This window comes from Caballeronia telluris (assembly GCF_001544495.1).
Taxonomy (GTDB): domain Bacteria; phylum Pseudomonadota; class Gammaproteobacteria; order Burkholderiales; family Burkholderiaceae; genus Caballeronia; species Caballeronia telluris.
Genome location: NZ_FCNZ02000006.1, coordinates 230,686 through 288,356, shown reverse-complemented (window position 1 = coordinate 288,356; position 57,671 = coordinate 230,686). Strand labels below are relative to the sequence as shown.

Genomic DNA, 57,671 nt, shown 5'->3' with positions numbered 1-57,671 from the left:
CGCCCCCGCCGACGTCCCGGTGACGCTGATCGGCGGCGACGTGCGTCCGTCGAGCATGAGCACGCTCGGACCGCTCGCGCAGATCGCGCTGTCGCGGCTTACCGTCGACAAGGCGTTTCTCGGCGCGGACGGCGTCGTCGCGGGTCGTGGATTGTGCGAGGCCACGGCGGAGCAGGCGTATCTGAAGGAATGCATCATCCGGCAGGCGGCGAGCGTGTTCGTGCTCGTGACGTCGAACAAGCTCGGGCGCGCGAGCCAGCAGCACTGGACGCCGCTCGAACGCGACTGGACGCTCGTGACCGACGCGCCGCGCGACGCGCCCGCGCTCACGGACTTCACGCTCAGGGACGAAGTGACGGTGGAATCGGCGCAGGTTTCGCTGTAGCGAAGGCGGCCAGGCGTCTTAAGCCCCGGTTAAGGAAAGCCGCCTAACCTTGGCTTCGAATCACTCCGCGAATCCCCTCCTTCCGGCCGCCTCGGCGGCCATCTTTTTTGGCCGATCCCCGTGAAGACACTTGTGCGGCTCTGCGTCGCGCTTATCGTGCTCGTCGTGTTCGTCACGCTCGGCGCGGCGGCGCTTTCGATCGTCGCCAGGTTGTTTCTGCACGCGTAGCCGCGCTTGGCGCCAGTCGAACCGTCTCGCGACGCGCCCGTCGGTGCGGCAGTCGCGCGCTATCATCGACACCCGATCTCACGAAACGTCATCATCCATGAATCGTCCCGCCGACACCGCGCGCGCTGCCGCCTTCGCCGACTTGCCCGCCACCGCGACGCGCGACGCGTTGCGCGTCGATTATCGCTGGCTCAATGCCGCGCTCATCGACGCGCCCATCGCCGTGTTCCTGCACGAAGGGCTCGGCTCGATCGCGATGTGGCACGACTGGCCGCAATCGCTCTGCGATGCGCTAGGATTTCGCGGCATCGTGTACTCGCGCCCCGGTTACGGACGCTCGACGCCGCGCGCGGCCAACGTGAAGTGGTCGGTGGATTTCATGCACCGCCAGGCCGACGACGTGTTGCCCGCGTTGCTCGACACGCTCGGCGTCGATGCGGCCGCGCGCCGCCGCATGTGGCTGATCGGGCACAGCGACGGCGCCTCCATTTCGCTCTTGTACGCGGCCGCGTTCCCGGACGCGCTCGCGGGCGCCGTCGTGCTCGCGCCGCACGTGACGGTGGAACCAATGTCGGTCGAAGCGATCGGCGCGACGCGCGAGGCGTATCGGGCGTCCGGTCTGCGCGAGAAACTAGCGCGTTATCACGACGACGTCGATTCGGCGTTCTTCGGCTGGAACGACATCTGGCTCGACCCGGCGTTTCACGCGTGGGACATCACGGACGAACTGTCGTCCATCGCGTGTCCGCTGCTCGCGATTCAGGGCGTGGAGGACGACTACGCGTCGATGGCGCAGATCGACATGATTGCAGAGCGCGTCGCGCAGGCAAAACTGGCGAAACTGCCAGACTGCGGTCATTCTCCGCATCGGCAGATGCCGGAGCGCGTGAACAGCGAGATCGTCGCGTTCGTGCGCGGCCGCTAAGCCCCGCCGACCGGGCATGGAACGTGCGCGACCGACGCTCGCGCGCTTGCGGCCGGCCGGTGCTGCGAACGTCACGGGGAGTGCCTATACTGGCTGAGTAATTCGATGCCGGCGTCCCCGTATCGCCCACGGCTCGCGCACCCGGAGCCGGTCTGCCGGCATGTTTTCGGCGCCCTCGCGCGCTGCAATCGCTGCGAAGCGGCTGCATGTCTCTCCAAGCCTCGTCCTGCCAGGAGAATCGCACAATGCAACAGCACGTCCCCCAAACCAGCAGCACCAGCACTTCCTGCACGCCGCCCATGCCCGGCGTGAAGGCGCACGAAACAACCGACGCGCACAGCGAGGTCAACGGCAGCCACGCCGCCGAAGTGCTCGCGCCGCCGGTCGCGCCGGCCTCGGCACCGACGACACCCGTCGAACTGACGGTCAACGGCAAGAACTATTCGATGTCGCTCGATCCGCGCACGACGCTCCTCGACGCGCTGCGCGACCATCTGCATCTGACCGGCACGAAAAAGGGCTGCGACCACGGCCAGTGCGGCGCGTGCACGGTGCACGTGAATGGTCGCCGCGTCAATTCGTGCCTGTGCCTCGCGGCGAATCATGAAGGCGACACCATCACGACGATCGAAGGCATCGGCAGCCCGGATAACCTGCATCCGATGCAAGCGTCTTTCGTCGAATGCGACGGCTATCAGTGCGGCTACTGTACCTCGGGGCAACTGATGTCGGCGGTCGCGCTGCTCGACGAACCGGTCGGCCCGGCCGACGCCGACGTGCGCGAAGCGATGAGCGGCAACCTGTGCCGCTGCGGCGCGTACCAGAACATCGTCATGGCGATTCAGGCCGTGCGCGGCAAAGTCTGAGGAGCGCCGACATGGAACTCTTCCAGCTTTCGCGCGCAAGCGACGTGCGCGACGCCATCACCGCGGGCGCGTCTTCGCGGACCGCGCAGCAAGGCGCCGACGTGCGCTTCCTCGCGGGCGGAACGACGCTGCTCGACCTGATGAAGCTCAACGTCGAACGTCCGGGACGCGTGATCGACATCTCGCGCCTGCCGCTCGACAAGGTCGAAGCGACCGCCGATGGCGGCGTGAAGATCGGCGCGACGGTGCGCAACGCGGACCTCGCGCAGCATCCGCTGATCCGCGAGCGTTACGCGGTGCTGTCGCAGGCGCTGCTCGCGGGCGCGTCGGCGCAACTGCGCAACATGGCGACCACCGGCGGCAACCTGCTGCAACGCACGCGCTGCGTCTATTTCCGCGATACCGCGATGCCCTGCAACAAGCGCGATCACGGTTCGGGCTGCTCGGCAATCGGCGGCTTCAACCGCACGCAGGCGATCCTCGGCGTGAGCGGCGAGTGCATCGCGAGCAATCCGTCGGACATGAACGTCGCGCTGATGGCGCTCGACGCGACGGTTCACATCCAGGGCACGCGAGGCGAACGCGCCGTCGCCATCGACGACTTCTTTCTGCTGCCCGGCGACACGCCCGAGCGCGAAACCGTGCTCGAACCCGGCGATCTGATCACGCACGTGACGCTGCCGCCGCCCGTCGCGGGCAGCCGGTCGGTGTATCTGAAGCTGCGCGATCGTGCGTCCTATGAGTTCGCGCTGGCATCGGCGGCGGTGGTGGCGAATGTCGTCGACGGCAAGCTGGATCATGTGCGCGTCGCGCTCGGCGGCGTCGGCACGAAGCCGTGGCGCTCGCGCGAAGCGGAAGCGGCGCTCGCCTCCATCGCGCCCGACGCCGACGCGTTCGCCCGCGCCGCCGCCGACGCGCTCGCCGGCGCGAAGCCGCAGAGCCAGAACGGCTTCAAGGTCGAACTCGCGAAGCGCTGCCTCGTGCACGCGCTGAAGCTCGCCACCGCGCCCGCCTGAGGAGCTATGCACATGTCTACTGTCATCGGACAGCCGCAACGGCGCATCGACGGCCCACTGAAAGTGAGCGGCCGCGCCACTTATACATCGGACGTCGCGTTTCCCGGCTTGCTGCACGCCGTCCCGGTATGCAGCACCATCGCGAGCGGGCGCATCACGTCGCTCGAATTCGCCGCCGCCGAACGCATGCCCGGCGTGCGCGCGATCCTGCATCGCGGCAACATCGGCAAATTCTTTCGCATCTCCGGCAACTCGATGGACACGGGCTACGTCGACGAAGCGCGCCCGCCCTTCGACGACGACGTGATCCGTTACTACGGCCAGTACGTGGCGCTCGTCGTCGCCGAGACGTTCGAGGCCGCGAGCGCAGCCGCCGCCGCCGTGAAAGTCGGCTATGACGTCACGCAGCACGACGTGAGCGATCACCTCGAACCGGACGGCGAGCCGAAAACCGAAAGCGAGCGCGGCGATGCGGCAAAGGCCTTCGACAGCGCGTCCGTCAGGATCGACGAAACCTACGTGACGCCGGTCGAGACGCACAATCCGATCGAACTGCACGCGACCGTCGCGCAATGGGACGGCGAGGGCTACACGCTCTACGAAACCACGCAGGCCATTTCGAACCACCAGGGCACGCTGATGCAGATGCTCGGGCTGCCGAAGGAAAAGGTGCGCGTGATCTCGCGCTATCTCGGCTCGGGTTTCGGCGGCAAGCTGTGGATGTGGCCGCATTCGCTGCTCGCGGCGGCCGCCGCGCGTCACACGAACCAGCCCGTAAAGCTCGTGCTGAACCGCAAGATGATGTTCCAGAACGTCGGGCATCGGCCGGTCACGCAGCAGCGCATGCGCCTCTCCGCCGATGCGAACGGCAAGCTCACGTCGTTGCGTCACGACTATCTCAACCACCGCGCGCTCCTGGACGAATACGCGGAAAGCTGCGGCGAAGCGACGCCCGTGCTCTACAGCACGCCGAATCTGCGCGTGACGTCGGGCACGGTGAAGCGCAACGTCGGCTCGCCCACCGCGATGCGCGGACCGGGCGCCGTGCCGGGCCTCTTCGCGCTCGAATCGGCGATCGACGAACTCGCGTTCAAACTGAACCTCGATCCAGTCGAGTTCCGCATCATGAACGAACCGAAGGTCGATGAAAGCACGGGCCTGCCGTTTTCGTCGCGTCATCTGGTCGAGTGCCTGCGCACCGGCGCCGACAAGTTCGGCTGGGCGAAACGCACGCCCGGCATCGGCTCGATGCAACGCGACGGGCTCACGCTCGGCTGGGGCGTCGGCGCGTGCAGCTGGCCGGGCATCCGCTTTTCCGCCGACGCCACCGTCGACCTGAGAGCGGACGGCACGGCGCGCGTCGTCTGCGGCACGCAAGACATCGGGACCGGCACGTACACGATTCTCGCGCAGCTCGTCGCGGCGCAGACCGGCATCGCGCTCGACAAGATCGAAGTCGGCCTCGGCGACACGGCGCTGCCGCTCGGTCCGATTTCGGGCGGCTCGGCGGCGACGGCGTCGGTGATTCCGGCCGTGTCGGATGCGGCGCGTGCGGCGGTCAAGGCGGTGCTCGCGCGCGCGGCATCGCTTGAAGGCTCGCCATTTGCCGGCGCAAAGCCCGAAGAACTCGCGTTCAGTGAGGGCCGCGTGCACCGCAACGGCGAAGCGGCGTCGGGCGGCGTGCGGTTCGGCGAAATCTTGCGCGCGGCGCAAATGCATGCGGCGTCGGGAATGGGCAGCGCGAAAGGCGGTTTCGACGATCCGCTCAAGAAGCAATATTCGATCTATTCCTACGGCGCGCACTTCGCGGAAGTGACGTGGCAGCCGGAGATCGCGCAGTTGCGGGTCAGCCGCGTCGTGACCGTCATCGATGCGGGGCGCATCCTGAATCCGCATGCGGGACGCAATCAGATCGAAGGCGCGGTGGTGATGGGCGTCGGCATGGCGCTCTTCGAGCACACGAGCTACGACGCGCGCAACGGTGCGCCGATCAACAACAATCTCGCGGATTACATCATCGCGTCGAACGCGGATACACCGGCGCTCGATGTCACCTTTCTCGATCATCCCGATCTGGTGTTCAACGAACTCGGGGCGCGCGGTATCGCGGAGATCGGGCTGGCGGGCATTGCGTCGGCGATCACGGGCGCGGTGCATCACGCAACCGGCGTGCGTGTGCGCAAGCTGCCGGTGATGATCGAGGATCTGCTCGGCGCGGTTTGAACGCACGGCTTCGTGCGAGGGCGGGCCTCTGCGGCCCGCCTTTTTTCGCCTGCGACGTCGAGCATGGCCGTTCGCGTGCAACGAGCGTGTCATCGACGTATCATGTCCGGTTCCCGCGCATTGCGACCGAGCCCGATTCGACGCAACGCGCAATCGACCAAGCGACCCAGCGACCCAGCGACGGACCCCAACCATGTTCGAAGCCAACCTTTCGGCCACGCTGCCGAAGCCCGCGTTCTATGACGAACTCGCGATGCAGGCACGCGCGCTCTTCGCGGGCGAATCGAATCGCATCGCCAACGCCGCGAATTTCTCCGCGTTGCTCTATCACGCGCTGCCGGACCTCAACTGGGCCGGCTTCTATTTCATGACCGACGGCGAACTCGTCGTCGGGCCGTTCCAGGGCAAGCCCGCCTGCGTGCGCATCGCGCTCGGGCGCGGCGTGTGCGGGCGCGCGGCGCAAACGCGCGAAACGCAACTCGTCCCCGACGTCCGCGCGTTCCCGGATCACATCGCGTGCGATGCCGCCTCACGATCCGAAATCGTCGTCCCGTTGCAGACGAGCGCGGGCGAACTGATCGGCGTGCTCGACATCGACAGCCCGCAGCTCGCCCGTTTCGACGACGAGGACCGCCAGGGACTCGAAGCGCTCGCCCGCCTGTTCGTGGCGTCGATCGAAGGCTGACGCCGCGCGCGCACCACGCGCGATGCACCACGACGTGGCACGCCGGGCCACGCCCGAGGATCGAATTCAGCGAAGAAGCGATAACATAAGGTCACGCGTCCAGCCCGCCGTACCCAGACGCAAAAAGAACAGACATGCCATCAGCCAAGCCCCAGGGAGCCCCCATGAGTGAAGTCGTCAAGCAGGAAGGACTGCAAGTTGCAGCAAACCTGAAGCAGTTCGTCGAGGATGAAGCGTTGCCCGGCACGGGCATCGACAGCGCCGCGTTCTGGAAAGGATTCGACGCGCTCGTGCACGATCTCGCGCCGAAGAACCGCGCGCTGCTCGCCGAGCGCGATCGTCTTCAGACCGAACTCGACAACTGGCATCGCGCGAATCCCGGCCCGGTCAAGGACGTTCGCGCCTATCGCAAGTTCCTGGAAAGCATCGGCTATATCGTGCCCGCGCCGGCCAGCGTGGTCGCGACGACGTCGAATGTCGATCGCGAAATCGCCGAGCAGGCAGGCCCGCAGCTCGTCGTGCCGCTCTCGAACCTGCGCTACGCGCTCAACGCGGCGAACGCGCGCTGGGGCAGCCTGTACGACGCGCTCTACGGCACCGACGCGATCCCCGACACCGACGGCGCCGAAAAGACCGCGCAGTTCAATCCGAAGCGCGGCGCGAAGGTGATCGCCTACGCGCGCGCCTTCCTCGACGATTCCGCGCCGCTCGCGGACGGCTCGCACGCCGATGCGACGCGCTATAGCGTCGAGCACGGCCAGCTCGTCGTCACGCTGAAGGACGGCCGCACGGGCCTCTCGAATCCCGAGCAGCTTGCCGGCTTCCAGGGCGACGCGAGCGCGCCGTCGGCGGTGCTGCTCAAGCACAACGACCTGCACTTCGAGATCCAGATCGACGCGAACGACGCCATCGGCAAGACCGATGCGGCGCACGTGAAGGACATCCTGATGGAAGCGGCGGTGAGCACGATCATCGACTGCGAGGACTCGGTCGCCGCCGTCGATGCGAACGACAAGGTCCAGCTCTACCGCAACTGGCTCGGCCTGATGAAGGGCGATCTCGCGGAAGAGGTGTCGAAGGGCGGCAAGAGGTTCACGCGCAAGCTGAACGCGGACCGCGAATACACGACACCCGATGGCGGCACGCTGAAGCTGCACGGACGCTCGCTGCTCTTCATCCGCAACGTCGGCCATCTGATGACGAATCCCGCCGTGCGCGACCGCGACGGCAACGAGATTCCCGAAGGCATCCTCGACGCGGTGATGACCACGCTCGGCGCCGTGCACGACCTGCAGCGCAAGCTCAATTCGCGCACCGGCTCGATCTACATCGTGAAGCCGAAGATGCACGGTCCCGCCGAAGTGGCGTTCTCCGACGAACTCTTCACGCGCGTCGAAGACCTGCTGAACCTGCCGCGCCATACGCTCAAGATGGGCATCATGGACGAGGAACGCCGCACGAGCGTGAACCTCAAGGCGTGTATCGCGGCGGCATCGGCGCGGGTGGCGTTCATCAACACGGGCTTCCTCGACCGCACCGGCGACGAAATGCATTCGTCGATGGAAGCCGGTCCGATGATGCGAAAGGGCGACATGAAGTCGTCGGCGTGGATCGCGGCTTATGAGCGCAACAACGTGCTGGTCGGGCTGGACACGTCGCTGCGCGGCCGCGCGCAGATCGGCAAGGGCATGTGGGCGATGCCCGACCTGATGCACGCGATGCTCGAACAGAAAATCGCGCATCCGAAGGCCGGCGCGAACACCGCGTGGGTGCCCTCGCCCACGGCGGCGACGCTGCACGCGCTGCACTATCACCAGGTCGACGTGCAGTCGGTCCAGCAGGACATGGAGAGCATCGACTACAACGCCGTGCGCGACGAACTGCTCGACAAGCTGCTGACGATTCCGGTCGTCGCGAGTGCCGAGTGGAGCGACGAGGAGCGCAAGAGCGAAGTCGAGAACAACGCGCAGGGCATTCTCGGCTACGTGGTGCGCTGGGTCGACCAGGGCGTCGGCTGCTCGAAGGTGCCGGACATCCACGACGTCGGCCTGATGGAAGACCGCGCGACGCTGCGCATCTCCAGCCAGCACATCGCGAACTGGCTGCGTCACGGGGTCGTCGACGAGGCGATGGTGAGGAAGACGCTCGAACGCATGGCCGTGATCGTCGACGAACAGAACGCCTCCGATCCGTATTACAAGCCGATGGCGCCCGCGTTCGATTCGTCGCTCGCGTTCATGGCGGCGTGCGCGCTCGTGTTTGAAGGACGCACGCAGCCGAACGGCTACACCGAGCCGTTGCTGCACAAGTTCCGGCTGATGGCGAAGAAGGTCTGATCCGCAATTGCGGAGTTTGAACGGCCTATTCGCCGCATGAAATGCGGTGAATAGGCTTGCCTTTGCGGCGAATGCGCCGCACAATCTCCGCATGGAAAGCGGAGATTGGCTTTATATCTGGCAGGCGCCCGACTGGCCGAACTGGCGCTACGACCTCGCGACGCTCACGGCGCCGCTCGCGGACGTCGCGCGCGCGCAGGGTCTGTTGCTCGGACGGCTGGCGGACGTCGGTTTTGCGCTGCGCGATCAGGCAAGCCTGCTCGCGCTGACCGAAGACGTGCTCCGCACGAGCGAAATCGAAGGCGAAAAGCTCAACCCCGCGTCGGTGCGATCGTCGATTGCGCGGCGGCTGGGCGTCGATATCGGCGCGCTCGCCGCGGCGGACCGGCACGTCGAAGGCGTCGTCGAAATGGTGCTCGATGCCACCCTGCGCTGCGACGATCCACTTACCGAACAACGTCTCTGGGGCTGGCACGCCGCGCTCTTCCCGACGGGCTACAGTGGGCTCTCGCGGATTCGTGTCGCCGGCTTTCGCGACGACGCGAACGGCCCGATGCAAGTCGTATCGGGGCCGCTCGGCCGTCAGCGTGTCCATTTCGAAGCGCCGCCCGCCAGTGCGCTCGATGCCGACATGGCGCGCTTCATCGCGTGGGTCAACCAGAATCACGACGATCATCCCGTCATCAAGGCGGGCCTCGCGCATCTGTGGTTCGTGACGCTCCACCCTTTCGACGATGGCAACGGCCGCATCGCCCGCGCGATCGGCGATCTGCTGCTCGCCCGCGCCGACGAGAGCCCGCAACGTTTCTATAGCCTTTCGGCGCAGATCCAGCGCGAGCGGCACGCGTACTACGACATCCTCGAACGCACGCAGAAGGGATCGCTCGATGTGACGACGTGGCTGGCGTGGTTTCTCGACAACTTGCGGCACGCGCTGGAAACCGCGCACGGCGTGCTGGACAACGTGCTCGCGAAGACGCGTTTCTGGCAGCGGCTCGCGGGCATGCCGCTCAACGAGCGGCAAACGAAGCTGCTCAACCGCCTGCTCGACGGCTTCGACGGCAAGTTCACCAGCAGCAAATGGGCGGCCATCGCAAAGTGCTCCCCCGACACCGCGCTGCGCGACATCAACGAACTGATCGCGCTCGGCGTGTTGCGTCGCGCGCAAGGCGGCGGACGCAGCACCGCCTACGAACTCGCCGGCTGATACCGCACGTCTGATCCCGCGCATCAGCCGCTCAATATTTTTCCGGCGCGCAACGATGTAATACTCGCTCCACCCTGACGGCACGACGCACGGAGTGGAACATGGTTGCATCGACGCATCCCGTTGACGAAGTCCTGCCTTTCGGACAAATGCTCGCGGTCGGCATCCAGCACGTGCTCGTCATGTATGCGGGCGCGATTGCCGTGCCGCTCATCATTGGCGCGGCGCTCAAGCTGCCGAAGGACCAGGTCGCGTTTCTCATCAGCTCCGACCTGTTCGCGTGCGGGCTCGTCACGCTGATCCAGTGCATCGGCATCTGGAAGTTCGGCATCCGGCTGCCGGTCATCATGGGCGTGAGCTTCGCGCCCGTCGGACCGATGGTGGCAATGGCAAATTCCGGCGCGGGCCTCACCGGCATCTTCGGCGCGACGATGGCGGCAGGCGTCTTCGCGATCCTGATCGCGCCGTTCTTCGGGCGGCTAATGCGCTTTTTCCCGCCGATCGTCACCGGCACCATCATCCTGACGATCGGCGTCACGCTGTTTCCGGTCGCGATCAACTGGGCCGGCGGCGGGCGCGGCTCGCCCACTTTCGGCGATCTGCACAACCTGATGATCGCCGGCGTCGTGCTGCTCGCCATCCTCGTCGTCAACAAATACCTGAAGGGCTTTCTCGCGAATATCTCGGTGCTGCTCGGCATGGTGATCGGCTTTCTGATCGCGCTGCCGCTCGGACTCGTCGATTTCTCCGGCATCGGGCGCGCCGCGTGGTTTGCGCCGGTGCGCCCGTTCGCCTTCGGCATGCCGACCTTCGACCTCGCCGCGATCGCCTCGCTGTGCCTCGTGATGGTGGTCATCATGGTCGAGTCGCTCGGCATGTTCCTCGCACTCGGCGATCTGGCGCGCCGCCCGGTCACGCGCGACGACGCCTCGCGAGGGCTGCGCACCGACGGCCTCGGCACCCTGCTCGGCGGCATCTTCAACACGTTTCCGCACTCGTCGTTTTCGCAGAACATCGGGCTCGTCGGCATCACGGGCGTGCGCAGCCGCTGGGTCGTGGTCGTCTCGGGCGTCTTGCTGATGCTGCTCGGCCTTTTGCCGAAGCTGTCGAACTTCATCGCGTCGATTCCCGTCGTGGTGCTCGGCGGCGCGGGAATCGCGATGTTCGGCATGGTCGCCGCGACGGGCGTGAAGATTCTCAGCAAGGTGAACTACGAGAACAAGAACAACTTGCTGATCGTGGCGATCAGTCTCGGCGTCGGCACGATACCGCTCGTCGCGCCCACCTTCTTCCATCACATGCCGACGTGGGCCGGACCGCTCACGCACAGCGGCATCACGCTCGCGGCGATCTTTTCGATCGGCCTGAACGCGTTCTTCAATCGCGGCGAGACGGCTGAGGAAGTCGAGCGGCAACTCGCCGAAGAGTTGCCGATGAGTCTGCGAACCGGGCCGCGCGACGAATGAAGCGGCTTGCCGCGCTTACTCGTCCGACCAGAGCTTGCCCGCCGTCGCCCAGTTCTCGCGCTTCACGTCGGTCAGGATGATGTCGACCGAACCCGGCGAGCAGCCGAGCGTTTCGCAGGTCGTGCGCGTGATCGCTTCGACGAACTTGCGTTTTTGTTCGAGCGTTCTGCCTTCGAAAAGCTGGATGTTGAAAGTCGGCATGATGTGTGTCGTTGTGGGTTGAAAATCAGTCGCGATACGAAGGATCGAGGCGGTCGAGCTTGCGCTTGAGCGCCGGCCATTCGAGGCCGCCTTCGACGGCGTCGTTGTCGTGAAGCTGGCGCGCCGTGCGCTCGACGACCGCGTCCGCCGGCACTTCCAGCCGCGTCTGGCCCGCGAGCGCGCGCAATTGAATGTCGCATGCCTTGATGAGCATGTCCATCAGCACGTAGGCCTCGGCGATCGTCCTGCCGAGCGTGAGCGGCCCGTGATTGCAGAGGAGCATCGCGCGCTTGTCGGCGAGACTCGAGACGAGCCGCCCGCCTTCGTCCGGCGTGAACGCCAGGCCTTCGTAATCGTGGTACGCGAGATGGCCGTGAAAGCGCATCGCGTGTTGCGAAGCGGGCAAGAGGCCCGCCGGTTGCGCCGACACCGCGATCGCCTGCGCGACGTGCAGATGCATCACGCACATCGCATCTTCGCGCGCGCGATGCACCGCGCCGTGCAGCGCAAAGCCGGTCGCGTTGACGGGATGCTCGCTCTCGCCGATCACGTTGCCGTCGATGTCGATCTTCACGAGGTTGGATGCGCACACTTCGTCGAACGCGAGACCGAATGGGTTGATCAGGAAGCGGCCCGGCTCGCCGGGGACGCTCGCGGAAATGTGCGTGTAGACGACATCGTCCCAGCCGTTCAACGCGACGAGGCGATACGCGGCGGCGAGATCGATGCGCACCGCGCGCTCGTCGTCGGACATGGCGCCCGTGGCCGCGATGCGGCGCTCAGGCTGGTGGGTGAACGACATGCGAATCTCCGTTGTTGGCAGGCTGCGCCAGGCGCTGGACGCACGCCTGCACGGCCCACGATGCAAGGACGAAGGGCGCGGTCAGCGCGGGAATGCCGAGCGACGCAGCCGCGCGCTCGACCAGCACGCACACGACGACACCGCCGAGCACGCCCTTCACGCCGTATTTTGACGTGGCGAGCGCCGTGAGTGTCGCATTGAAACCGCAGGCGCCGCTCAGCACGACTGCGGCGGGCGTTCCGGCGAGCGCGTGGAGCGCGATGCCGAGCGTGCTGCCCGCAAGCGCCCACGCGGCGCCGACCGGCCGCTTCGGTTGCGCCGCGACAAGCCCGGCGAGAATCAGCGCGCCTGCGACGAAACCGGTGGTAAAGACGATCGGAGCGAAGCCCGCCACGACGGCGGACGCCCAGGCGGCCGGCGTGTCGGTTGCGAGCGCAGCCGTCGCGCTCGATGGCGCATCGGCGAAAAGGGGCAGCCAGCACCCTGTCACGAGCACAGCGGGACTGGAATACGCCGGCAGGCGCCAGCGCTGCAATGCGCGGCCGAGCCGGAAAGAGAGTCCGGTGGCGAGCATCGCCGAGACGATCGCGACGGCGCCCGCCTGCGAATCGTCGCGGATGAACGCGAAGGCCGCGAGCGCCGCGAGCGCGCCGTTGAAGCCGTAGAGGTCCTCGCGCATCACGGGCGAACCGGCGTCTTCGACGATGCAGGCGATCACGTTGCCCGTCAGCGCGCCGATCAGAAGCGCGCAGGCGAGACGGGGACTGAACGAACAGACGGCCGCGACGGTCAGGGCGCCCGTCGCGGCATGGCGTTGCAGGAGGATTTGGCCGATGCTGCGCGCGAAGCCGCGCAGCGATTCACTGGTGCCGGAACCGGCCAGGAGAATTGTGGACATGCGATGCGCACCCGAGCGGAGCGCGTCACTCGCGAGGGCACCGCGCGTCGACGATCGAACGTCGACGCGTAGTCAGCCTGTGAGGACGCTGAAGTCGAGCCGCAAGGATAAGCCAGCGCGCGCCCGTCAGGCGACGGCGACGTGAATACCGGCTATCAGACGAAGGGGCGAACGTGCCCGGGTAGAAAGAAGCGGGGTAGCGCGGTACTGCGGGCGCGTTCCGGTTCAGTTGACCGCGAGCGGCATCCACGGATCGACGGCGGCCGCCGGGTACAGGCGGGAAACGTCCTTGCTGATGCGGACGATTTCCTGGAGATTGTCCCGGAGATTGGGACTTTTCTCGTAGCTGATGTAGGTGGCGTCGATGATTGCGGACAGCGTGAACAGCACGAAAGCGATACGTTCGAGGATGAAATAGCGGTGTGGCATGGCGGGTTTCCAGATTTTTCCGCCGCAATTGTAACAGAGATAAGGGTTTTCCCGTAGATAAACAATAACCTGCGTGTAGTCACCTGCCTCACCACACGAGTGGCGTCATCACGACCGCCCCCCGATAGGCGCGTGAATCTTCGGAAGATTCGTGAGGATCGGCGTATCGCGCTTCATCGTGATCATTCCGCCGGGCTCGATCAGGAAGTCGGCGGCGAAGATGGCTTCGTCGTAATACACCAGCGCCGTCGCGCGCCACTTGCCATCCGACTGCTGCGCCCACACGCGCGGCTCACGAAACTTCGCCCGAACCGCTTTGGCATCGACGCCAGACGGAATCAGCGGATTCTCCGGCCGGTCCAGAATCAGGAACGGTCCTTCCTGGCCTCGCACGAAAAAGCAGAAAAAGGCGAGATACACGAGCAAGGTGTCGTGCGTGATAAGTGGCTTGGTCTTCGCGTTCGTCTCATGGATCGGCGGCGAAGTGCTGTTCAACCATTTCAATTCGCCTTCGTTGCGCAAGAAATAAAACCTCGATTCGCCCTGCTGCCAGCCCGAACCCGAGACTTCAAGCAAATCGACGTTCCCATAGAACGGCAACGGCCAGACGCGCACTGTGTCCGCCTTCTTCGGGATGACGGCGTCGTGACTGCACAAGGCCCGCGTGCTGCGGATCAGGCTACGCCGCTCCTGTGCCTTCAAAGAACCGCCGGCATCGTGCTCCAGAACGAGCAGCGGAGGATGAACGTCCGCGGCCGCCGCGTCGATGGGGAGGCCGGAACGTCCAATGTGTGCTGTCCTGTCCTGAATTGAACGCCGGTCGACGAGTACCGGTTGCGCCAGCGTGCCGACATCGCTGTCGGGTGAAAGCCGAGGCGAAGCGGGTTCCCCCTCGCCTTCCTCGATGACGGGTTCGACGCCGCCGGCGGTGAACCAACGACATTCGAGTTCCCGGCACTTCGTCGAGTCGCTCGCGCACGCCAGGTCCGACGGACGTCTGTCCCAGGCATCGTTCGGGAGGGTGAACGGGCCGAGTTCGGCCAGCTCCGCGAACCTGGTCATGTCCCCCGTCTGCGCAAGGTCGTGAAAGACCGACGCGCCAAGGTCTTCATCGTCGCCGCCCACAGTCACGACGCCAAGACGTTTCAATTCGGCGATGGCGGTGTGATCGTTGTCGCGCAACGCGGCGTTCAACAAAACCGGCAGCACGGGCGCAAACGGTTCGGCCGTGTCGAGGCGCTCGATCAGCGCCCCGCGTAAGGAGACGACATTCGGTTTTACCGCGAGCGCCACGATCGCGTTCAATTTTTCCGCCAGCAGCGCGTCGTCGATCAGCCGTTCGGACAGCGCCGCAGCCAGCACGCGCGTGTTGGTGGTTCGAATCAGGATGTCGATGCCGCGCTCGTCTTCGTGCAAGTCCGTCAGCGCCTGAGGCGCCGAGCGCAGCAGCGACAGCACAACGTCCACCTTGCGACTCGTCAGGTCGGCAACCCGCATCTTTTGCGTCAGGCTGGCATAGTCCGTCGGGACACGCGGATCGCGCCGCAAGACCTGGCGCGCATCTTCGTAAGCGTCAGCCCAGTCGAACGCCGTTCGGCCCCGGCGATCCTGCGCCGTAGGATCGATGCGCGTGTCCGGCCGCAGCAGCAATTCCACCGTGCGCCGCGCGCGCACTTTTTCTTCATCGGAGGGCACGGGGGCTCCGCCCCGATAGAACCTGACGGCCAAATGGAGCGCGGTCGACATGTCGGGCGCCCGGTGCGCCGGGTCGCCCGCATCACAGGCCTTGAGCAAGACCTCCACGACGTTGGGCCATTTGGCTGCGGCCGCCTCCATGAGCGGCGTATGGCCCGCGCCGCTGGATTGATTCAGCGTCCGCGAGAGTTCGTCGGATGTGATGTCGTCGTAGTCCAGCAACGCCCGGACGATATTCGCATGCCCTCTTTGCGCCGCCAGGTGAACGACGTTCTCTCCGTATCCGGTCACCCCGGCAATATCAGAGACTGGCATCAGTCTCTTGAAGGCGGCCACTTGCCCGGTGGAGGCCGCCCAGTGCAAGGCGGAGCGTTTCGCCTCATCCAGCTGGCGAGGGTCCGCTCCGCGATCGAGCAAGTCCTCCAGAACGAACAGGTTCCCGTATTCCGCTGCGAGATGCAGCATCGTCCTCCCCGGCGGACCGGCAGGCGCGTTGATATCTTCCGTCTGATCGATCATCGCGCGATAGTTCTTGCGCGCATCGACCTGTATGGCCGAGACGATCGGGCTCCAGACGTCGGCGGCGGTGCGCACCGGAACGCCTCGCGAAAGCAGAAACGGCACCGCTCCGCCGTCCGTCCACGCGGCGCTGCTCATGATGCTTACGTCGCCGCCCGCTCGAATCTCGCGCCACGCAGGGTCGCGTTGTGAAAAGCGATCCAGCAGATCGACGAGCTGATACATGGCTGCCAGGAGCGCGTATTTGCTCCCATAGATACTGCTGCCGATAACCACTGCCGGATCCTTCGCCTGCTGGAACACCGTGAGTGCGTAAGTGCGCATCTCGGCGTCCCCTCGCTCGATCTCTTCGTCCAGGCTGAAGGTCCAGTTCGCGCGGTGTTCCAGGAGCACCTGCGCCGCCTCCTGGATGAGCGACGGGTTCGCGCGGATGCGGCGGCGTCCTCCGCGCGCCCATCGCATGGCATCGATTCGAACCTTGTCCTGAACTTCGAGATAACTTCTGCGACGTTTGAACCATTGACGGGCGGGAGGCCAGTGGTCGATCACCGCCTGGTGAACGAGCCGCAGGCGGGCAGGAGCGCCCTCCGAGGAAGAAACTGCTTCGGTGGCGGGCACGAGCAGCCGAAAGCGTTTGAAGCTCTCAAGCAATTTGATGCTGGTCTGGTCGGCGTCGGCGAGTATCGGTACGGCGCGCAGGCGGATATGTCCGTCGCTGTCGAGCGCGATGAGCGGATGCAGGAATCTTCCCAGGTCCACAAGGTTCTCTTCATTCAGCGCGTCGGGCTCCAGCCGCTCTCCCGTTGCGCTCGTCCATGCGTCGTTCGCGACGTCGGACACGACCTTCGAAAAATCGATGGCGCCGGTTCCGATATCGTCGAGCGTCAGTGTGGACTGCTCGCCCTCGAAGGCGTTTGCCATCGCGGCACCGATTCCAGCCGGCCGCGCGGACGCGCGGTACTCGAACCGGTCGAAGAGTCTTGAAAACCACAGGCAGACGAGTGGCAGGGACGAGGCGGATCGGCCGTCCCGGGAGTGCTCGGCCTCGAACCGCTCCCAGCAACGCTTGATTTCCTCCAGCGCCGGCACGGCCAGCCGCAATCCGGCGTTTTCAAAGGCGGTCTCGGCGATGCGGGCAACGTCGTCCGGTCCCACGTCGGCTTCGAAGTTCCGGCGGTGCAGTCCCAGTTTCTCTTCGATCCCGAGCGACGCGAACGTGTCCTGGCGACTGCTCTCCAGCGTCGCGATCAGCTGAACGTGCGGGGAGCAGGCAATCGCGCGCAGAAAGCTCATGACGAGCCACCAGCCGCGCGAGTACTTCTGATCGTCGAGGGAGGTGCGCAGGTCGTCCAGAATCTCCTCGAACTGGTCGAGCCCGAGGACGAAACGGGCATTTCGCTTCGCGAGTACGTCGAGCAGCTTCTTCGCCATCCTGACCTCGCGATGTCGCCGCGTGCCGATCTCGATGCTCGCGTCGCGGCAGCCGTCTACTTCGTCGCAGATCATGAGCCACAGCATGTCTAGGCGATCGTTTCGCTCCGAAACGTCGTCGAAGTCCGTCGGGCGCACGGACAGCACACCCTCGGCCCGGTCGCGAAAACGGGCGAGCACGCCGCGCTGAAGCAGCGAAGACTTGCCGCAACCGCTGCGCCCCTTGATCAGGATGAAGAGCCGTTGCCCCTCACTGCGCGCCCGGTCGACGGCATCCTCGATCTGAGAGATCAGGTGATTGCGGCCGGGAAGCTGCCGTCGCTCGTCGAGCGTCCAATGCTCCAGCGTGGCCTTGAACGGATTGAATGCCGAAGGCAGGCGGTAGTGCTCCCGCAGTTTTTCCTGCACGCGACGCAGCACGTCCCGGTTCATTGTCCGGGCATCCGGATAGCGCCGCGGCAAGCCAATGGAATGCTTTAGATACTTGAGCAGGTTCAGCAACGCATGAACCTGCGGATTGTAGATCTCCTTGCGCAGCGCGTTGCGCTCCTTTTCGCTCCCCTTGTTCGCGCGAAGCGACTCCCACAGGCACTCGTTATTCAGCGGCATGTCATCGGGCAGCGTCGGATCGTCGACGTCTCGCGGGGCGACATAACCGAGCACGAGATTGTCATGCTCTTCACCACCCACTGAGAGCGCCGACAGAAGCTCGAACACCGTGCCCGTGAGGGGGAAGCAGCCGTCGTCCAGCAACGTCTGCTGCCGGGTCGACTCACGCGGCCAGGGGTGAGCCAGGCCCGGCGTCCCGCGCCACGGCGCGATGCGCTGCTCCCATTCGACCGGCAGTTTGTCCTGCAACGGCACGCCGCACCGCTCGCCGAACAGGCAGATCGTGAACGGCACCCCCTCTTCGCCGGGATCGGGCAGTTGCTGCTGGACCGGCATGCGGTCGCGAAGCAACCGGCCCTTCTCCGTCTCCCGGTCCCACAGGTAGGGCGCCATCATGTCGTCGATACCGCACTGCGAGAGCCACGTCTTCAGGTCGGTCCAGAGCGATACACGGACCTCCGCGAGGTCGGAGGACGATGACACGAAAACAACCGACTTGGCCGCCATCTCAGTCTCCTGCCGTGGGATTTCGAGTTCGCTGGTTCTCGCGTGTCCGTTCTTTCGGTCGATTACGCCGGATTGGGCAAGTGCACGTGTGTGCTCTCCGAATAATTGATTGTGAGCATCCGGCTGGGACTAATGGCGCTCAGTATTGCAAATAATTCTTCGGGGGACAATTCGCAGAGACCGAAAGTATGAAGATGGCGAGTTGTTGCTCCACGCGTCGGTCGCGCGCTGACCGTTCCGCCCGCTGTCGCGAACAACGCGTGACGTCATGAATCAATCGGCCGTCAAAGCGCTTCAGGCGCGCGTCAACGCACTGGAAGCGCATAACGCAGTGCGTCGGACCATCTCGCGATACATGGCGCTGTGCGACGTGCCCGCGTTGATACTCGAAGGCGAATCGCTTGCCGCGCTGTTCAGCGACGACTCCGTATGGGAAGGCATCGGTCCGCAGTACGCAGACGCGTTCGAACACCTGATTGGCCGGGAGCAGATCGTCGCCATGCTTAAACGCTATCTGCCGCCCTCGCCTCATTTCGCCACCAATGTGCACTTCCTTACGTAGGAGCACATCGACGTCGAAGGGGACAGGGCGAAGGGTCGCTGGATCATGTTGCAGGCATCCGGTTATGTCGATGGCAAGGCGGAGTTGATCGCAGCACGGCTCGAAGTCGACTTCGCGCCTGCGCGAGATGATCGCGGCGGTGCATGTTTGATTCGACATTTCCGCACCGAGCGACTTTTCGATGCACCGTGCCAAGTCAATCCGGCTAAAGGAGTTCCGGCATGAGCGCGTTTCTGCAGCAGTTCGATCTCGGCGCGCACGACCGCGCAGACGCGCCGACGATCGCCAATCTAAACGAGGAATCAGCACCATGTCGAACCGAACAGTCTTCATTACGGGCGCCGCGCGCGGATTGGGCGCGGTCGTCGCCCGTCGCTTTCATGACGCGGGCTACAAGGTCGCGCTGGCCGAGCGCTGGGGCTCGATCGACGCGCTCGTCAACACCGCCGGCGCCTCGAAGGTCATCCCGGTGATGGAGATCACGGCCGAGCAGTTCGATCAGGTCATCGACGTGAATCTGCGCAGCGTTCTGTTCGGCTGTCAGGTTTTCGGCCAGTATTTCGCCGATCGTGGCGCGGGACGCATCGTCAATATCGCGTCACTCGCGGGGCAGAACGGCGGCTCGGCCACGGGCGCCCACTATGCGGCGGCGAAGGGCGGCGCCATCACCTGGACCAAGGTCTTTGCGCGCGACCTCGCGCCCTATGGCGTCACGGTCAACGCCATATCGCCGGGACCGCTCGATCTGCCTGTGGTTCACGAGAGCGTCCCCGCGGACAAGTTGCAGAAGGTGATCGCGGGCATTCCCGTGGGAAGGCTCGGCTCCGTAACGTATATCGCGGATGTCACCGTGCTGCTCGCTTCCGCCGACGCCTATTTCGCCAATGGCGCGTGCTGGGATGTGAACGGCGGCCTGTTCATGCGCTAGCAACCATGCGCCTGCGCATTCCTTTCGATTGAACGCTAAACACGAGTCTCATTCATGTCCGCCAATCTCGCGCACGCTTCCGTCGAACTCGATCATGCCCGCCAACAGTTTCGCCAGGCGATGGCCCATCTCGGCGCCGCCGTCAACGTCATCACCACGGCGGGGCCGCATGGCCGATGCGGCATCACGGCGAGCGCGGTCTGCTCGGTGACGGATTCGCCGCCTACGCTCCTCGTCTGCCTGAACCGGTCGAGCGCAATGCATGCCGTGTTCGACGGCAATCGCAAGGTCTGCATCAACGTATTGCCCGCTAGCCTGGAAGCCATCGCCCGGCACTTCGCGGGACTGACCGCGCTTTCGATGGACGAGCGCTTCCAGTTGCCCGTATGGGGCGACGGCGAGAACGGCGTCCCGGTGCTGCGCGGCGCGCTGGCGAGTCTGCAAGGCACGATCGTCGAAGCGACGGGGGTCGGTTCGCACGCGGTCATGTTCGTCGAAACGACCGGGATCAGGGTACGGACGGACGGCGACAGTCTGGTCTACTTCGATCGAAGTTTTCATCGGGAATGTCGACGAAGCCCGCCCGTCCGATTCAATCCGCCCAGTTGACGAGCCCCAGATGCGCGGTGATCAACACCGCGATACCGAACGCAATGCGATACCACGCGAACGGCACGAAGTTATGCGTCGCCACATAGCGCAGGAGCCAGCGAACGCACAGCCACGCGAAGATGAACGAGAAGATCAGCCCGACCGCGAAGAGCGGCGCGTCCGAGACGGACAGCAACGCGCGTTCCTTGTAAAGGCTATACGCGCCCGCTCCGATCAGCGTGGGAATCGCGAGAAAGAAACTGAACTCGGTCGCCGTGCTGCGCGAGAGACCGATCAGCATGCCGCCGATGATGGTCGACCCGGAGCGGCTCACGCCCGGTATCAGCGCCAGACACTGGATCAAGCCGACCTTGAATGCATCGACCGGCGACATGTCGTCGACGGAATGAATGCGCGCCGTGCTCGCCGGCCGGCGCTCGGCCCAGAGAATGACGAACGCGCCCAGGATGAACGAGGTCGCCACGACGGTCGGCGTAAAGAGGTGCGCCTTGACCGCCTTGCCGAACAGAAGCCCGAGGATCACGGCGGGAATGAACGCGATCAGCACGTTCGCGACGAAGCGCCGGGACTGTCCGTCGCCCGCGAGGCGGGCGGCGGTATCCACGAGACGGCGCCAGTAGAACAGGATGATCGCGAAAATGGCGCCCGTCTGGATCGCGATGTCGAATACTTTGGCTTTCTCGCTCGTGAAGCCGAGGAGCGAGCCAGCCAGAATCAGGTGACCCGTCGATGAAATGGGCAGAAATTCGGTCAGCCCTTCCACGATGCCCATGATGGCGGCTTTGGTTAGTAACACGAGATCCACGAGTTCCTCTTCACGTTAAGTTGAGGTGAGGAACCTACCACGTTCGCGATGACATATCAGTGCATCGGCGCTCGTTCGGCCACGGTGCGGCCGAAAGTTCGCGTCGCAAGCCGGTGCGACGGTTCACGCCGCCCGGATCGTATTGGAGATGGAGAAAATGTTCTCGCCGAAATGGACGAAATCCCGCTCCATTTCAACCTGCCATTTCAGGAAGTTGTGGCTATTGGATTCACGCGGAAGCATCCAGTCGTGCAGTTCGATGATCACCAACGGAAACGTGTTCAACACGTCGGAGTGCCGCGAAAAGAGGTCCGACTCGGCGCCTTCGATGTCTATTTTCAGAATGAACGGCGTTCCGCTCGATTTAGCCATCACGTCTTCCAGCGTGAGCGCGTCGACGGCGTAGGACCGCTCGGTGGGGTCCTCGCGCGTGCGGTATCCCCATGCCCCCACGCCTGGATCATCCAGATAAAGCGTTCCCCGTGTCGCCGCGATCGCCGCATTCACCGGCACGATCGACGGGAACGGCTTCGCATTGCGCTCAAGCAGCTCGAAGTTCGATGAGTCCGGTTCGATGGCGAGAATCCTGGCCTTGGGATAAGTGAGCGAGAACCAGACCGCAGCGGCGCCGATATTGGCGCCCGCATCGACGATGATCGGGTCCGGGCAAGCACCGTAAAAATCGAGAATCTCGTTCGAGCGGCGAAGATTGTCCGTCGCGTAATCGCGTCGAAAGAAAATCTGCATGCAGACCTCTCGATCTGCCACCAGCGGCCGGTAAACAAAGCGCTTCCCTTCCGGAAGCCGCAATCCGGACACGCCGTATTTGACGGTTCCCCAGGCATCGACGGGTTCGCTTCTTGGTTTCAGGAGTCGCACGAGCGCCGGAGGCAAGATGTCCTTGAGCGTAGCCTTAATTAGGTCATGCATCCTCGTTCTCCGCTTGAAAGTGGAAAGAACCGTCAGCGCCCGAACCGTTCGTTCATCGCGATCTTACTCGTCCGTTCGCCTAACGTTATGCAACGCTACACGAGTCTGCGAGCGACGTCGCAGATGCTATTTTTGGCTTTGCTCGTGGCAACGGACGTCGGCGCGAACGCTGGCGCGGGCGGCATACGACTCATGCATGGCGGATTCTCATGACATGTCGAGCTAACAAATCGCTTCAGGAAACCTAAACTTGATTCATTCTCGATCAGGGAAAATACCGATGTTTTGAACTCATCCTTGAGGCGAGAGGGGCGAGCGGTGAACGAGGACTTCCCGTGGGACTATCTGCTCGAGTACATCGAGGACGGCAAGGTCGTGCCGATCCTCGGCCAGGAACTCGTGCAAGCGGACTACCTGGGGCGTCATGTTTCGCTGCAACGACTGATCGCCGAGCGCCTGGCGGAGCGCGAAAAACTGTCGGTCAACTGGACGCCTTGGTTCGAACTCAACGACGCAGTCGGCGCATACCTCGAAAAGCCGCAGACGAGGCTCGCCGGACTTTACGATCGCGTGGGAAGCCTGTTGAAAGGCCTGTCGCCGCCGTTTCCCGTGCCGCCCGCGTTGAAGCAGCTCGCGCAGATCCGGCGGCTGGAACTGTTCGTCAGCCTCACCTTCGATTCCCTGATGGCGCGCGCACTCGATCAGGTCCGCTATGGCGGGCAGCCCGTCACGCGCGAGATCGAGTTCTCGCTCAACCAGTCCACTGCGGCCCAGACTGAAGCCTTGCTGCCGCGCTCGAACGCGGCGCCGGTCGTCTTCAGCCTGTTCGGCCGTGCGGGCGGCAAATCCGATTTCGCGATCCACGACGAAGACCAGCTCGAGTTCATCCACCGGTTCGTGAGCGGTGACGTGCCCCCGCCCGACTGGCTGCTCTCGGAACTGCGCAACAGCCACCTGTTGTTGCTCGGCACGCACTTCCCCGACTGGCTCGGACGCTTCATCCTGCGCGCGGCGACGCGCGATCGCCTGCGCGTCGCCCAGCGCGCGTATTTCAGCGCGGGGGAAGCCACGCCCTCGGAATCCACGCTGCCCGAGTTCTTGCGGCGCTTCGGACGCGAAACCGAGATCAACCTTTACGCGGGGACCGCCGCGGCCTTCGTCGCTGAACTGCACGAACGCTGGCTGGAGCGCAATCCGGAGACGTCTCGTGTCGAGGCAAGCCGACCCGATGCGGATTCGCGTGGTGCAAGCATCTTCATCAGCTACGGGCGGGAGAATCTGAACGAGGTGGAACGGCTGCATGCGTGCATCTCGGCGCTCGGCGGCGACGTGTGGTTCGACAAAGTCGAACTGGAGCCGGGCGATTATTGGGAGCGAAAGATCCTTCCGCAGATCCAGCGCGACGTGCGGCTCTTCGTGCCGGTGATCTCCGAGCGCACCGCGCAGCGTCTGCGCACCTCGGAGGGCTATGTCTTCCAGGAGTGGAGCGAGGCGTTCAAGCGCAAGCGCCGGATGCCGGGACGCAAGTTCATCATGCCGGTCGTGATCGACGCCGATTACACCGGTGATCTGAAGCGCTATCAGGCCCTCTACGATGTCTTTCCCGACCTGCAGGAGGTGCAGCCGGGACACGCACCCGGCGGCAAGCCAGACGCGGCGCTGGAGACATCGCTCGTCGAAGAGATTCGCGCCATGCGACGCGAGGACGCGAGATGAGCACGGCGGGCGGCTCGTCTTGGCCGCAACTCGACCCGCAGAATCCGTGGCCGGGACTGGCGTCCTACGACGAATCCTCGCAGGCGTTCTTCAGCGGCCGCAGAGCGGAATCGGACGAGCTTCTGAGACGCATCGTCGACGAGTCCGTCACCGTGCTGTTCGGCAAGTCGGGGCTCGGCAAGTCGTCGCTGCTCAAGGCCGGCGTCTTTCCGCGACTGCGCGACAAAGGTTATCTGCCGGTGTTCGTCCGGTTGCAGGTCCGGCCGGGCGCCGCGCCGCTCGTCGAGCAACTGTGTCTCGCGTTCTTCGAGGCGTTGCGAGCGCAGGAAGTGACGCATGAGCCGCTGGCAGCCGGACAGTCGCTGTGGGCCTACCTGCACACGCCGGGGCTCGAATTCTGGACGAGACTCAACCGGATGGCGCGGCCGGTGTTCGTGCTCGACCAGTTCGAGGAGCTCTTCACGCTCGGGCGCTCCATGCCGGCCGAGGTCGCGACGTTTCGCGAGGCACTGGCGGACCTGGCCGAGAACCGCATCCCGGCCGCGTTCGTGCAACGTCTGAAAGAGCGTGCGGGCAGCGATGAAGACATCGACAAGGAGGCGATGCCGTACAAGATCGTACTGTCGCTGCGCGAAGACTTTCTCGCCGACCTCGAAGGCTGGCGCCCGATCATGCCCTCGCTGCGCCGCAACCGCATGCGCCTCTTGCCGATGGGCACCGACCAGGCGTTGCAGGCGGTTTGCAACGAACACACGGACCATCTCGTCGACGAACTGCTTGCGCACCGGATCGTCGCCTTCCTGTCGCGCGGCGCGGCCGACGAGACCGACGTCACCGCCGACGCGGGCGCTCCGCGCACGGTCGAGCCCGCGCTGCTCAGTCTCTTTTGCCGCGGTGTCAACGAGCATCGCAAGCTGGCGGGCGCGGCGCGCATCACCGAAGCGATGTTCGAGGGCGAAAAGGACACCATCGTCACCGGGTTCTATCGCCGAAGCCTGAAGGTCTATCCCGACCGGGTCCGCCACTTCGTCGAAGAGAAGCTCATTACGGAACACGGCTACCGGAACAGCTACTCGGTGGACGACGCGATCGTCAATGGCTTCGTCACTGCCGAGGAGATCGCCGCGCTGGTGGACGGACGGCTGCTTCGTCAGGAGCAGCAACACGGCACGGACCGCGTCGAACTCACGCATGACATTCTTACCAAGGCCGCGCTGGAAGAACGCGACCGCCGCCGCGCGGATGAACGCGCGCTCGCCGAGCGGCGTCAAAGGAGCAAGCTGCGGCGCGTGATCGCGGTCAGCGGCGTGATGATCGCGGTGTTTTTCGGCCTTGCGCTGTCCGCGTATTTTGCGAAAAGGGACGCGCAGGCCGAGCGCAGCCGCGCGCAATCCAGGGAACTGGCGGCGCTCGCCGGCACCGCTCAGGACCCGGAAGTCGGCGTCCTGCTCTCGCTGGAAGGACTGAAGCGCGCCGATACGAGCGAGGCGCGCTCAGCGCTACTCGCTTCCGGGCAATATCTCTGGCCCTCGGAGACGCTGAGTCTGGAGCAGCTCGGCGGCGAGGCAAGGGTCGTTGCGCTCAACCCGGATGGCGATCTGCTCGCCGTCCTCGCAGGGACGTCCAGCCTGTCCGTGTGGGACCTGAGCGAACCGGTGCCGCGCAAGCTCTGGTCCTCCAGGCCCGATCTCGACGACGCCATGTTCATCGCGTTCAGTCCGGATCAGACCAAGCTGGCGGTCGCGCGCGCCGGCTCGGTCGATCTCTTCGACTCGCGCAGCGGTACGCTCGCGCGTTCGCTGCCGCAGACCGCGATTGCCGATCGCGCGCTCCTCGTCTTCAGCCCGGACGGCCGGTGGCTCGCGTCGATCCAGAAAGACGATCACATCTGGATATGGGACTACCGCGATCCCACCGCGGACGTCATGAAAGTCGCGGCAGAGGGACTGCTCGTGATCGGCCTTTCGCAGGACGGCAAGGTCATCGTCGGCGCCGGCGTCAAGGAGCGCTTGTTCGCGAAGCGCATCGAACGGCAGCCGAACGGCAACTGGGTCTCCACGCCGATCGACTTCACCCGCTGTCTGGAGCCGAAATCCATATCGCCGGGCGCGAAGACCTCTTCCGCCAACTTCAGGGCGACCACCTGCGAGTACACCGTGGCAGAAGGCAACGAGCCTCTCGGTGCGGGCACGAGCGACAACAGCCAGATCTACGACGTGGTGTGGAGTCCGGGTGGCGGCGCATTCGTCGAGTACCTCGATTCGGGCGACATCGTCGTCGCGGAGGAAAGGCCGAGCGCGGTGCACGGAGAGATCCGCATCAAGGGCGCAGAGCCCAGGCTTGCGGGCAACAACGCTGGACTCTTCTCGGTCACGGACGATACCGCGCGCGTCGCGATCGTCGCTCACGACGGTGTCGTTCATGTCTACTCGACGAGCAAGCTGCTGCTCTCGATACTCGGCGATCCAAGGGATTTCGACGCTTTGCCCGATGGCCGATGGGTCGTGCTCTCGCGTCGCGACAAGGCGTGGATCGATGTGATCGAGGTGCCGGCGACTGGCGGCAAGCAGGTCCGGCAGACGCGGATTCCGTTGCCCGGCGAGCCCGTGAAGTTGCGCATGACGCGCGACGGCATCGTCGCCGTCGTCAGCAAGGAGCAGCGCGACACGACCTACGTGCTCGACCCATCAACCGGCGCAAACCGGTTTGCGCCGGTGGCGGGCCGCGTCAGTGTCCTCGGCCGGGACGGCGAATTGCTGTTGGTCGCAGACCGGCAGTCCGGGCAGGCCGAGGTGATCCGAACCCGCGACGGCGCGGTCGTCACGCCCTGGAAGCCGCAGCCGGGAAGCGTCCGGTCGTCGTTCATTGCCTCGCCGTCGGGCACGGCGCTGGGCGTTTTGCGCAGGTCGGCGGCCGATCTCGCGCATGCGGAACTCGCAGTCTATGCAGTCCGCGACGAGCAACTCGTGCCGACGGGGCAAATCGTCGACCTGCCTCCACGCGCCACCGCGAAGATCGACGACGACGGCCAGTCGGCGATCGTGACGACGCACGTGACCGGCGATGTCGCCCGCGTCTGGCCGCTGTCTGCCTCCGCGCCGACGAACGTGAAGGATGTGGCGAAGTCGCATCCGGCGGCCAAGGAAGCCGCCAGCATGCGCGTCAGCCCGCTCGGACGATTCGAGATCCAGAGCTCTCCTGACGAGGGGCGAAACCGGACGCGCGGCTTCGAGGTCGTGCGGCGTCCGGGTGGCGCCCTGATCAAGCGCCTCGGCGACTCAAGCTGGAAGTTCAGCTCCGACGACCGGTGGCTCGCCTACTGGAACGCCAAGGGCGTCAGCGTGCTCGATCTGGCATCGGGCGACACGGCCTTCAGCCTCGACTTCGCGATTGTCCGCGGCGTCGATTTCAACTTCCGCAATAACATTCTGGCGATCAGGCTCGACTCGGGAACCATGCTGGTTCCGCTCGATCGCGCCATGATGGAGCGCTTCGCCCGCTCGTTGACCAAGCGCGAACTGAGCGCACAGGAGAAGTGCGCCTACGGTCTTGGCGACACGAACTGCCGGGAGCAGGTAGCGATCTCGCGCACACGCGGCCCCGCGCAGCAGTCCGCGCCCGGCAAGCCTGCGAAGGCGTCCGAGGCCGGGGCGGAGTAGTGCGCGGCGGCCTCAGCCCGTCAGCGTATCGACGAGCAGTTTGACGTTCAGCACCACGACGACGCCCGCAACGAGCCACGCCAGCCACGCGACCCAGCCCGGCACGACGAACGCGCCCATCTTCCGCTTGTCGGAGACAAAGCGCACGAGCGGGACGATCGCGAACGGTAGCTGCATCGAGAGAATCACCTGGCTCAGCACGAGCAGTTGCGCCGTGCCCTTCTCGCCGTAGAGCGCGGTGACCACGACCACCGGCACGATCGCGATGCCGCGTGTAATCAGCCGCCGCGCCCAGTTCGGAATGCGCAAGCGGAGAAATCCTTCCATCACGATCTGCCCGGCGAGCGTCGCGGTGACGGTCGAATTCAGGCCGGAAGCAAGCAGCGCGAGCGCGAACAGCGTCGACGCGATGGAAAGACCCAGAAGCGGCGACAGCAGCCGGAAGGCGTCGCCGATTTCGGCGACGTCCGTGTGTCCTGTCGCGTGAAACACGGTCGCCGCGACGATCAGGATCGCCGCGTTGATGAAGAGCGCGAGCATCAGCGCGATGGTGCTGTCGGCGGTGGCCCAGCGGATCGCGTCGCGGCGGCCGGCGTCGCTCGGTTCGTAGGCGCGCGTCTGCACGACCGACGAATGCAGATACAGGTTGTGCGGCATCACGGTCGCCCCGATGATGCCGATCGCCACGTAGAGCATCTCGGGATTCGTCACGATCGACGGCGACGGCACGAAGCCGCGCAGCACGGCGGCGAGAGGCGGCGCCGCGGCGACGATCTGCACCGCGAAGCACACCGCGATCACGACGAGCAGCGCGATCACGAACGCTTCGAGAAAGCGAAAGCCGCGGTTCATCAGGAGCAGCAGCAGGAAGGCGTCGAGCGCGGTGATGAGCGCGCCCGCGATCAGCGGAATGCCGAACAGCAGTTGCAGCGCGATCGCCGTGCCGATCACTTCGGCGAGGTCGCACGCGATGATCGCCGCCTCGCACGCAAGCCACAGTGCCAGGTTCACCGGCTTCGAATAATGGTCGCGGCAGGCCTGCGCGAGGTCGCGCCCGGTCGCGATGCCGAGGCGCACCGCGAGCGCCTGCAACAGGATCGCCATCAGGTTCGAAAGCAGGATGACCGCGAGCAGCGTGTAGCCGAAGCGCGAGCCGCCGGCGAGGTCGGTGGCCCAGTTGCCCGGGTCCATGTAGCCGACGGAAATCATGTAGCCGGGCCCGGCGAACGCGAGGAAGCGCCGCAGCCACAAACCGCCAGTGGGCACGGCGATCGACGAATACACCTCCGGCAGGCTGTGCCGGAAGGCTTCCTCGGGCCGCGCGTGTTTCCACGCAGGCGGCTCGGAAGGCGGTACGGCAGAGTCTCGGACGTCGGGCATTGATGCGCGCTCCAGCGCTGTCGGCGGGTCTGCTCCGCAATATGCGCCGGGCGTGCCGAAGATTCAAGCGGGATTCGTCATACCGATCGCGCGCGCGTCAAAGCTGCGGGTCGAGCAGCGCCACCGCGCGCTCGACGATCTTCTCCACGAGCGGCCGCCGGTTCCAGTCGTCGAGCGTGACGCGCCGCGACTTCGCGATGTCGTCGGCGAGGATCGACGTCTGCAGTTTCGCGAAGTCGCGGTCGTAGATGTTGAGATTCGCCTCGTCGTTGAGCTTGAACGAGCGGTTGTCGAAATTGGTCGAGCCCACCGACACCAGATATTCGTCGACGATCAGAAGCTTGCAGTGAAACATCGTCGGCTGGTATTCGTAGATCTCGACGCCCGCCTTCAGCAAGTCGCCCCAGCCCGCGCGCGATGCCTCGCGGACCGTGTGGGTGTCGATGTGCTTGCCGGGCGTCACGATCTGCACCTTCACGCCGCGCCGCGTCGCCTCGACGATCGCGTTGATCGTCAGCTTGTCGGGCACGAAGTACGCGCTCGCGAGATGGATCGTGTGCGTCGCGGCGGTAATCGCCATCAGGTACATGAGCTGCATGTCGTCGCTGCCGCCGGAGGGCGAGCTGCTGAACATGTGCGCGATGCCCTCGCCCGCCGGCGCGATCGCCGGGAAGTACTCGGGGCCGTGCAGGACGTTGCCGGTCGCCTTGATCCAGTTGTCCATGAAGACGGCCTGCATGTGGCCCGCCACCGGCCCTTCGACGCGAAAATGCGTATCGCGCCAGTGCTTTTCGTCCTGCGCGCGGCCCGTCCATTCCTCCGCGATGCCGACGCCGCCCGTGAAGCCGACCTGCCCGTCGATCACGAGCAGCTTGCGGTGCGTGCGGTCGTTCATGCGGCCGAGGCCCGTCCAGTGTGGCTTGTGATACTGGATCACTTCGGCGCCCGCGTCGCGCAGCATGCGCAGATAGCGCTTGTCCATCTTCGACGACCCGACCCAGTCGAGCAGCACATGCACCGCGACACCCGCGCGCGCCTTGTCGGAGAGCGCCTGGGCGAACTCCTCGCCGATCTCGCCCGACCAGTAGATGAACGTTTCGAATGTGATGGTTTTCCGCGCCGAGCGGATGCCGGCGAGCATCGAAGGAAAAATCTCGTCGCCGTTGACGAGCACCTCGAAGCGGTTGCCGTCTTCGACGGGCGGGCCGAGCAGCAGGCTCATCGAACGCGGGAACTGCGGGTCGTCGCTGGCATAGCGGCGCTCGATCTTGTGTTCGATCTTCTTCTCGCCGCTCGTCAGGTTCGCGACGACCAGCACGACGACGAGCGTCGCGACCGCGACGATTGCAGCGGTAACGAGGATGGTGGTCAGCATGCTTTACCCGGTCTTATGAATGTTCGAGGGTGATGCTGTAAGAAGCGCTGTAAAAACGGCTGCATGGGCGCCGGGCAGCACATTCCGCGCCACCGCCCGCAAGCCGACCGTCAACTTCGGGCAAACACTTATGGCACGACCGTTCATATTGCCAAGCGCGCGGCAGTTGTCTATGTTCGACCGCATTCACATCCGCAAATCATGAATCGACACGATCCGAGCGGATGTGAAGGGCAATGGCAGGGTCGTTCCGTCCGGCATGGCGCGCAGTACCGGACGCGGCACGACTCGCCCGACATAAAACTATATGCGAACGCACTTCATGACGATGCGTTCCCGGAGACCGACAATGAACAGCACGATCGACGATCGTCCCGGCGCCGCTTCGCGCGGCTTTTTCTCTAAATCGGCGACCGTCGCCCAGCCCGGCTTCTCACGCTGGATGGTCCCGCCCGCCGCGCTCGCCGTGCACCTGTGCATCGGGCAGGCCTACGCGTTTTCCGTCTTCAACGCGCCGCTCACGAAGGTGATCGGCGTCACGCAGTCCGCGCCGGACGACTGGTCGATCACGACGCTCGGCTGGATCTTCTCGCTCGCGATCGTGTTTCTCGGGCTGTCCGCGGCGTTCGCCGGCAAGTGGCTCGAAAAGGTCGGCCCGCGCCGCACGATGTTTACCGCGGCCTGCTGCTTCGGCGGCGGCTTTCTCGTCTCCGCGCTCGGCGTGCAGTTGCATCAGATCTGGCTGCTGTATCTCGGCTATGGCGTGATCGGCGGGATCGGGCTCGGGCTCGGCTATGTGTCGCCGGTCTCGACGCTCATTCGCTGGTTCCCCGACCGGCGCGGCATGGCGACCGGCATGGCGATCATGGGCTTCGGCGGCGGCGCGATGATCGCGGCGCCGGCCTCGGTTGCGCTGATGAACCACTTCAAGAGCGCGACGAGCATCGGCGTGGCCGAGACGTTCGTGGTGCTCGGCGTCGTCTACTTCATCTCGATGACGATCGGCGCGCTCGCGATCCGCATTCCGCCCGCCAACTGGGCGCCGGCCGGCTGGACGCCGCCCGTCAAGGCGAACAAGCTCATCACGCGCAACCACGTGCACATCGATCAGGCGTTGAAGACACCGCAGTTCTATCTGCTGTGGCTCGTGCTGTTCCTGAACGTGACGGCGGGCATCGGCGTGCTGGGACAGGCGTCGCTGATGATTCAGGAAAGCTTCAAGACGTCGATCACGGCGGGCGCGGCCGCAGGGTTCGTCGGCCTGTTGTCGCTCTTCAACATGGGCGGGCGCTTCGCGTGGGCGTCGACCTCGGACTGGATCGGCCGCAAGAACACTTACTACGTGTTTTTCGCGCTCGGCGCGGTGCTGTATTTTCTGGTGCCGCAGTTCGCGGCGTCGGGCAATATCGCGCTCTTCGTGCTCGCGTACGGCGTGATTCTCTCGATGTACGGCGGCGGCTTCGCGACGGTCCCCGCCTATCTCGCCGACATGTTCGGCACGGCGTTCGTCGGCGGCATCCACGGACGGCTCTTGACCGCGTGGGCCGCGGCGGGCGTCGCGGGGCCGGTTCTCGTGAACTACATCCGCGCTTATGAAGTCGCGCACGGCGTGGCGAAGGCCGAAGCCTACACGACGACGCTGCACATCATGGCGGCGCTGCTCGTCGTGGGATTCCTGTGCAACCTGCTCGTCACGCGCGTGCACGACAAACATCACATGACCGCGGGCGCACCGGCGATCAACTGAACAGGACACGTCAAATGAACACTAGCCACGATCTCCATGCCCATCCGACCAACAAGGCGCTGCTTGCGGTCTTCTGGATCTATGTGCTCGTTCCGCTCGCGTGGGGCATTACGAATACGCTCACGCAGGCGATGAAACTGTTCCACTGAACTTCGCTTTCACGGCGACGGGTGGCGGTTCGTTCGCGCCGCCCCTCGCCGGTGTGTTGCTCTTTCAGCGGCCGTCCACCGCCGACGCCGCCAGACTCCGCCGCGACAGCACGCTCATGAAAAGCGTCGCGCCAACGAGTGCAACCAGATCCATTCCAGCCATCAGCCAATCCATTTCTGCCACGTTTGTTCTCCCTTATGAAAAAAGCGCCGCGTTGGTGTCGATGCGCGGATGTGTCGTCGGTTACTGACCTCATTTACGGCGCCGGTATCAAAAGCTTGAGACCGTGCGGGGCCGAACAGACGGGACGCAGGCACCAGGGAAAATCGAACGATCGTACCCACGGGTGGGTGGCGTATCTTTCGGATAGACGACGGCGCGCGCTGCGGCCCTCGTCGTCCGCCGGTCCCCACGACAAGACGATCCCCATCCCATGAACCCATCCCGTCGCAATTTCATGATTGTCAGCATCGGCGCAGGCTCGTCGCTGCTGCTCTCGCGCGCGGCGCTCGCCGCCGGTCCGAAGCTGAGCGAAGCGGACCCGGCCGCGATCGCGGTCGGTTATCGGGAAGACGTCGCGAAGATCGACAAGGCCAAATTCCCGACCTACGCCGCCGGACAGGATTGCAGCAATTGCTCGCTGTTCCAGGGCAAGTCGACGGACGCGTGGGGCGGCTGCACGCTCTTCGGCGACAAAGAGGTCGCCGCGCACGGCTGGTGCAGCTCGTACACGAACATGTGAGCGGTTTCAGCCAGCGGATTTCGCGCGCTGGGCGCGCGGCGCGGGCGTTTTAGCGGCGGCTTTTTTCGCTGCTGGCTTGCCGGCGACGGCCTTCTTCGCCGCCGACGGCTTCTGCACTTTCAGATCGACGGTGATCCACGTGGGCGCGTGATCGCTTGCGTGGGGCAGGTCGCGCACCCAGCGATCGACGCCTGCATCCTTCAGATGCGGCGCCATCTGCGGATTGAGCAGCAGATGGTCGATGCGCAGTCCCGAGTTCTTTTGCCAGTGCTGCCGGAAGTAATCCCAGAACGTGTAGATGCGCTCGTCGGGATACCGCGCGCGCAGGGCATCGAGCCAGCCCTGATCGAGCAGGCGCCGGTAGCATTCGCGGCTTTCGGGTTGCAGGAGGGCGTCCTTGCGCCAGGACTTCGGGTTGTAGATATCCTCGTCGGTGGGCACGACGTTGAAATCGCCCGCGAGCACCACGGGATGCCCGCTGTCATGAAGACGCGCCGCGTAGCCGATCAGCCGTTCGAACCACGCGAGCTTGTAGTCGAATTTGGGACCGGGCTGCGGATTGCCGTTCGGCAAGTAGAGACAGCCGACCAGCACGCCATGCGCCGCCGCTTCGAGATAGCGGCTGTGGGTGTCGTCGGGATCGCCCGGCAGGCCGCGCCGGCTCTCGATCGGCTCCATCCCGCGGGCAAGAATCGCGACGCCGTTCCACGACGCCTGTCCGTGCCAGATCGCGCCATAGCCGGCCGCGCGGATTTCGTCGATGGGAAATGCCGCGTCAGGCGCCTTCAGCTCCTGCAGGCAGGCAATGTCCGGCGCTTCCCGGTCGAGCCATTCGAGCAGCGCGGGCAGGCGCGAACGGACGCCGTTGATATTGAAAGTGGCGATCTTGAGCATGGCGTCGAGTGTCGTGTGGGTCACGGTACTGAGCAAGCACAGTACCGGATTCGGCGACACTCGTCAGGCAATGCTCCGTCAGGCGGTCTTCCACCGCGCATCGCTGACGACGAGCTTCTTCGGAATCAGCCGCAGGTCGTTGAACGTATCGGCGATCTGCTGCTGGTACGCGAGCGTCTCGGCGGTCACCGGCTGCACGCCGTAGGCGGTGCGTTCGAGCGCGACCTGGAGCGTCGCCGCATCAAGGCCGACGAGCGGCGAAAGCAGGCGCGCGACCTCCGGGACGTGGTCGCGTCCGTATTTGTCGACGGCGTCGAGTTCGGCGAGCAGCGCGTGCAGCAGTTGCGGCTCCGCGCTCGCGAACTTGCGCGTCGCGAGGTAGTACTGCGTGTTGTGCACGAGACCTTCGCCGTTCGTGACGACGCGCGCATTCGTCTGCTTTTCGATCGCGGCGAGATACGGGTCCCAGATCACCCAGGCATCGACGCTGCCCTGCACGAAGGCGGCGCGCGCGTCGGCGGGCGCGAGGTAGACCGGCTGGATGTCGCTGTAGGCGAGCTTCGCGTTCTGCAGCGCCTTCACGAGCAGAAAGTGGACGTTCGATCCCTTGTTCAGCGCGACCTTCTTGCCGCGCAAGTCGGCGACGGTCTTGATCGGTGACGCGGCCGGCACGACGATCGCTTCGCCGCGCGGCGCGGGCGGCTCGTTCGCGATGTAGACGAAATCGACGCCCGCGGCCTGCGCGAAGATCGGCGGCGTTTCGCCGACCGTGCCGACATCGACGGCGCCTGCGTTGAGGCCTTCGAGCAACTGCGGGCCGGCCGGAAATTCGAGCCACTGAACGCTCACGCCCTGCGACGCGAGGCGCTTTTCGAGCGTGCCGCGCGCCTTGAGCACGACGAAGTTGCCGTACTTCTGATAGCCGATACGCAAGGTTTTCGCATCGCTCGCGGCGAATACCGGTCGCACGGCGAAGAGCGCGGCCGCGGTCGCGGCGCTTTTCAGGAGCGAGCGGCGCTGTGTGCTCGCGGCGTCGTGTCGGTCGTCTTTCGAATTCTGCTGAGGCATGAGCGTTCCCAATGGCGTTGCGGTGCAAAGACGCCAGATTCTATGAACGCGACGCCCGCTTGAGGAACCAAGTTTTTCAGCTTTGCTTCTGGCGCTGCGCGATTTGGCGCGACCACCGGCGCGTCCTCGGCGGCGGCGGTAGACTCGTCGCATGCATGGGCCCGAGGAGAACGTCATGCGACTCGTCGACTGGAACATTCAGTGGGGGCGCGGCGTGGATGGCCGCGTCGATCTCGCGCGCATCGTCAGCGAGGCGAAAGCGCTGTGCGATTTCGACGTTCTGTGCCTGCAGGAAGTCACCCGCGGTTTCGATCAGGGTGAGCGGGCGGGCGGCCTTGCGGGCGGCCCCGGCGCCGATCAGTTCGCCGAATTGGCCGAACTGTTGCCGGCCGCGATCGTGCTGGATGCGATCGGCTCGGACCTGCCGCCGACCGGCGCCGGGCTCGGGCGGCGGCAATTCGGCAACGCGATCGTGAGCCGCCTGCCCGTGCGACAGGTGCTGCGCCACTCGCTGCCGTGGCCCGCCGATCCCGCGAAGCCGTCGATGTTGCGTGTCGCGCTGGAGGCGGTCGTCGAAACGGATGTCGGGCCGTTGCGGGTCATCAGCACGCATCTGGAGTTCTACTCGGAGACACAGCGGCTCGCGCAGGTCGAGCGCTTGCGCGGCCTTCACGTCGAAGCCTGCGATCACGCGCGCCGCCCGGCGAAATCCGAAAGCCTGAACAGCCCGTTCGCCGACACCGGCCGGCCGATGAGCGCCATCCTGTGCGGCGACTTCAACAGCGCGTTCGAGTCGTCGGCGTATCGGCGGATGATCGAGCCGTTCGGCGACGCGCCCGCGTTCGTCGATGCGTGGAGCGTCGCGCATCCGGACACGCCGCGCGCCGCGACGGTCGGCCTTTACGACCGCGAGCAATGGCCCGACGGACCGTTCGCGTGCGATTTCGTGCTCGTGACGGAGGATCTGGGCGCGCGCGTCGCGGCTTGCGAGGTCGACCAGGCGAGCCGGTCATCCGATCATCAGCCGATGTGGCTCGAATTGCACTAGACGCGTTCAGCGCTCGTTGAGCGGCGCAAGTGCCGGCCGCACGAAAGAGATTGAATTCATCGAGCGCTTCAGCTATTGGTAGCCACAAGCGATCGATCGACGCTGCTGAAACAGAAGGCTTTTTCGAAGCCGGCGCGCGATAGGCACGTCGACGCAGACGGAGAACGAGCATGGCGAAACGCAAGCCCGCGACGACCGCCGCGCCCGCTGCAAAGAGCGCGGCGAGCAGCCCTGTCGGCCATGCGGGCCGCTCGCGCAAGCTGCTGCTCTGGGCGACGCTGTTGTTCGCGTGTCCGGCGCTGATCGGCTTCGCGATGAGCGGCGCGATGAGCGGGGCCATGAGCGGGGCCATGAGCGCGCGCGCGAAGCCCGCGGTGCAGGCCGTTCTCGGCGACGGCGTGCGCGGACCGCAAGGCATGGCCTGGGTCCCCGGCGGCGAATTCCTCATGGGCAGCGACGCGAAAATGGCGCAGGCCAACGAGCGTCCCGCGCACAAGGTGCGCGTGCACGGCTTCTGGATGGACGAGCATCACGTGACGAACGCCGAGTTCCGCCAGTTCGTCGAAGCCACCGGCTACGTCACGACGGCGGAGAAAAAGCCCGACTGGGAAACGCTCAAGGTGCAATTGCCGCCGGGCACGCCGCGTCCGCCGGACAGCGCGCTCGTCGCGGGCGCGATGGTGTTCGTCGGCACGGACCAGCCGGTGTCGCTCGAAGACTACTCGCGCTGGTGGCGCTACGTGCCCGGCGCGGACTGGCGGCATCCGACGGGGCCAGAGAGCACTATCGCCGGCAAGGACGATCATCCTGTCGTGCAGGTGTCCTACGAGGACGCCGAAGCGTATGCGAAATGGGCCGGCAAGCGTCTGCCGACCGAGGCCGAGTGGGAGTTCGCCGCGCGCGGCGGGCTCACGCAGGCCACCTACGCGTGGGGCGACAAGTTCACGCCCGACGGCAAGCAGATGGCGAATGTCTGGCAAGGCCAGCAGGCGCGGCCGTTCCCGGTGATGAGCGCGAAGGCGGGCGGCGCGGCGGGCACGAGCCGCGTCGGCAGCTTTCCGGCCAACGCCTATGGCCTCTCCGACATGACGGGCAACGCGTGGCAGTGGGTCGCCGACTGGTATCGCGCGGACCAGTTCCGCCGCGAGGCATCGACGACGGCGAGCGTGGTCGACAACCCGGCGGGCCCAACCGGCGCGTGGGACCCGGCCGATCCGGGCGTCCCGGTCGCGGCGCCCAAGCGCGTGACGCGCGGCGGCTCGTTTCTCTGCAACGAAGACTATTGCCTCAGCTACCGGCCGAGCGCGCGGCGCGGCACCGATCCGTACAACAGCATGTCGCATCTGGGCTTTCGGCTGGTGATGGACAAGGACAACTGGGACAAGTCGCATGGCCGCTCGCAGCTTGCCCGCGCCGACACGGACGTGCCGGCTCACTAGCTTCTTGCGCTGCCGGGCATCGAACTTCGACGACAAGGAGAATCGGATGCAGAGTTGGAGCCGCCGCACCAAGCCGAAACGCGCGTCCGCCCAATCGTTCGGCGACGCCGCGCGCCGGGCCGCCGCGTTCATCGTCGCGGCGCTGTTCGCGCTGACGCTTGCAGGATGCGCCGGGCAGAACCGCAACGCGGCGTCGCCGGACGTCTCGCCCGACAGCGCCCGCAGCGCGGAAACCGCGTTGCCCTCGTGGCGCGACGGCCCCGCGAAACGCGCCATCGTGAAATTCGTCGGCGATGTGACGCGCGAAGGCACGATGACCTACGTCGAACCGGCGCAGCGCATCGCCGTGTTCGACAACGACGGCACGCTCTGGACCGAGCAGCCGATCTACGTCCAGTTTGCGTTCCTGCTCGATCAGGTGAAGGCGGCGGCGCCCGCGCATCCCGAGTGGAAGAACAATCCCGCGTTCAAGGCGCTCATGGCCCGCGACCAGGCGGCGCTCGCCGCGCAGCAGAAACCGCTGATGCAGCTCGTCGCCGTCGCGAACAGCGGCATGAGCGTCGAAACCTACGACCAGACGATCCGCGCGTGGCTCGCGAAGGCGCGCCATCCGAAGTTCAACCGGCCTTACACGGAGCTTGTCTATCAGCCGCAGATCGAACTGCTCGCGTATCTGCGCGCGAACGGCTTCAAGACCTACATCGTGTCGGGCGGGACGATCGAATTCATGCGGCCGTGGGTCGAGCAGGCCTATGGCGTTCCGCCGGAGCAGGTGATCGGCTCCAGTCAGCTCGTCAAGTACGAACTGCGCGGCGGCAAGCCCACGCTCACGCGCCAGCCCAAGCTCGATTTCGTCGACGACGGTCCTGGCAAGCCCGTCGGCATCTATCGCTACATCGGGCGGCGTCCGATCCTCGCGTTCGGCAATTCCGACGGCGACCAGCAGATGCTCCAGTACACCGCCGCGAACACCGACCCGCACCTCGCGCTCCTCGTGCATCACGACGACGCCGAGCGCGAGTTCGCCTACGACCGGCAGTCGAAGATCGGCCGGCTCGACAAGGCATGGGACGAGGCCACGACCGACGGCTGGGTCGTCGTCAGCATGAAAAACGACTGGAACACGATCTTCCCGGGTCCGGCGCGTTAGGGGCAGCAAGCCGCAAGGGCGGTCAGGAGGCCGAGGCGAGGCCCGCCAGACGCGTCGGCCCGAAGGAACCCGTCGGGCCCGCCGCGCAGTCGGGGGCGAAGCCCAACATCCCGCTGCGTGCGTTCTACGGCGCGGGGCTCGACGCCTGTCGGGGCGATCGCGATGCGTGGGCGACGGGTCTCAGGCGCGTAATGGACGGCCCCCGACAATCCGTACTACCGCTGGGTCATCGGCGAATGAGCCGCGCGTGAGCACCGCGGCTCAAGCGACGCGCGACCGGCTCGAACCCTTCGCGATACGCGTCTTCGAGTTCGCGCGCCTTGCGTGCGCGCCGCGCGGGGTCGGTCGCGAGCGCATCGGTCGTGGCGCGCGCGATGTCGTCGATGTCGACTGGCGCCGTGGTGTCCGAGGTGTCCGCGTCGTCCCAGGTCGCGGCGAACGCGGCTTGCTTCGTGACGCGCGGTCCGGACGCCGGATGGCGCACGGTGACGCGCGGCAAAGCGAACGCCGTCGCGACGATCCGCCCATGCAGGCTGCTGCCGACAAAGCCGCGGCTGCGGGCGATCAGCGCGCAGATATCCCAGACGTCGAGCGAGCCGAAGATCGCCACGGCCTTCGTCCGCATGCGCGCCGCTGTGCGTTCATAGCATGCCGTGTCGTCGTGCCACGGCGCCGCGCCGGCACGAAAGAACACGATGCCGTGTCCGCTCGCCTTCGCGGCGCGCTCCAGTTGCGCGGCGATGCGCGCGAGCGTGGCATCGTCGCCGAAATCGGCGCTGAACTGCACCGAGATGTAGCCGTCCGGAAACGCATCCAGCGTGCGCGCGAGTTCGCCCCGTTGCGCGCGTTCGTCGATGCGCGCGCCTTCAAGTTGCGCCACCATCACGGCCGGGTCGGGGATCAGCCGCGCGTTCACGCCGGCTGCGGCAAGCAGCGTTTGCGTGTGCGCATCGCGCACGCTGACGTCGTCGGCGGCGGCGAGTTTCAGCATCACTTCGGCGCGCAAAGGCGCGTCGACCGTATCGAGTTCGACGCCTCCAGACGCGTTGAACGACACCCACGCCGCATGCGGAAACAGCTCACGCGAAGCCACGTAAGGCGCGAGCGCGCGCGTGTGCAGCGCGGACTGCGTCCATGCGGTGCGTTCCATCGGCCTTTGGTCGAGGTGTGCGACGGTACGGTGCCATGCGTCCCCGGAGAGCGTCATGGCTGCGGCTTCCCACGCGCCGCAGGTCAGAATCTCGCCGCCCGCGTGGATCAGATTCACCGCGCGCCCGCCCAGGTTCTGCGCGAGATCCGTCAGCGCCCGCACCCGGTGTCCGCCGTACAGCGTCAGGTCGCGCCCGGCGACGCCCGCGAACAGCGCGTCCTCAGAGCCCAACATCCGCGCCACGATGTGCGCGAACAAAAGATCGCCGAAGTTATGGCGATCGAAGGGGCCGAAGATGATCGTGGTCGGTTCGTCGGTCACTGGGATCGTCCGGGGATGGCGGTGCTTATCGAAGGGTAGCGGGTTCGGGCTGCGTCGGCATGCGCGATCGCGTGCTAGGATTTTTGCTGATCCACGGAGAGAGCAAACATGCGATTCGACTACAAGGCCTATCACATCCACTGCCGCGCGCGGCACGACGAAGACGGCCAGTTCTACCCACACGTCACGATCACGCGCGGGCACGACGAAGGCGGCGCGCATGGCGAGACGCACCACTCGGGCGAACTCGACGCCTTCGCCAACGAATCCGACGCGCTCCATTGCGCGCGCGCGTGGGCGATCGAATGGTGCGACGAAGCAGCGGCGTAGTTCCGCGCTGGCCCAAGGGCACCGCGCGCGCCCGCACGCATTGACGCAATTGCATATACCGCGATGCAAAATGATCTGATATTGTTTTCCCGAGGGAAACGATGTTTTATCGGCAACGTCAATCGTCTTCGTGAGCGCCGCCATGAATGATGTACGTCACCCGCTCAGCCCGCGCGAGCGCGTCGAACTGCTCTGCTGGCTCACTTGCGGCAGCCTCGGCAATTACTACCTGAACGAGTCGTGGCCCGCACCCGTGTTCTTCGTGCAGGCGTCGCGCAAGTGGCTCGACCGCCACAAGCGCCAGGCCGACTGGCTCACCGTTGCCCGGCTCACCGCCATCGCCCAGCACCTCGCGATGCAGAACGTCGGATACGTGAACGCCGACTGGGCCCTCGACGCCGTCGAAGAAATTCTCGAAAGCGACGACCTCAACTACGAATCGGCGCTCGTCGTGCGCGTGTTCGACGACTGCCGACGCGCGCTGGCCGACAAGCGTCTCGCCGACTGAGCAAGCCGTCATGCCCGCGTGCGCGAATCGCTCGGGCCTGTGTACGCGAGCGCACGCATGGCGCCACCTGCCGCTCCGGCAGCGTCTACGATAGATAAGACATTTGGCGCCGGCACGCTGTCGCGGAAATCGGTACGCACTGTGCGCGGCGTCGCGGCGAAACCCTATCGCAAGGGTGGGCGACGACATGGCAAAGAACATCGTTTTCTGCGCGGACGGCACCTGGAACGGCCCGAATTCCAAGGACGACGACAACGACGGCATTCCCGACACGACCAACGTCTGGAAGCTCTTCAACACGCTCGCGGGCAATCCGAAGCTGGATTCCGTGCTGCTCGCGTCGGAGCAGGAAATCGAGGAGCCCGGTCCGGACGGCCAGGTGGCGAAGTACCTGCATGGCGTCGGCGATTCACGCAACATCGCGATCAAGCTGCTCGGCGGCGTTTTCGGCGACGGCCTGATCGCGCGCATCGTCCGCGGCTACACGTACATCTCGCGCAATTACAAACCGGACGACGCGATCTTCCTGATCGGCTTTTCGCGCGGCGCGTACACCGCGCGCGCGCTCGGCGGCATGATCGCGGACGTCGGCGTGCTCAACCCCGCGAACTACGACCCCGACGACAAGGAGCAAGCCTACGAACTCGGCATCAAGCAGTGGCGCAGGCATCGCGAGGCGCGCCTCGCGGCACGCCAGAACGCGGGCGGTCTCGCGGGTCTCTTCAGCGGTCTCGTGAGACGCCTGCCGCTTTTCGCGTCCGATCCGCCGCAGCCGGGCGAGACGCTTCCCGTCGATACGATCCGGGCCATCGGCGTGTGGGACACGGTCGGCGCGCTCGGCATCCCGCTCTATCTCGGCGCGAACGGTTCGGACATCGACGTGTTCCGTTTCGCCGATACCGCGCTCAACAACAAAGTGCAGTTCGGCATCCACGCGATCAGCCTCGACGAGCAGCGCGCCGACTTCACGCCGACCTTCTGGGACAAACGCGACGGCATCACGCAGGCGCTTTTCGTCGGCGCGCATTCGGATGTCGGCGGCGGCTATCCGATCGCGGAATCGGGGCTCTCGGACATCGCCTGCGACTGGATGCTCCGGCGGCTCTCCGATCCCGCCGTCGGACTGCATCTGAAACCGGAGCCGTGGCCGTTCAAGCCCGACTTCTTCGGCGCGTCGCACGAACCGTGGGCGAATCCGCCGTTTTCCCTGCTGCCGAAGGGGCCGCGCGCGCCGATTCCGTTCCCGCAGAACGTCGGCGCGCATATTTCGATCGCGCACCGCATGGGCATCGATCCCGTCAGCGGACAGCCCGTCGCGGTGTCGCTGAAGTATCTGCCGACGGCCCTCGCGCAGCAGCTCGGGACCAATACGGTCTGGCTCAGCTGAGCTTGCGGCCCTTCACGAACAGCCTCGCGGACTGCCCCGCGCCCGGCAGTTAGTTAAGCGCACCCTTGACCTGTCCCGCGCGACGGTCTATACAAGACACTCGTGCGAATCCTTCGGAATCGCACGCGGCCACAGCGTGCGGCCTCGGTTGCCGAAACCCCGCGCGCAACGGTCGGCGTTTGAAAGAGATCCGGACTGCCAAGCCACAGGAATCGAACGCACCGAGGCCGCCATGAAAAAGACCGCTACGTCGTGCAGCGCGCTACTCGCTTCGTTCGTATGCTGTCTCCTTCTCGCTTCCTGCTCCGCCAGCCATCCGCTTCAGCCCGCCACCGCCGCTGGCACCACGACACTGCCCTCCGGCGGCGTCTACAAGGGCAGCGTGGCCGCCTACGGCGACGCCATCCTCCTGATGCTCTTCGACGGCACCGCGTATCTGTTCTACGGCGACGCGCCTGCGTCGGTAGGCAAAGGCGGCCTGGGCGGCGTGGTCGTCGCGAACAACGGCACGCAGTCCGCAAGCGGACAGTTCACCAGCCTCAACGCCCAAAACTACAGCCTGCGCACGCGCACGACATCGCCCGTCACGTTCGATGTCGACTTCTCGCGTGCGCCGGCCGTCACGGGCAGCGTCGCCGACAAAGGCTATGGCGCGGCGAGCCTCACCTTCGCCGGCGCGTCCGCCCCGATGCTCGACGCGGCACCGGCGCGCGCGATCGTCGCGGGCCTCTACAGCGGCCGGGGCGGCTCGATGCGCGGCAGCACGTCCGCCAGGCTCACCATCACCGACGACGGCTTTCTCGCCGGCACCACGGGCATCGGCTGCGTGTTCAGGGGCACGGTTGCGCCGCATACCGGCGTGAACGCCTACGACGTTTCGATCACGTTCGGACCCGCGCCGTGTCCGCAGGCAGGCACGACGGTGCCGGGCAACGCGGTCCTCGACGGCGCGCGCCTCTTGGCCGTGCTGCCGAGCGCCGACCGCACGGACGCGTTCGTATTCGACGGCAGCAAGTGACCGCGGTCGATCGCCGTCGCATTTCGGCTTTATCCGCAGTGGCAGTCTTCAAAAACGACGCATCCAAGGAGACGAACAGATGAAATCGAAGATGAATGCAGCGCTCAGGGCCATGCCGCTCGCCGCAGGGAGCGTCATGCTCGCCGCGCTCTCCTGCGCCTACGCGGCGCAGGACAACGTGGGCACGCTGTCCAACTTCAAGCAGACGGGCAACAACGTGCCCGCCGAAACCGTCCCGCAAACCGGCCAGACCGCCGAGGCCCTGCGCAACAATCTCAAGCAGATCAAGCTGCCGCCGGGCTTCAAGATCGAGCTGTATGCCGTGGTGCCGGAGGCGCGCCACATGGCGATCGAACCGTCGACGGGCGTCGTATTCGTCGGCACGCGCAAGAGCCGCGTGTGGCAGGTGACCGATCGCACGCATCAGCGGGTGGCGAGCGATGTCGTGCAGTTCGCGTCGTCGGTGACGTTCAAGGTGCCCAATGGCGTGTGCTTCTCCCCCGACGGCGTGCTGTACGTGGTCGAGCAGAACCGCGTGCTCGGCTTTCCCGCCGCGCAGTTCTTCGGCGAAGGCGGCCCGGACGTCGCGGCAGCGGTCGTCGTGCCGCAGGGCAAGCTGATTCCGACGCAGTTCGAAAGCTTCAATCACGGCGCGCGCGCGTGCCGCATCGGACCGGACAAGAAGCTCTACATCGCGCTCGGCCAGCCGTGGAACGTGCCGTCGAAGGACAAGCTCGCCGAGCTCGACAAGAACGGCCTCGCGGGGATCATCCGGCTGGATCAGGACGGCAAGAACCGCGAGGTCTACGCGCACGGCGTGCGCAATTCGGTCGGACTCGACTTCAATCCGAAGGACAAGACGCTCTGGTTCACCGACAACCAGGTCGACGGCATGGGCGACGACACGCCGCCCGGCGAACTCAACCGCGCCACCAAGGCCGGCGAGAACTTCGGCTTTCCGTGGTACGGCGGCGGCAAGGTGCGCACGGCCGATTACAAGGACGCCACGCCGCCGGCGGGCGTCGTGTTCCCGCAGGTCGAAATGGCGGCGCACGCGGCCGACCTCGGCATGTCGTTCTACACCGGCAAGATGTTCCCCGAGAAATACCAGGGCGGGATCTTCGATGCCGAGCACGGCTCGTGGAACCGGACCAAGCCGGTCGGCGCGCGCATCATGTACACACCGGTCAAGGACGACGGCACCGCCGGCCCGACCGAAGTGTTCGCGGAAGGCTGGCTCACGTCGACGGGCGAATACATGGGCCGCCCGGTGGACGTCCAGCAATTGCAAGACGGTTCGCTGCTCGTGTCCGACGACTACGCCGGCGCGATCTATCGCATTTCCTACGCAAACGGCAAATGAGAAAGCGAACGACGACGATGACGGCGGCCTTGCTCGCCGCGTGCGCGGTGAGTACGGCGGGCGTCTCGTTCGCCGCCGACGTCAAGGCGGGGCGGGCGAAGGCGGTGCAGTGCCAGGCCTGCCACGGCATCGACGGACTCGCGAAGATTCCGGAAGCGCCCAATCTCGCCGGTCAGACCGAGGAATATCTGGTGAAGGCGCTGAACGACTTCAAATCCGGCGCGCGTCAGAACGACATGATGACGTTGATGGCGAAACCGCTGACCGATGCGGACATCGCCAATCTCGCCGCCTACTATCACAGTCTGGGCAAGCCATAGCGGCGGCGCGTGGTCAAAAGTGTTGACAGGAGAATTTAAGGGTTTATACTTACTCCTGTCTCCTCCATGTCTCAACCGATATGGATTCAGCCCGCTCAACGAGAGCGGGCTTTTTTTTGCCCAGCGCTTTCTGAAGGGCGGTCGAATCGACCCGCGCGGCCATCTCGAAAAAAATTTGGCCCTCCGCGATGAATCGCCTATTCTGAAATCGTAGTCCGTGTCGAGCACGAGACTGCAAAACGGGGCGAAAAGCGGGGCTGGCCGGAAGGTACGCCGCCTGTTTTTGGCCCCGTCCTCATATGAAAGCCCGCCAAGCGCGGGCTTTCGTTTTTTGATGGCGCCGCGCCGCTATGTTTCCTTCGATCCGGCGCGGCGCGCTTCCAGCTGGCGTCGCGAGCGTTCGAGCTCTTCCGCGATCAGTTGCTCGTCCGGCAGGACCGTCTGATATTCGGCGGCGAGGATCTTGTTCGGCAGGTTGTCGAGCGCGTAGCGCGCTTCCGCGCTGCCTTTTCCCGCGCAGAGAATGAGTCCGACCGGCGGGTTTTCGCCGGGCTTCATCCAGTGTTCGCGCGCGTAGTTCAGGTAGAGATGCATCTGACCCGCGTCGGCGTAGCTGAACCGGCCGACCTTCAGGTCGATCACGACGAGGCATTTCAGCCGCCGGTGGAAAAAGACGAGATCGACGCGAAACCACGTATCGTCGATGCGCAGTCGCCGCTGACGTCCGATGAACGCGAAATCGTCGCCGAGTTCGAGCAGGAAATCCGCGAGACGGTGGATCAGCGCGTCTTCGAGATCGGACTCCGAGTACTCGTCCTTGATATCCAGAAATTCGAGCACGAACGGGTCGCGGATCGCTTCTTCGGGCGTCATCGCGTCGCCGGGCGCCGGCTCGCCGGCCTTTTCGACCAGCGCCGCCTTGTTGCGCGACAGCGCGAGCCGCTCGTAGAGCTGACTGTTCACCTGCCGGTCGAGCTGGCGCACCGACCAGCCCTCGCGCAACGCCTCGTTCGCGTAGAACGCGCGCGCCACGTCGCTTTTCACCGACAGCAGCCGCACGTACGCCGACCACGGCAGCGGAAAACGCGCGGCGAGCGTCGCGAGCGCGGGCGGTGTCGCGGCGTCGCCCGTGGCTGCGGATTCTCCAGACGCCGTCTGGATATTCGCGTCGCGCGGCAATCGTCCAGACGGCGTCTGGAGAATCTGCCCGGGCGGCCATTGCAGATAGAACGCGCGCATGTTCGCGAGATTCGCGCGGCCGAAGCCGCGGCCGAAGCGCTGCGTCAGGTCGTCGGCGAGCCGGGTGAGGAGCGCTTCGCCGTAGGCCGCGCGGTCCGCGCCGCCCTGTTCGAATTCGACGATCCGCCGCCCGATTTCCCAATACGAAGCCGTCATGACGGCGTTGACGCTGCGCGCCGCCGCCCGGCGCGCGCTTTCCAGCACCTCGACGATGCCCGAGCGAATGCCATCGTAGTCGTCGGTGGACAGTGCTCGCTTCGTCATGCGCCGGGGGCCTCGTGTTGGTTCGTGTCGTCGCGACGATGTTAGCGGAATTCGCCCGTCGCGAGACGGCCGGCGTGCGCGACTGGGTTAGACAAAAAAGGAACGAATCGTGCTATTTTTCTCTGTCACTACAACGGAGGAGACCATGCAAATCGAATCAACGGATTGGTTCCCGCTCGACCAGTACGCGCCCGTTCGGGACGGCTGGTACGAAGTGCAGTTGACGAGCGGCGCGACGGCGTTCTCGAAGTTCATCGACGGCCAGTGGACCGAGACACCCGCGCTCACATTCACGCATTGGCGCGGGTTGTCGGCGGACCCGGCGCTGTCCGGCGAACCCGAAAACATCGATGCCGAAGCGACGGCGGCCGAAGGCGTGCGCGCCGTCTGGAACGCCTTTTTTCCCGCGATCGCCGATGACCCCAAACAGGGCGAAGCGCATCGCAAGGATGCCTGAGCTGGGGTTCACGGTGGGGGTGTTGGTGCAGTGCCGCGTTATCCACAGTTTTCGTTCATAACCCTGTGGATATCGCGCCGATGAACGCGCCAACGGGTTGATCCGAAAGGCATTGGCGCGGAAGGTGCAGCCAGGTCGCCGCCTTTAGTGACGCGAGCGCTGCTGGCCACAGAATGACGCCGCCAACGCATTCGTCGATGAAGCCAGCCAGTTCGGCATCGCGGGAAGATCGACGTCGAGCAGCGCCTCGGAAACCGTCGCGCGGTTCAGCTCTTCCTCGGCGGACATCGGCAGCGCGAAGGCGATGGTCCACGCGGCAACGAGAGCCACGGCAATCGCGCTCAGCCAGATCGAAACGTACATGATGAGCAACCTCGCTAATGGTGTGCATCTGGCGCGCGAATCGGAACGGTGAACCCCGAAAAACGTTTGCCGGAACGCGATCAGCAATCAGATGCGTCTGAATGTGAGGTTAGTTTCGCGCCGACGATTCCACAGCCCCACTGACGCAGGGACCTGAAGCAGGGATAAGCCTCTCGAAGATGCGTCGGCGGCGCTGTCATCCACGCGACAATCACCCTAAGATGGGCGATTCTGTCGAGTGTGGATGGACAAATCGCATGGATCTGAACCTGATCGGGCTGTTCGTCGAGATCGTCGAATCGCGCAGCATGAGCGCCGCCGCCCGCAAGCTCGGCATGACGCGCTCGAACATCAGCCAGCGGCTGAAACTGCTCGAACGCGAAACCGGCGCGCAACTGCTGCGCCGCTCGACGCGCAGCTTCGAACTCACGCAAGCCGGCCACACGCTCTACGACTGCGGCCAGCGCATGCGGGAGGATCTGAGCACCGCGCGCGCGTCGATCGACAGCCTCGGCCAGACGCTGCGCGGCCGCGTGCGCATCAGCGTGCCGACGGGCTTTGGGCGCATGTTCATCGGCGCGAAGCTGCTCGAATTCGCGCGCGCGCATCCGGGCATCACGCTCAGTGTGTCGTTCAACAACCGCATCGAGGACCTGATCGCCGCCGAGGTCGACGTCGCGGTGCGCATCACCTCGACGCCGCCGCTCGACCACGTCGCGCGCAACATTTGTCCGATCGAGTGGAACCTGTACGCGTCGGCGGATTACGTCGCGCGGCACGGTCCGATCGAACGTCCCGCCGATCTCGCGCGGCAGACGCTCGTCGCGTCGCCGTATCCGGGGCTGCGCGCGGTGATCGAACTGATTCATCGGCAAAACGAGGCCGACGTCCACGCGATCCCGATGCAGCCCGCGCTGCAATCGCCGGACTTTCCGTTTCTCGCCGATGCCGTGTGTCAGGGCATGGGCGTCGGCATTTTGCCGGAGTACGTGCCGCACGCGCCGGGAAATCACGGGCTCGTGCAAATCCTGCCGGAATACCGCGTGGCCGGGCAGCAGAACACGCTCTACATCGTGACGCTGCCGAACCGCTATCCGTCGCCCTCGACGCAGGCGCTGATCGACTTTCTACGCGAGGAAATCCTGGCGCTCGCGAAGACGTGGGAATGATCCGCTGAGCGCTTTGTCCATTTCTGATTAACAGTCCGTCAAGCTCGATGGCAATTGTCAATGCCGGCGGGTCAGCCCACAATGCATTCAAACAATCCGGAGACACAGCACGATGAACGCGCAAACAGCCGACACGCCCGTCAAAGCCGAACTACGCGACGGCGTGCTCGTCGTCACGATCGACAATCCGCCCGTCAACGCACTTGGCGTGGACGTCCGGCGCGGGCTCTCGGCCGCCATCGAACGAGCCGATGACGACAGCAGCGTTCAGGCGGTCCTGATCGTCGGCGCGGGGCGCAATTTCATCGGCGGCGCGGACATCCGCGAATTCGGCAAGCTGCCGATGCCGCCCGCGCTGCCCGACGTCTGCAACCGGATCGAAGCGTGCGCGAAACCGGTCGTCGCCGCGATCCACGGCGCGGCGCTCGGCGGCGGCCTCGAAGTCGCGCTGGCGGCGCACTACCGGCTCGCCGTCGCGGGCGCGAAGCTCGGACTGCCCGAAGTCACGCTCGGACTGCTGCCGGGCGCGGGCGGCACGCAGCGCGCGCCGCGCCTGATCGGCGCCGCGGCCGCGCTCGACCTGATCCTGAGCGGGCGCCATATCGGCGCTGAAGAAGCGCGGCAACTCGGCCTCGTGGACCGCGTCGGCGCATCGGGCGACGCGCTCGCCGACGGCATCGCCCACGTGCACGAATTGCTCGCCGCGCGCGCGCCGGTGCGCCGCACGCGCGACGCCGCCGGCCTCGCGGACCGCCGTGCGAGCCGCGCGGCGATCGAAGCGGCGCGCGAACAGACCGCGAAGAAATCGCGCGGGCTGTTCTCGCCGCTGAAGATCGTCGACGCGGTGCAGGCCGCGCTCGAACTTCCCTTCGACGACGGCCTGCGCCACGAGCGCCAGCTTTTCCTCCAATGCATCGACAGCCCGCAGCGCGCGGGGCTGGTCCACGCGTTCTTCGCCGAGCGCGAAGTGCTGAAGGCGCCGGAGACGCGCACGGCGAAGCCGCGCGCCATCGCGAGCGTCGGCGTGATCGGCGGCGGCACGATGGGCGCGGGCATCGCCGTGGCCGCGCTCGACGCGGGCCTGCCGGTCACGATGATCGAACGCGACGACGCCTCGCTCGCGCGCGGCCGCGCGCACGTCGAAAAGGTCTATGACGCACAGATCGTGAAGGGGCGCATGACGCCCGAAGCGAAAGCCGCCGTGATGAACCGGTGGACGGGCAGCACGTCCTACGACGCGATCGCTCACGTCGATGTCGCGATCGAGGCAGTTTTCGAAGACCTCGACGTGAAAAAAGCCGTGTTCGCGGAACTCGATCGCGTCTGCAAGCCGGGCGCGGTGCTCGCGACCAACACGTCGTATCTGGATATCGACGCGATCGCCGCCAGCGTCGCGCGTCCCGCCGACGTGATCGGCCTGCACTTCTTCTCGCCCGCCAACCTGATGAAGCTGCTCGAAGTGGTCGTGCCGGCGAAGGTCAGCGCGGACGTCGTCGCGACCGCGTTCGACTTCGCGAAGAAGCTGCGCAAGGTGCCGGTGCGCGCGGGCGTGTGCGACGGTTTCATCGGCAATCGCGTGCTGGCGGTGTACCGCACGGCCGCCGATCACATGATGGAAGACGGCGCCTCGCCGTATCAAATCGATCGCGCGGTGCGTGAATTCGGCTTTCCGATGGGGCCGTTCCAGGTGATCGACCTGGCGGGCGGCGACATCGGCTGGGCGGCGAGAAAGCGCCGCGCCGCCACCCGCGATCCGGCCGCGCGCTACGTGCAGATCGCCGACCGGCTCTGCGAACGCGGCTGGTTCGGCCAAAAGACGGGGCGCGGCTTCTATCTGTATGCGGACGGCGCGCGAAGCGGCACGCCGGACCCGGAAGTCGAGGCAATCGTCGAAGCGGAGCGCGAGCGCGCGGGCGTCGCGCCGCGTGAATTCACCGACGACGAAATCATCCGCCGCTACATGGCCGCGATGATCAACGAGGGCGCGAACGTCGTGCACGAGGGCATCGCGCTGCGTCCGCTCGACGTGGACGTCGCGTTTCTCTACGGCTACGGTTTCCCGCGCCATCGCGGCGGCCCGATGAAATATGCCGATAGCGTCGGCTTGGCGAAGGTGCTCGCCGACATCCGCGAATTCGCGAAAGAAGACCCGCGGTTCTGGCGGCCGTCGCCGCTGCTCGTCGATCTCGTCGAGCGTGGCGCCGATTTTGCGAGCCTTAATCACGCTGCGTGATTCTCTCCGGCGCCGCGCGCGATGCAGATGCGTCGCGCGGGACCGCATCGCCTTTCACCGAAAGAAGCCCATCATGGACCTGAACTTCACCCCCGAAGAGGAAGCGTTTCGCGAGCAGGTCGTGCGCTTCCTGCAAGACAAACTGCCGCCACGTCTCTCCGACAAAGTCCGCAACGGCCGGCGCCTCACGCGCGACGACATGGCCCAATGGCACGCGATCCTGAACGAACAGGGCTGGCTCGCGAACCACTGGCCCGAGGAACAGGGCGGTCCGGGCTGGAACGCCGTGCAGAAGTTCATCTTCGAGAACGAATGCGCGCTGGCCGGCGCGCCGCGCATCGTGCCGTTCGGCGTGAACATGCTCGGGCCGGTGCTCATCAAATACGGCAGCGAGGCGCAAAAGCGCCACTGGCTGCCGCGCATCCTCGACGGCTCCGACTGGTGGTGTCAGGGCTATTCCGAACCCGGCGCGGGCTCGGACCTCGCCGCCGTGCGCACGACCGCCGTGCGCGGCATCGACGAAAACGGCGAGCACTACATCGTCAACGGCCAGAAGACGTGGACGACGCTCGGCCAGCACGCGAACATGATCTTCTGCCTCGTGCGCACGGCGACCGACGTGAGGAAGCAGGAAGGCATCAGCTTCCTGCTCGTCGACATGAACGCGCCGGGCGTCGAAGTGCGCCCGATCGTCACGCTAGAAGGCGAGCACGAGATCAACGAAGTGTTCTTCACGGACGTGCGCGTGCCGGCGGAAAACCTCGTCGGTGAGGAGAACAAGGGCTGGACTTACGCGAAATACTTGCTGACCTACGAGCGCACGAATATCGCGGGCGTCGGCTTTTCGGTCGCGGCGCTGGAGCGTCTACAAAAGGTCGCGGCGAAGCTCACGCGCAACGGCCGCCCGCTCGCCGACGATCCTTCGTTCGCCGCGCGCATGGCCCGCGTCGAAATCGATCTCGAGAACATGAAGACGACCAACCTGCGCGTGATCGCGGCGGTCGCGGGCGGCGGCGTGCCGGGCGCCGAAAGCTCGATGCTCAAGATTCGCGGCACCGAAATTCGCCAGGAGATTTCGTCGCTGATGCGCCGCGCGATGGGGCCGTACGCGCGCCCGTTCATCGACGAAGCGCTCGACGCAGGCTATGACCAGCCGCCGGTCGGGCCGGAAGAAGCCGCGAGCGCGGCCGCGATGTATTTCAACAACCGCAAGCTGTCGATTTTCGGCGGCTCGAACGAAATCCAGAAAAACATCATCTCGAAGATGATCCTGGGACTGTAAAGGGACGCGCGCGATGGACTTCCAACATACCGAAGACCGCCGCATGCTGGCGGACACGTTGAATCGCTTCATCTCCGAGCAGTACGCGTTCGAGACGCGCGACGCCATTGCGCGCTCGGCCACCGGCTTCAGCCGCGAGATGTGGGGCCGTTTCGCGGAACTGGGGATCGTCGGCGCGCTGTTTAGCGAAGCCGACGGCGGATTCGGCGGCGAGGGCTTCGACATCGCCGTCGTGTTCGAAAGCCTCGGGCGCGGGCTCGTCGTGGAGCCGTTTCTCGGCGCGCTCGTCGTCGGGCGGATGGTCGCGGAAACCGGCGGCGACGCGCAGAAAACGCTCGTCGCGCGCTTGATCGAGGGCAGCGCCGTCGCGGCGCTCGCGCACGACGAACCCGGCTCGCACTACGAACTCGCGCGCGTTTCGACGCGCGCGACCCGCGCCGCCGACGGCCACTGGACGCTGAACGGCGCGAAGGGCGTCGTGCAGCAAGGCGAAGCCGCGGACGTGTTCCTCGTCTCGGCGCGCACGCGCGGCCAGGACGACGCCGAAGACGGCATCTCGCTCTTTCTCGTCCCGCGCGACGCGGCCGGCGTGAGCGTGCGCGGTTATCCCACGATCGAAGGCGGACGTGCCGCCGAAGTCGTCTTCAACGACGTGCATCTTTCCGGCGACGCGCTGCTCGGCGCGCCGGATGCCGGTTTCGCGACGCTCGAACGCGGCATCGGCTTCGGCGTGCTCGCGCTCGCCGCCGAAGCGCTCGGCGCGATGGACGTCGCGAAGGATTTCACGCTCGACTACCTGCGCACGCGCAAACAGTTCGGCGTCGCGATCGGCAGCTTTCAGGCGTTGCAGCATCGCATGGCCGATCTGCTGCTGGAAATCGAACAGGCGCGCTCGTCCGTCATCAACGCGGCGGCGGCGCTCGGCGCGGGACGCGTCGCGCGCGAACGGGCGCTGTCGGCAGCGAAATACAGCGTCGGGCGGATCGGCGCGCGCGTCGCCGAGGAATGCATCCAGCTGCACGGCGGCATCGGCATGACGTGGGAACTGCCGCTCGCGCACTACGCCAAGCGCCTCGTCATGATCGACCACCAGTTCGGCGACGAAGACCATCATCTCGAACGCTATATCGCGCTCGGCAAAAGCTGAGCGACGCGACGCCACTCAACCGGGATCTGTCCATGTCGAATCCGAATTCCTCGCTGCCGCTCGCGGGCGTGCGCGTGCTCGATCTTTCCCGCGTGCTCGCGGGACCGTGGTGCGGGATGGTGCTCGGCGACCTTGGCGCCGAAGTGATCAAGCTCGAACATCCCGAACGCGGCGACGATACGCGCGACTGGGGCGTGCGCGTCGGCTCGACCGAGACCGCGTATTTCAACAGCGTGAACCGCAACAAGCGGTCGGTGAGCCTCGACTTGCAGAGCGCCGCGGGCCAACAGATCGCGCGCGATCTCGCGCGGCAATGCGATGTCGTCATCCAGAATTTCAAGTTTGGCGGCGCGGAGAAGCTGGGCCTCGGTTATGAACAACTGCGCCGGGGACGCGACGACCTGATCTACTGCTCGATTTCCGGCTACGACCGCAGCGGGCCGGAGGCCGCGCGTCCCGGTTACGACCTCGTCGTGCAGGGCGAGGCCGGGCTGATGGCGATGAACGGCGAAGCGCACCAGCCGCCGCTCAAGTTCGGCGTCGCGGCCGTCGATCTTTTCACCGGCATGTATGGCGCGCAGGCCGTGCTGGCGGCGCTCTTCGAGCGGCAGAAGACCGGGCGCGGACGCCACGTCGAAATGGCGCTCTTCGACTGCGGACTGATGATCACCGCGTACTACGGACTCGAAGCGCTGATCCTGGGCGGCGACCCGCCGCGCTACGGCAATGCGCATCCGTCGATCGTGCCCTACGGCGTGTTCGATGCCGCCGACGGTCCGCTCGTCGTCACGGTCGGCAACAACGCGCAGTTCGCGCGCTTTTGCCGCGACGTGATCGAGCGCCCCGACCTCGCCGACGACGAGCGTTTCCGCACGAACGTCGGCCGCGCGGCGAACCGGGACGTGCTCGTGCCGGAAATCGATCGCGAAATCGCGCGGCGCGAGCGCGCGCTGTTGCTCGCGCGTCTGACGAAAGCCGGCATTCCGTGCGGCGAAGTGCTCGGCCTGCACGAAGCGCTCACCTCGAAGCGCGCCGCCGACGCCGGCCTGGTCACGCGCCAGCCGCATCCGGAAGCGGGCAGCACGCCGGTGCTCGCGCCGCCCTATCGGTTCGACGGCGCGCGCTTGCCGGTGCGCCGCCCGCCGCCGACGCTCAGCGAAGGCACGAACGAGGTGTTGCAGTCGCTGCTCCGTTTGTCGGAGGAACGGATCGCACGGCTTAAGCACGACGGCGTGGTATAGCCGTCATATCGACAAAACGTGCCTTCCGCATGGGCATCGAGTTCGATCCGCAATATATTCGGCTATATTACGGTTCTCGATTTCAATGCACGTTGAGGAGGTGTTCGTGAAGGCTCGATTTTTCCGCGCGCTGGTTGTCGCCGTGTCCGCCCTTGCGTCGAGCGCGGGCTTTGCCGGCGAGGTGCAGGTCGCCGTAGCGGCCAACTTCACGGCGCCCGTGCAGGCCATCGCAGCCGACTTCGAAAAGGACACCGGCAACAAGGTGGTCGCGTCGTTCGGCGCGACCGGCCAGTTCTACGCGCAGATCAAGAACGGCGCGCCTTTCGAAGTCTTCCTCGCCGCCGACGATTCCACGCCCGCCAAACTCGAAACCGAGGGCATGACGGTGCGGGGCAGCCGCTTCACGTATGCGACGGGCGCGCTTGCGCTCTGGTCGGCGAAAGACGGCTACGTCGATTCGAACGGCGACGTGCTGAAGAAAAACGAATTCACGCACCTCGCGATCGCGAACCCCAAAACCGCGCCCTACGGCCTCGCCGCGACGCAGGCGCTCGACAAGCTCGGGCTCGCGCAGGCGGTGGCACCGAAGATCGTCGAAGGGCAGAACATCTCGCAGGCGCAGCAGTTCATCGCGACGGGCAATGCCGAACTCGGTTTCGTCGCGCTGTCGCAGATCTACAAGAACGGCAAGATCACGAGCGGATCGGCGTGGATCGTGCCGGCTTCGCTGCATGAGCCGATCAAGCAGGACGCCGTGATCCTGAACAAGGGCAAGGACAATCCGGTCGCAAAGCAATTCATCGACTATCTGAAGGGGCCGAAGGCCGCCGCCGTCATCAAGTCGTACGGCTACCAGTTGTAATCCAAGCACGATGCCGCTCACCCCTGCCGACTTCGAAGCGATCTGGCTCACGGTCCAGCTCGCCTCGCTCGCGACGCTGCTGCTGCTGATCGTCGGCACGCCGCTCGCGTGGTGGCTTGCGCGCACGCGCTCTCGGCTGAAAGGGCCGGTCGGCGCGATCGTCGCGCTGCCGCTCGTGCTGCCCCCGACCGTCATCGGCTTCTATCTGCTCGTCGCGATGGGCCCGAACGGCCACGTCGGGCAATTGACGCAATCGCTCGGCTGGGGTCTTTTGCCGTTCACGTTCGCGGGGCTCGTCGTCGGCTCGGTGCTTTATTCGATGCCGTTCGTCGTGCAGCCGTTGCAGAACGCGTTCGAAGCCATCGGCGAACGTCCGCTCGAAGCCGCCGCGACGCTCCGCGCGAGCCCCTGGGACTGCTTTTTCTCCGTGGTGCTGCCGCTCGCGCGCCCGGGCATCGTGACCGCGACGATTCTCGGCTTCGCGCACACTGTCGGCGAATTCGGCGTCGTGCTGATGATCGGCGGCAATATTCCGGGACGCACGCGCGTGGTGTCGGTGCAGATTTTCGATCACGTCGAGGCGCTCGAATACGCGCAGGCGCACTGGCTCGCGGGCGGCATGGTCGTGTTCTCGTTTCTCGTGCTTCTCGCGCTCTATTCGACCCGGCGCACGCCCGTCGCTTATGTCTGACGCTCGCTTTTCCCTGAATGACGATGAGTGATTCCCGAGTTCCGGCCGCCGCCGAAGCGCCCGCAGGCATCGAGGCGCGCTTTCTGGTCGAGCAAGGCGGCTTCACGCTCGACGTCGACGTGCGTCTGCCCGGACGCGGCGTCACGGCGCTCTTCGGCCATTCGGGCTCCGGCAAGACCACGATTCTGCGCTGCCTCGCCGGCCTCACGCGGTCCGCGCGCGGGCGTCTGTGCGTCAACGGCGAAACGTGGCTCGACACCGCGAAAGGCATCGTCCTGCCGACGCACAAGCGGCCGCTCGGCTACGTCTTCCAGGAGGCAAGCCTTTTCCCGCACCTGACGGTCGAGCGCAATCTGCGCTATGGCATGAGCCGGGTCCCCGCGACGGCGCGGCGCGTCGATCTCGCGCAGGCCGCCGAGTTGCTCGGAATCGGCCATCTGCTCGATCGCATGCCGGCGGGTCTGTCGGGCGGCGAGAAACAGCGCGTCGGGATCGCGCGTGCGCTGCTCGCGAGTCCGCGTCTCTTGTTGCTTGATGAGCCGCTCGCGTCGCTCGATCAGAAGCGCAAGCTCGAAATCCTCCCGTATCTCGAACGGCTGCACGACGAACTCGACATCCCGATCCTCTACGTCAGCCACGCGCCCGAGGAAGTGGCGCGGCTCGCCGACCATCTCGTGCTGCTGGAGAACGGTCGCGCGCTTGCGAGCGGCCCGATCGCGGAGACGCTCGCGCGCCTCGACCTGCCGATCACGATGGCCGACGACGCGTCGGTCGTGATCGAAGGCGTGGTCGGCGCGCACGATGCAACCTACGGGCTCCTGACGCTCGATCTGCCGGGCGCGGGCGCATCGTTGCGGGTCGTGCATGCGGCGTTGCCGGCGGGCCGGGCGATGCGCATCGTCGTCCGGGCGCGCGACGTGAGCCTCGCGTCGAGCGCGGCGAGCGACACGAGCGTGCTCAACGTGCTGCCCGCAACGGTCGTCGCGATGGAAGCGGCCGCGGATCCCGCGCAGATGACGGTGCGGCTCGACATCGACGGCACGCCGCTCCTCTCGCGCATCACGCGCTATTCGTCGGATCACCTCGGTTTGCGCGTCGGCGCGCGGGTGTGGGCGCAGGTCAAGGCGGTGTCGCTGCTGGCGTGATTCGCCTGCGGGCGATCGCGCTTCGCGATCCTTGCAATTTCTTCCCCGCGTAATGCGCCGAAAACGTATGCGCCACCGCCGACGCCTTCGAGCTGACGCGGCGTCGGCGCTCGATATTCGCCCGCCTCATCGCCTGCCGCGCCACGCGTCGCTCGACGCCCGCGTCCTCGGGGCGCCCACGAAATCCGGCGCCACCACGAGTCCGACCACCCAGCCCAGATAGAACCGGAAGTCGATCCAGTACTCGCTCAGGTCGTAGATCTCGAACCGCTGCACGTGCGCGAGCGACAGTCCCGCCTGCAACACCCCCGTCACGACGAGCCACGCGAGCGCCGTCACCGCCGTCACGCGCGCGCAGCGTCGGAACGTGTGGTGATCCCAGCTCCCGCGCACCGCGAACATGCCCGCGACGAGAATGAGGATGCCCGGCAATGCGCTCGTCACGATGACGAGCATCCCCCATTCGAATACGATTCCGGACACCACGGCCACGAACGCCGCCACGAGCGCGACGCTCCACGCGATCCACGGCCGCGCGCGCGCCGAGA

49 protein-coding genes and 1 pseudogene (2 of these 50 only partly in view) are annotated in these 57,671 nt (G+C 65.7%); 35 read left to right on the top strand and 15 right to left on the bottom strand.

What is annotated here, in order from left to right; all coding sequences use genetic code 11:
* The 9 genes from AWB66_RS10560 to AWB66_RS10520 all read left to right on the top strand — a co-directional run.
* On the top strand, positions 1-385 hold the final stretch of the coding sequence (locus tag AWB66_RS10560) for a DeoR/GlpR family DNA-binding transcription regulator (RefSeq protein WP_087630234.1). Its footprint begins 395 nt before the window's first position; 385 of the gene's 780 nt are visible here — the last part of the coding sequence; its start codon lies beyond the left edge, outside the window; its stop codon occupies positions 383-385.
* A gap of 325 nt (positions 386-710) precedes the next feature.
* The gene (locus AWB66_RS10555) at positions 711-1,538 is read left to right on the top strand and encodes an alpha/beta fold hydrolase (protein ID WP_087630233.1); all 828 of its coding nucleotides are present in this window, start codon (positions 711-713) and stop codon (positions 1,536-1,538) included.
* 245 nt (positions 1,539-1,783) lie between these two features.
* The gene (locus AWB66_RS10550; RefSeq protein WP_235021075.1) at positions 1,784-2,404 is read left to right on the top strand and encodes a (2Fe-2S)-binding protein; all 621 of its coding nucleotides are present in this window, start codon (positions 1,784-1,786) and stop codon (positions 2,402-2,404) included.
* A gap of 11 nt (positions 2,405-2,415) precedes the next feature.
* Positions 2,416-3,420 carry an FAD binding domain-containing protein gene (locus tag AWB66_RS10545; RefSeq protein WP_087630231.1) on the top strand — a complete coding sequence of 335 codons (1,005 nt, stop codon included), beginning with the start codon at positions 2,416-2,418 and terminating at the stop codon, positions 3,418-3,420.
* A gap of 12 nt (positions 3,421-3,432) precedes the next feature.
* The gene (locus AWB66_RS10540; RefSeq protein WP_200818962.1) at positions 3,433-5,643 is read left to right on the top strand and encodes a xanthine dehydrogenase family protein molybdopterin-binding subunit; all 2,211 of its coding nucleotides are present in this window, start codon (positions 3,433-3,435) and stop codon (positions 5,641-5,643) included.
* 193 nt (positions 5,644-5,836) lie between these two features.
* Complete coding sequence (locus AWB66_RS10535) at positions 5,837-6,328, top strand: GAF domain-containing protein (RefSeq protein WP_087630229.1); 492 nt, start codon at positions 5,837-5,839, stop codon at positions 6,326-6,328.
* Between the two features lie 164 nt (positions 6,329-6,492).
* Positions 6,493-8,664, top strand: coding sequence for a malate synthase G (locus AWB66_RS10530; RefSeq protein ID WP_087630228.1), 2,172 nt, complete (start codon positions 6,493-6,495; stop codon positions 8,662-8,664).
* A gap of 91 nt (positions 8,665-8,755) precedes the next feature.
* The gene (locus AWB66_RS10525; RefSeq protein WP_087630227.1) at positions 8,756-9,871 is read left to right on the top strand and encodes a Fic family protein; all 1,116 of its coding nucleotides are present in this window, start codon (positions 8,756-8,758) and stop codon (positions 9,869-9,871) included.
* Between the two features lie 101 nt (positions 9,872-9,972).
* Entirely contained in the window at positions 9,973-11,337 is a 1,365-nt protein-coding gene (locus AWB66_RS10520; protein ID WP_087630226.1) for a nucleobase:cation symporter-2 family protein, read from the top strand.
* A gap of 15 nt (positions 11,338-11,352) precedes the next feature.
* Here the strand turns inward: AWB66_RS10520 and AWB66_RS10515 are convergent, their stop codons facing one another.
* From AWB66_RS10515 to AWB66_RS10495, 5 genes are all read right to left on the bottom strand, one after another.
* Positions 11,353-11,538, bottom strand: coding sequence for a 4-oxalocrotonate tautomerase (locus tag AWB66_RS10515; RefSeq protein WP_087630225.1), 186 nt, complete (start codon positions 11,536-11,538; stop codon positions 11,353-11,355).
* Between the two features lie 25 nt (positions 11,539-11,563).
* Positions 11,564-12,340, bottom strand: a complete 777-nt coding sequence (locus AWB66_RS10510; RefSeq protein WP_087630224.1) for a class II aldolase/adducin family protein — start codon at positions 12,338-12,340, stop codon at positions 11,564-11,566.
* Complete coding sequence (locus tag AWB66_RS10505) at positions 12,318-13,238, bottom strand: urea transporter (RefSeq protein WP_087630223.1); 921 nt, start codon at positions 13,236-13,238, stop codon at positions 12,318-12,320. Before AWB66_RS10505 ends, AWB66_RS10510 begins: the two co-directional genes overlap by 23 nt.
* 225 nt (positions 13,239-13,463) lie before the next feature.
* Positions 13,464-13,667 (bottom strand): hypothetical protein, encoded by a 204-nt coding sequence (locus tag AWB66_RS10500; protein WP_087630222.1) that lies wholly within the window; start codon positions 13,665-13,667, stop codon positions 13,464-13,466.
* Between the two features lie 108 nt (positions 13,668-13,775).
* Positions 13,776-18,428, bottom strand: a complete 4,653-nt coding sequence (locus AWB66_RS10495) for an nSTAND1 domain-containing NTPase (RefSeq protein ID WP_087630221.1) — start codon at positions 18,426-18,428, stop codon at positions 13,776-13,778.
* 268 nt (positions 18,429-18,696) lie between these two features.
* Here AWB66_RS10495 and AWB66_RS10490 point away from each other — a divergent pair.
* The 3 genes and pseudogenes from AWB66_RS10490 to hpaC all read left to right on the top strand — a co-directional run bounded on the left by AWB66_RS10490 (position 18,697) and on the right by hpaC (position 20,527).
* Positions 18,697-19,215, top strand: a pseudogene (locus AWB66_RS10490) (nuclear transport factor 2 family protein).
* Positions 19,216-19,300: 85 nt separating this feature from the next.
* Positions 19,301-19,918 (top strand): SDR family NAD(P)-dependent oxidoreductase, encoded by a 618-nt coding sequence (locus AWB66_RS10485; RefSeq protein ID WP_087630220.1) that lies wholly within the window; start codon positions 19,301-19,303, stop codon positions 19,916-19,918.
* A 54-nt stretch (positions 19,919-19,972) separates the two neighbouring features.
* Positions 19,973-20,527, top strand: a complete 555-nt coding sequence (hpaC, locus tag AWB66_RS10480; protein ID WP_087630219.1) for a 4-hydroxyphenylacetate 3-monooxygenase, reductase component — start codon at positions 19,973-19,975, stop codon at positions 20,525-20,527.
* On the opposite strand, the gene AWB66_RS10475 is transcribed toward hpaC, so the two are convergent.
* The gene (locus AWB66_RS10475; RefSeq protein WP_087630218.1) at positions 20,511-21,335 is read right to left on the bottom strand and encodes an undecaprenyl-diphosphate phosphatase; all 825 of its coding nucleotides are present in this window, start codon (positions 21,333-21,335) and stop codon (positions 20,511-20,513) included. The two genes, hpaC and AWB66_RS10475, sit on opposite strands and share 17 nt — an antisense overlap.
* 123 nt (positions 21,336-21,458) lie before the next feature.
* Positions 21,459-22,265 carry an FkbM family methyltransferase gene (locus tag AWB66_RS10470; protein ID WP_087630217.1) on the bottom strand — a complete coding sequence of 269 codons (807 nt, stop codon included), beginning with the start codon at positions 22,263-22,265 and terminating at the stop codon, positions 21,459-21,461.
* A gap of 318 nt (positions 22,266-22,583) precedes the next feature.
* Here AWB66_RS10470 and AWB66_RS10465 point away from each other — a divergent pair, with 318 nt between their 5' ends.
* Positions 22,584-23,981: a toll/interleukin-1 receptor domain-containing protein gene (locus AWB66_RS10465; protein WP_087630216.1), complete on the top strand. Its 1,398-nt coding sequence runs from the start codon at positions 22,584-22,586 to the stop codon at positions 23,979-23,981.
* Positions 23,978-27,640, top strand: a complete 3,663-nt coding sequence (locus AWB66_RS10460; RefSeq protein ID WP_087630215.1) for an nSTAND1 domain-containing NTPase — start codon at positions 23,978-23,980, stop codon at positions 27,638-27,640. The genes AWB66_RS10465 and AWB66_RS10460 overlap by 4 nt, the downstream gene beginning before the upstream one ends.
* Positions 27,641-27,652: 12 nt before the next feature.
* Here the strand turns inward: AWB66_RS10460 and AWB66_RS10455 are convergent, their stop codons facing one another.
* Positions 27,653-29,020 carry an Nramp family divalent metal transporter gene (locus AWB66_RS10455; RefSeq protein ID WP_087630214.1) on the bottom strand — a complete coding sequence of 456 codons (1,368 nt, stop codon included), beginning with the start codon at positions 29,018-29,020 and terminating at the stop codon, positions 27,653-27,655.
* 97 nt (positions 29,021-29,117) lie between these two features.
* Complete coding sequence (cls, locus tag AWB66_RS10450; protein WP_087630213.1) at positions 29,118-30,395, bottom strand: cardiolipin synthase; 1,278 nt, start codon at positions 30,393-30,395, stop codon at positions 29,118-29,120.
* A 349-nt stretch (positions 30,396-30,744) separates the two neighbouring features.
* Here cls and AWB66_RS10445 point away from each other — a divergent pair, with 349 nt between their 5' ends.
* The 3 genes from AWB66_RS10445 to AWB66_RS10435 all read left to right on the top strand — a co-directional run bounded on the left by AWB66_RS10445 (position 30,745) and on the right by AWB66_RS10435 (position 33,034).
* Positions 30,745-32,142: an L-lactate MFS transporter gene (locus AWB66_RS10445; RefSeq protein WP_087630212.1), complete on the top strand. Its 1,398-nt coding sequence runs from the start codon at positions 30,745-30,747 to the stop codon at positions 32,140-32,142.
* A 14-nt stretch (positions 32,143-32,156) separates the two neighbouring features.
* Positions 32,157-32,291, top strand: coding sequence for an MFS transporter small subunit (locus tag AWB66_RS10440; RefSeq protein ID WP_087630211.1), 135 nt, complete (start codon positions 32,157-32,159; stop codon positions 32,289-32,291).
* Positions 32,292-32,725: 434 nt separating this feature from the next.
* Positions 32,726-33,034 (top strand): high-potential iron-sulfur protein, encoded by a 309-nt coding sequence (locus AWB66_RS10435; RefSeq protein WP_087630210.1) that lies wholly within the window; start codon positions 32,726-32,728, stop codon positions 33,032-33,034.
* Between the two features lie 6 nt (positions 33,035-33,040).
* Here AWB66_RS10435 and xth read toward each other — a convergent pair whose 3' ends face one another.
* Positions 33,041-33,928, bottom strand: a complete 888-nt coding sequence (xth, locus tag AWB66_RS10430; RefSeq protein WP_087630209.1) for an exodeoxyribonuclease III — start codon at positions 33,926-33,928, stop codon at positions 33,041-33,043.
* Positions 33,929-34,006: 78 nt separating this feature from the next.
* Positions 34,007-34,996 carry a sulfonate ABC transporter substrate-binding protein gene (locus AWB66_RS10425; protein ID WP_087630208.1) on the bottom strand — a complete coding sequence of 330 codons (990 nt, stop codon included), beginning with the start codon at positions 34,994-34,996 and terminating at the stop codon, positions 34,007-34,009.
* A gap of 175 nt (positions 34,997-35,171) precedes the next feature.
* Between AWB66_RS10425 and AWB66_RS10420 the strand changes: the two genes are divergently transcribed.
* The 3 genes from AWB66_RS10420 to AWB66_RS10410 all read left to right on the top strand — a co-directional run bounded on the left by AWB66_RS10420 (position 35,172) and on the right by AWB66_RS10410 (position 38,633).
* Entirely contained in the window at positions 35,172-36,044 is an 873-nt protein-coding gene (locus AWB66_RS10420; protein WP_087630207.1) for an endonuclease/exonuclease/phosphatase family protein, read from the top strand.
* Positions 36,045-36,370: 326 nt separating this feature from the next.
* A complete protein-coding gene (locus AWB66_RS10415) occupies positions 36,371-37,483 on the top strand; it encodes a formylglycine-generating enzyme family protein (RefSeq protein WP_407642279.1) in 1,113 nt (370 codons plus the stop codon).
* A gap of 46 nt (positions 37,484-37,529) precedes the next feature.
* On the top strand, positions 37,530-38,633 hold the full coding sequence (locus AWB66_RS10410; protein WP_087630206.1) for an HAD family hydrolase: 1,104 nt from the start codon (positions 37,530-37,532) through the stop codon (positions 38,631-38,633).
* A 226-nt stretch (positions 38,634-38,859) separates the two neighbouring features.
* Here the strand turns inward: AWB66_RS10410 and AWB66_RS10405 are convergent, their stop codons facing one another.
* On the bottom strand, positions 38,860-40,104 hold the full coding sequence (locus tag AWB66_RS10405) for a polysaccharide pyruvyl transferase family protein (protein WP_200818961.1): 1,245 nt from the start codon (positions 40,102-40,104) through the stop codon (positions 38,860-38,862).
* A gap of 108 nt (positions 40,105-40,212) precedes the next feature.
* Between AWB66_RS10405 and AWB66_RS10400 the strand changes: the two genes are divergently transcribed.
* The 6 genes from AWB66_RS10400 (at position 40,213) to AWB66_RS10375 (ending at position 45,030) form a co-directional block, all read left to right on the top strand.
* Positions 40,213-40,434 (top strand): hypothetical protein, encoded by a 222-nt coding sequence (locus AWB66_RS10400; RefSeq protein ID WP_087630205.1) that lies wholly within the window; start codon positions 40,213-40,215, stop codon positions 40,432-40,434.
* Between the two features lie 142 nt (positions 40,435-40,576).
* Positions 40,577-40,942, top strand: coding sequence for a hypothetical protein (locus AWB66_RS10395; RefSeq protein ID WP_087630273.1), 366 nt, complete (start codon positions 40,577-40,579; stop codon positions 40,940-40,942).
* A 187-nt stretch (positions 40,943-41,129) separates the two neighbouring features.
* Positions 41,130-42,329 (top strand): DUF2235 domain-containing protein, encoded by a 1,200-nt coding sequence (locus AWB66_RS10390; protein WP_087630272.1) that lies wholly within the window; start codon positions 41,130-41,132, stop codon positions 42,327-42,329.
* A gap of 232 nt (positions 42,330-42,561) precedes the next feature.
* Entirely contained in the window at positions 42,562-43,347 is a 786-nt protein-coding gene (locus tag AWB66_RS10385) for a hypothetical protein (protein WP_087630204.1), read from the top strand.
* Between the two features lie 91 nt (positions 43,348-43,438).
* Complete coding sequence (locus tag AWB66_RS10380) at positions 43,439-44,710, top strand: PQQ-dependent sugar dehydrogenase (RefSeq protein WP_087630271.1); 1,272 nt, start codon at positions 43,439-43,441, stop codon at positions 44,708-44,710.
* Positions 44,707-45,030 carry a c-type cytochrome gene (locus tag AWB66_RS10375; RefSeq protein ID WP_235021073.1) on the top strand — a complete coding sequence of 108 codons (324 nt, stop codon included), beginning with the start codon at positions 44,707-44,709 and terminating at the stop codon, positions 45,028-45,030. The genes AWB66_RS10380 and AWB66_RS10375 overlap by 4 nt, the downstream gene beginning before the upstream one ends.
* Before the next feature lie 348 nt (positions 45,031-45,378).
* Here the strand turns inward: AWB66_RS10375 and AWB66_RS10370 are convergent, their stop codons facing one another.
* On the bottom strand, positions 45,379-46,533 hold the full coding sequence (locus AWB66_RS10370) for a PDDEXK nuclease domain-containing protein (protein ID WP_087630203.1): 1,155 nt from the start codon (positions 46,531-46,533) through the stop codon (positions 45,379-45,381).
* Between the two features lie 145 nt (positions 46,534-46,678).
* Between AWB66_RS10370 and AWB66_RS10365 the strand changes: the two genes are divergently transcribed.
* Positions 46,679-46,990, top strand: coding sequence for a hypothetical protein (locus AWB66_RS10365; protein WP_087630202.1), 312 nt, complete (start codon positions 46,679-46,681; stop codon positions 46,988-46,990).
* Positions 46,991-47,134: 144 nt separating this feature from the next.
* Here the strand turns inward: AWB66_RS10365 and AWB66_RS10360 are convergent, their stop codons facing one another.
* A complete protein-coding gene (locus AWB66_RS10360) occupies positions 47,135-47,440 on the bottom strand; it encodes a hypothetical protein (protein WP_125469706.1) in 306 nt (101 codons plus the stop codon).
* A 170-nt stretch (positions 47,441-47,610) separates the two neighbouring features.
* On the opposite strand from AWB66_RS10360, the gene AWB66_RS10355 reads away from it, so the two are divergent.
* The 8 genes from AWB66_RS10355 (at position 47,611) to modC (ending at position 57,123) form a co-directional block, all read left to right on the top strand.
* Positions 47,611-48,522, top strand: coding sequence for a LysR family transcriptional regulator (locus tag AWB66_RS10355; RefSeq protein ID WP_087630200.1), 912 nt, complete (start codon positions 47,611-47,613; stop codon positions 48,520-48,522).
* A 112-nt stretch (positions 48,523-48,634) separates the two neighbouring features.
* Positions 48,635-50,755 (top strand): 3-hydroxyacyl-CoA dehydrogenase NAD-binding domain-containing protein, encoded by a 2,121-nt coding sequence (locus AWB66_RS10350; protein WP_087630199.1) that lies wholly within the window; start codon positions 48,635-48,637, stop codon positions 50,753-50,755.
* A gap of 73 nt (positions 50,756-50,828) precedes the next feature.
* Positions 50,829-52,037 (top strand): acyl-CoA dehydrogenase family protein, encoded by a 1,209-nt coding sequence (locus tag AWB66_RS10345; protein ID WP_087630198.1) that lies wholly within the window; start codon positions 50,829-50,831, stop codon positions 52,035-52,037.
* A 13-nt stretch (positions 52,038-52,050) separates the two neighbouring features.
* Positions 52,051-53,184: an acyl-CoA dehydrogenase family protein gene (locus tag AWB66_RS10340; protein WP_087630197.1), complete on the top strand. Its 1,134-nt coding sequence runs from the start codon at positions 52,051-52,053 to the stop codon at positions 53,182-53,184.
* Positions 53,185-53,216: 32 nt separating this feature from the next.
* Positions 53,217-54,425, top strand: a complete 1,209-nt coding sequence (locus AWB66_RS10335; protein ID WP_087630196.1) for a CaiB/BaiF CoA transferase family protein — start codon at positions 53,217-53,219, stop codon at positions 54,423-54,425.
* Positions 54,426-54,555: 130 nt separating this feature from the next.
* Positions 54,556-55,287, top strand: a complete 732-nt coding sequence (gene modA, locus AWB66_RS10330) for a molybdate ABC transporter substrate-binding protein (RefSeq protein WP_235021081.1) — start codon at positions 54,556-54,558, stop codon at positions 55,285-55,287.
* A 10-nt stretch (positions 55,288-55,297) separates the two neighbouring features.
* Positions 55,298-55,978 (top strand): molybdate ABC transporter permease subunit, encoded by a 681-nt coding sequence (gene modB, locus AWB66_RS10325; protein ID WP_087630194.1) that lies wholly within the window; start codon positions 55,298-55,300, stop codon positions 55,976-55,978.
* A 23-nt stretch (positions 55,979-56,001) separates the two neighbouring features.
* On the top strand, positions 56,002-57,123 hold the full coding sequence (gene modC / locus AWB66_RS10320; RefSeq protein ID WP_200818960.1) for a molybdenum ABC transporter ATP-binding protein: 1,122 nt from the start codon (positions 56,002-56,004) through the stop codon (positions 57,121-57,123).
* Between the two features lie 126 nt (positions 57,124-57,249).
* Here modC and AWB66_RS10315 read toward each other — a convergent pair whose 3' ends face one another.
* A protein-coding gene (locus AWB66_RS10315) for a hypothetical protein (protein ID WP_087630192.1) crosses the window boundary here: on the bottom strand, positions 57,250-57,671 show its 3' portion. The gene runs 409 nt beyond the window's last position; 422 of the gene's 831 nt are visible here — the last part of the coding sequence; the start codon falls outside the window, past its right edge — the gene reads right to left on this strand; it ends in the stop codon at positions 57,250-57,252.

Bases quoted from the DNA above. Each gene is read 5' to 3' on its own strand.
- AWB66_RS10555 (WP_087630233.1), top strand. From the start codon at position 711: ATGAATCGTCCCGCCGACACCGCGCGCGCTGCCGCCTTCGCCGACTTG.
- AWB66_RS10550 (WP_235021075.1), top strand. From the start codon at position 1,784: ATGCAACAGCACGTCCCCCAAACCAGCAGCACCAGCACTTCCTGCACG.
- AWB66_RS10545 (WP_087630231.1), top strand. From the start codon at position 2,416: ATGGAACTCTTCCAGCTTTCGCGCGCAAGCGACGTGCGCGACGCCATC.
- AWB66_RS10540 (WP_200818962.1), top strand. From the start codon at position 3,433: ATGTCTACTGTCATCGGACAGCCGCAACGGCGCATCGACGGCCCACTG.
- AWB66_RS10535 (WP_087630229.1), top strand. From the start codon at position 5,837: ATGTTCGAAGCCAACCTTTCGGCCACGCTGCCGAAGCCCGCGTTCTAT.
- AWB66_RS10530 (WP_087630228.1), top strand. From the start codon at position 6,493: ATGAGTGAAGTCGTCAAGCAGGAAGGACTGCAAGTTGCAGCAAACCTG.
- AWB66_RS10525 (WP_087630227.1), top strand. From the start codon at position 8,756: ATGGAAAGCGGAGATTGGCTTTATATCTGGCAGGCGCCCGACTGGCCG.
- AWB66_RS10520 (WP_087630226.1), top strand. From the start codon at position 9,973: ATGGTTGCATCGACGCATCCCGTTGACGAAGTCCTGCCTTTCGGACAA.
- AWB66_RS10515 (WP_087630225.1), bottom strand. From the start codon at position 11,538: ATGCCGACTTTCAACATCCAGCTTTTCGAAGGCAGAACGCTCGAACAA.
- AWB66_RS10510 (WP_087630224.1), bottom strand. From the start codon at position 12,340: ATGTCGTTCACCCACCAGCCTGAGCGCCGCATCGCGGCCACGGGCGCC.
- AWB66_RS10505 (WP_087630223.1), bottom strand. From the start codon at position 13,238: ATGTCCACAATTCTCCTGGCCGGTTCCGGCACCAGTGAATCGCTGCGC.
- AWB66_RS10500 (WP_087630222.1), bottom strand. From the start codon at position 13,667: ATGCCACACCGCTATTTCATCCTCGAACGTATCGCTTTCGTGCTGTTC.
- AWB66_RS10495 (WP_087630221.1), bottom strand. From the start codon at position 18,428: ATGGCGGCCAAGTCGGTTGTTTTCGTGTCATCGTCCTCCGACCTCGCG.
- AWB66_RS10485 (WP_087630220.1), top strand. From the start codon at position 19,301: ATGTCGAACCGAACAGTCTTCATTACGGGCGCCGCGCGCGGATTGGGC.
- hpaC (WP_087630219.1), top strand. From the start codon at position 19,973: ATGTCCGCCAATCTCGCGCACGCTTCCGTCGAACTCGATCATGCCCGC.
- AWB66_RS10470 (WP_087630217.1), bottom strand. From the start codon at position 22,265: ATGCATGACCTAATTAAGGCTACGCTCAAGGACATCTTGCCTCCGGCG.
- AWB66_RS10460 (WP_087630215.1), top strand. From the start codon at position 23,978: ATGAGCACGGCGGGCGGCTCGTCTTGGCCGCAACTCGACCCGCAGAAT.
- AWB66_RS10455 (WP_087630214.1), bottom strand. From the start codon at position 29,020: ATGCCCGACGTCCGAGACTCTGCCGTACCGCCTTCCGAGCCGCCTGCG.
- cls (WP_087630213.1), bottom strand. From the start codon at position 30,395: ATGCTGACCACCATCCTCGTTACCGCTGCAATCGTCGCGGTCGCGACG.
- AWB66_RS10445 (WP_087630212.1), top strand. From the start codon at position 30,745: ATGAACAGCACGATCGACGATCGTCCCGGCGCCGCTTCGCGCGGCTTT.
- AWB66_RS10440 (WP_087630211.1), top strand. From the start codon at position 32,157: ATGAACACTAGCCACGATCTCCATGCCCATCCGACCAACAAGGCGCTG.
- AWB66_RS10435 (WP_087630210.1), top strand. From the start codon at position 32,726: ATGAACCCATCCCGTCGCAATTTCATGATTGTCAGCATCGGCGCAGGC.
- xth (WP_087630209.1), bottom strand. From the start codon at position 33,928: ATGCTCAAGATCGCCACTTTCAATATCAACGGCGTCCGTTCGCGCCTG.
- AWB66_RS10425 (WP_087630208.1), bottom strand. From the start codon at position 34,996: ATGCCTCAGCAGAATTCGAAAGACGACCGACACGACGCCGCGAGCACA.
- AWB66_RS10420 (WP_087630207.1), top strand. From the start codon at position 35,172: ATGCGACTCGTCGACTGGAACATTCAGTGGGGGCGCGGCGTGGATGGC.
- AWB66_RS10415 (WP_407642279.1), top strand. From the start codon at position 36,371: ATGAGCGGGGCCATGAGCGGGGCCATGAGCGCGCGCGCGAAGCCCGCG.
- AWB66_RS10410 (WP_087630206.1), top strand. From the start codon at position 37,530: ATGCAGAGTTGGAGCCGCCGCACCAAGCCGAAACGCGCGTCCGCCCAA.
- AWB66_RS10400 (WP_087630205.1), top strand. From the start codon at position 40,213: ATGCGATTCGACTACAAGGCCTATCACATCCACTGCCGCGCGCGGCAC.
- AWB66_RS10395 (WP_087630273.1), top strand. From the start codon at position 40,577: ATGAATGATGTACGTCACCCGCTCAGCCCGCGCGAGCGCGTCGAACTG.
- AWB66_RS10390 (WP_087630272.1), top strand. From the start codon at position 41,130: ATGGCAAAGAACATCGTTTTCTGCGCGGACGGCACCTGGAACGGCCCG.
- AWB66_RS10385 (WP_087630204.1), top strand. From the start codon at position 42,562: ATGAAAAAGACCGCTACGTCGTGCAGCGCGCTACTCGCTTCGTTCGTA.
- AWB66_RS10380 (WP_087630271.1), top strand. From the start codon at position 43,439: ATGAATGCAGCGCTCAGGGCCATGCCGCTCGCCGCAGGGAGCGTCATG.
- AWB66_RS10375 (WP_235021073.1), top strand. From the start codon at position 44,707: ATGAGAAAGCGAACGACGACGATGACGGCGGCCTTGCTCGCCGCGTGC.
- AWB66_RS10370 (WP_087630203.1), bottom strand. From the start codon at position 46,533: ATGACGAAGCGAGCACTGTCCACCGACGACTACGATGGCATTCGCTCG.
- AWB66_RS10365 (WP_087630202.1), top strand. From the start codon at position 46,679: ATGCAAATCGAATCAACGGATTGGTTCCCGCTCGACCAGTACGCGCCC.
- AWB66_RS10355 (WP_087630200.1), top strand. From the start codon at position 47,611: ATGGATCTGAACCTGATCGGGCTGTTCGTCGAGATCGTCGAATCGCGC.
- AWB66_RS10350 (WP_087630199.1), top strand. From the start codon at position 48,635: ATGAACGCGCAAACAGCCGACACGCCCGTCAAAGCCGAACTACGCGAC.
- AWB66_RS10345 (WP_087630198.1), top strand. From the start codon at position 50,829: ATGGACCTGAACTTCACCCCCGAAGAGGAAGCGTTTCGCGAGCAGGTC.
- AWB66_RS10340 (WP_087630197.1), top strand. From the start codon at position 52,051: ATGGACTTCCAACATACCGAAGACCGCCGCATGCTGGCGGACACGTTG.
- AWB66_RS10335 (WP_087630196.1), top strand. From the start codon at position 53,217: ATGTCGAATCCGAATTCCTCGCTGCCGCTCGCGGGCGTGCGCGTGCTC.
- modB (WP_087630194.1), top strand. From the start codon at position 55,298: ATGCCGCTCACCCCTGCCGACTTCGAAGCGATCTGGCTCACGGTCCAG.
- modC (WP_200818960.1), top strand. From the start codon at position 56,002: ATGAGTGATTCCCGAGTTCCGGCCGCCGCCGAAGCGCCCGCAGGCATC.